This is a genomic window from Mesorhizobium sp. M0663 (assembly GCF_040320585.1).
In the GTDB taxonomy this organism is placed as follows: domain Bacteria; phylum Pseudomonadota; class Alphaproteobacteria; order Rhizobiales; family Rhizobiaceae; genus Mesorhizobium.
This window is the reverse complement of sequence record NZ_JAMYPX010000021.1, coordinates 57,341-111,153: the sequence shown is the minus strand read 5'-3', so window position 1 is coordinate 111,153 and position 53,813 is coordinate 57,341. Positions and strand designations below refer to the sequence as shown.

51 protein-coding genes and 1 pseudogene (1 of these 52 cut by a window edge) are annotated in these 53,813 nt (G+C 62.8%); 23 read left to right on the top strand and 29 right to left on the bottom strand.

What is annotated here, in order from left to right; all coding sequences use genetic code 11:
• Window positions 1–433: 433 nt before the first annotated feature.
• Entirely contained in the window at window positions 434–748 is a 315-nt protein-coding gene (locus tag NKI54_RS26990) for a hypothetical protein (RefSeq protein ID WP_051406122.1), read from the top strand.
• A gap of 27 nt (window positions 749–775) precedes the next feature.
• On the opposite strand, the gene cbiB is transcribed toward NKI54_RS26990, so the two are convergent.
• A complete protein-coding gene (gene cbiB, locus NKI54_RS26985; RefSeq protein WP_352635670.1) occupies window positions 776–1,747 on the bottom strand; it encodes an adenosylcobinamide-phosphate synthase CbiB in 972 nt (323 codons plus the stop codon).
• On the opposite strand from cbiB, the gene cobD reads away from it, so the two are divergent.
• From cobD to NKI54_RS26970, 3 genes are all read left to right on the top strand, one after another.
• Window positions 1,746–2,804, top strand: a complete 1,059-nt coding sequence (gene cobD / locus NKI54_RS26980) for a threonine-phosphate decarboxylase CobD (RefSeq protein ID WP_352635668.1) — start codon at window positions 1,746–1,748, stop codon at window positions 2,802–2,804. The genes cbiB and cobD overlap by 2 nt on opposite strands.
• Window positions 2,801–3,304 (top strand): tyrosine phosphatase family protein, encoded by a 504-nt coding sequence (locus tag NKI54_RS26975; protein WP_352635666.1) that lies wholly within the window; start codon window positions 2,801–2,803, stop codon window positions 3,302–3,304. Before cobD ends, NKI54_RS26975 begins: the two co-directional genes overlap by 4 nt.
• A gap of 62 nt (window positions 3,305–3,366) precedes the next feature.
• Window positions 3,367–4,578 carry a serine hydrolase domain-containing protein gene (locus NKI54_RS26970; RefSeq protein WP_352692732.1) on the top strand — a complete coding sequence of 404 codons (1,212 nt, stop codon included), beginning with the start codon at window positions 3,367–3,369 and terminating at the stop codon, window positions 4,576–4,578.
• A 64-nt stretch (window positions 4,579–4,642) separates the two neighbouring features.
• On the opposite strand, the gene NKI54_RS26965 is transcribed toward NKI54_RS26970, so the two are convergent.
• Together NKI54_RS26965 and NKI54_RS26960 are read right to left on the bottom strand one after the other, a co-directional pair.
• Window positions 4,643–5,446, bottom strand: coding sequence for a creatininase family protein (locus NKI54_RS26965; protein WP_352692731.1), 804 nt, complete (start codon window positions 5,444–5,446; stop codon window positions 4,643–4,645).
• A 57-nt stretch (window positions 5,447–5,503) separates the two neighbouring features.
• Window positions 5,504–5,887, bottom strand: a complete 384-nt coding sequence (locus NKI54_RS26960; protein WP_352617542.1) for a RidA family protein — start codon at window positions 5,885–5,887, stop codon at window positions 5,504–5,506.
• 276 nt (window positions 5,888–6,163) lie between these two features.
• Here NKI54_RS26960 and NKI54_RS26955 point away from each other — a divergent pair, with 276 nt between their 5' ends.
• The 6 genes from NKI54_RS26955 to NKI54_RS26930 all read left to right on the top strand — a co-directional run bounded on the left by NKI54_RS26955 (window position 6,164) and on the right by NKI54_RS26930 (window position 12,548).
• Window positions 6,164–7,168 carry an ABC transporter substrate-binding protein gene (locus tag NKI54_RS26955; protein ID WP_352692730.1) on the top strand — a complete coding sequence of 335 codons (1,005 nt, stop codon included), beginning with the start codon at window positions 6,164–6,166 and terminating at the stop codon, window positions 7,166–7,168.
• Between the two features lie 3 nt (window positions 7,169–7,171).
• Complete coding sequence (locus NKI54_RS26950; RefSeq protein WP_352692729.1) at window positions 7,172–8,014, top strand: ABC transporter ATP-binding protein; 843 nt, start codon at window positions 7,172–7,174, stop codon at window positions 8,012–8,014.
• Window positions 8,001–8,852, top strand: coding sequence for an ABC transporter permease (locus NKI54_RS26945; protein WP_352454637.1), 852 nt, complete (start codon window positions 8,001–8,003; stop codon window positions 8,850–8,852). The genes NKI54_RS26950 and NKI54_RS26945 overlap by 14 nt, the downstream gene beginning before the upstream one ends.
• 193 nt (window positions 8,853–9,045) lie before the next feature.
• Complete coding sequence (locus NKI54_RS26940) at window positions 9,046–10,344, top strand: cytosine deaminase (protein WP_352692728.1); 1,299 nt, start codon at window positions 9,046–9,048, stop codon at window positions 10,342–10,344.
• A complete protein-coding gene (locus NKI54_RS26935) occupies window positions 10,341–11,741 on the top strand; it encodes an FAD-binding oxidoreductase (protein WP_502898250.1) in 1,401 nt (466 codons plus the stop codon). The genes NKI54_RS26940 and NKI54_RS26935 overlap by 4 nt, the downstream gene beginning before the upstream one ends.
• Before the next feature lie 225 nt (window positions 11,742–11,966).
• Window positions 11,967–12,548 carry an NAD(P)H-dependent oxidoreductase gene (locus NKI54_RS26930; protein WP_023676544.1) on the top strand — a complete coding sequence of 194 codons (582 nt, stop codon included), beginning with the start codon at window positions 11,967–11,969 and terminating at the stop codon, window positions 12,546–12,548.
• Between the two features lie 214 nt (window positions 12,549–12,762).
• On the opposite strand, the gene NKI54_RS26925 is transcribed toward NKI54_RS26930, so the two are convergent.
• The 5 genes from NKI54_RS26925 to NKI54_RS26905 all read right to left on the bottom strand — a co-directional run bounded on the left by NKI54_RS26925 (window position 12,763) and on the right by NKI54_RS26905 (window position 20,435).
• Complete coding sequence (locus NKI54_RS26925) at window positions 12,763–15,237, bottom strand: GcvT family protein (RefSeq protein ID WP_352692727.1); 2,475 nt, start codon at window positions 15,235–15,237, stop codon at window positions 12,763–12,765.
• On the bottom strand, window positions 15,234–16,415 hold the full coding sequence (locus NKI54_RS26920; protein WP_352692726.1) for a pyridoxal phosphate-dependent aminotransferase: 1,182 nt from the start codon (window positions 16,413–16,415) through the stop codon (window positions 15,234–15,236). The genes NKI54_RS26925 and NKI54_RS26920 overlap by 4 nt, the downstream gene beginning before the upstream one ends.
• Window positions 16,415–17,314 carry a homocysteine S-methyltransferase family protein gene (locus NKI54_RS26915; protein ID WP_352692725.1) on the bottom strand — a complete coding sequence of 300 codons (900 nt, stop codon included), beginning with the start codon at window positions 17,312–17,314 and terminating at the stop codon, window positions 16,415–16,417. Before NKI54_RS26915 ends, NKI54_RS26920 begins: the two co-directional genes overlap by 1 nt.
• On the bottom strand, window positions 17,311–19,764 hold the full coding sequence (locus NKI54_RS26910; protein ID WP_352692724.1) for a GcvT family protein: 2,454 nt from the start codon (window positions 19,762–19,764) through the stop codon (window positions 17,311–17,313). The genes NKI54_RS26915 and NKI54_RS26910 overlap by 4 nt, the downstream gene beginning before the upstream one ends.
• 77 nt (window positions 19,765–19,841) lie before the next feature.
• Window positions 19,842–20,435 (bottom strand): helix-turn-helix domain-containing protein, encoded by a 594-nt coding sequence (locus tag NKI54_RS26905; protein ID WP_031211731.1) that lies wholly within the window; start codon window positions 20,433–20,435, stop codon window positions 19,842–19,844.
• Between the two features lie 272 nt (window positions 20,436–20,707).
• Here NKI54_RS26905 and NKI54_RS26900 point away from each other — a divergent pair, with 272 nt between their 5' ends.
• Window positions 20,708–21,406, top strand: a complete 699-nt coding sequence (locus tag NKI54_RS26900) for a nitroreductase (protein ID WP_352452121.1) — start codon at window positions 20,708–20,710, stop codon at window positions 21,404–21,406.
• A 19-nt stretch (window positions 21,407–21,425) separates the two neighbouring features.
• Here the strand turns inward: NKI54_RS26900 and NKI54_RS26895 are convergent, their stop codons facing one another.
• From NKI54_RS26895 to NKI54_RS26880, 4 genes are read right to left on the bottom strand one after another with little or no spacing between them, the layout of a single operon-like run.
• On the bottom strand, window positions 21,426–22,013 hold the full coding sequence (locus tag NKI54_RS26895) for a sarcosine oxidase subunit gamma (protein ID WP_023676538.1): 588 nt from the start codon (window positions 22,011–22,013) through the stop codon (window positions 21,426–21,428).
• The gene (locus tag NKI54_RS26890) at window positions 22,006–25,002 is read right to left on the bottom strand and encodes a sarcosine oxidase subunit alpha (protein ID WP_352623287.1); all 2,997 of its coding nucleotides are present in this window, start codon (window positions 25,000–25,002) and stop codon (window positions 22,006–22,008) included. The genes NKI54_RS26895 and NKI54_RS26890 overlap by 8 nt, the downstream gene beginning before the upstream one ends.
• Window positions 24,999–25,295 (bottom strand): sarcosine oxidase subunit delta, encoded by a 297-nt coding sequence (locus NKI54_RS26885; protein ID WP_023676536.1) that lies wholly within the window; start codon window positions 25,293–25,295, stop codon window positions 24,999–25,001. The genes NKI54_RS26890 and NKI54_RS26885 overlap by 4 nt, the downstream gene beginning before the upstream one ends.
• 11 nt (window positions 25,296–25,306) lie before the next feature.
• Window positions 25,307–26,566 (bottom strand): sarcosine oxidase subunit beta, encoded by a 1,260-nt coding sequence (locus NKI54_RS26880; RefSeq protein ID WP_352635649.1) that lies wholly within the window; start codon window positions 26,564–26,566, stop codon window positions 25,307–25,309.
• 250 nt (window positions 26,567–26,816) lie between these two features.
• Here NKI54_RS26880 and NKI54_RS26875 point away from each other — a divergent pair, with 250 nt between their 5' ends.
• From NKI54_RS26875 to NKI54_RS26840, 8 genes are all read left to right on the top strand, one after another.
• Window positions 26,817–29,306, top strand: a complete 2,490-nt coding sequence (locus NKI54_RS26875) for a mechanosensitive ion channel family protein (RefSeq protein ID WP_352635647.1) — start codon at window positions 26,817–26,819, stop codon at window positions 29,304–29,306.
• 156 nt (window positions 29,307–29,462) lie between these two features.
• Window positions 29,463–29,726 carry a hypothetical protein gene (locus NKI54_RS26870; RefSeq protein ID WP_023676533.1) on the top strand — a complete coding sequence of 88 codons (264 nt, stop codon included), beginning with the start codon at window positions 29,463–29,465 and terminating at the stop codon, window positions 29,724–29,726.
• Window positions 29,727–29,994: 268 nt separating this feature from the next.
• Complete coding sequence (locus NKI54_RS26865) at window positions 29,995–32,556, top strand: GcvT family protein (protein ID WP_352635645.1); 2,562 nt, start codon at window positions 29,995–29,997, stop codon at window positions 32,554–32,556.
• A 7-nt stretch (window positions 32,557–32,563) separates the two neighbouring features.
• The gene (locus tag NKI54_RS26860) at window positions 32,564–33,520 is read left to right on the top strand and encodes a site-2 protease family protein (protein WP_352635643.1); all 957 of its coding nucleotides are present in this window, start codon (window positions 32,564–32,566) and stop codon (window positions 33,518–33,520) included.
• 100 nt (window positions 33,521–33,620) lie between these two features.
• Window positions 33,621–34,469 (top strand): DUF1194 domain-containing protein, encoded by an 849-nt coding sequence (locus tag NKI54_RS26855; RefSeq protein WP_023676529.1) that lies wholly within the window; start codon window positions 33,621–33,623, stop codon window positions 34,467–34,469.
• 114 nt (window positions 34,470–34,583) lie between these two features.
• A complete protein-coding gene (locus NKI54_RS26850) occupies window positions 34,584–35,534 on the top strand; it encodes an ABC transporter substrate-binding protein (protein ID WP_352452114.1) in 951 nt (316 codons plus the stop codon).
• Window positions 35,535–35,605: 71 nt separating this feature from the next.
• On the top strand, window positions 35,606–36,382 hold the full coding sequence (locus NKI54_RS26845; RefSeq protein ID WP_023676527.1) for an ABC transporter permease: 777 nt from the start codon (window positions 35,606–35,608) through the stop codon (window positions 36,380–36,382).
• The gene (locus NKI54_RS26840; RefSeq protein ID WP_352452112.1) at window positions 36,379–37,161 is read left to right on the top strand and encodes an ABC transporter ATP-binding protein; all 783 of its coding nucleotides are present in this window, start codon (window positions 36,379–36,381) and stop codon (window positions 37,159–37,161) included. Before NKI54_RS26845 ends, NKI54_RS26840 begins: the two co-directional genes overlap by 4 nt.
• 26 nt (window positions 37,162–37,187) lie before the next feature.
• Here the strand turns inward: NKI54_RS26840 and NKI54_RS26835 are convergent, their stop codons facing one another.
• From NKI54_RS26835 to NKI54_RS26815, 5 genes are all read right to left on the bottom strand, one after another.
• Complete coding sequence (locus NKI54_RS26835; protein WP_352635640.1) at window positions 37,188–37,679, bottom strand: GNAT family N-acetyltransferase; 492 nt, start codon at window positions 37,677–37,679, stop codon at window positions 37,188–37,190.
• On the bottom strand, window positions 37,676–37,963 hold the full coding sequence (locus tag NKI54_RS26830) for a type II toxin-antitoxin system TacA family antitoxin (protein ID WP_023676524.1): 288 nt from the start codon (window positions 37,961–37,963) through the stop codon (window positions 37,676–37,678). Before NKI54_RS26830 ends, NKI54_RS26835 begins: the two co-directional genes overlap by 4 nt.
• A 75-nt stretch (window positions 37,964–38,038) precedes the next feature.
• Complete coding sequence (locus tag NKI54_RS26825) at window positions 38,039–38,977, bottom strand: GlxA family transcriptional regulator (protein ID WP_348625928.1); 939 nt, start codon at window positions 38,975–38,977, stop codon at window positions 38,039–38,041.
• Window positions 38,978–39,327: 350 nt separating this feature from the next.
• Entirely contained in the window at window positions 39,328–39,462 is a 135-nt protein-coding gene (locus NKI54_RS26820; protein ID WP_013894968.1) for a hypothetical protein, read from the bottom strand.
• 335 nt (window positions 39,463–39,797) lie between these two features.
• Window positions 39,798–39,983 carry a hypothetical protein gene (locus NKI54_RS26815; protein ID WP_352452109.1) on the bottom strand — a complete coding sequence of 62 codons (186 nt, stop codon included), beginning with the start codon at window positions 39,981–39,983 and terminating at the stop codon, window positions 39,798–39,800.
• A gap of 229 nt (window positions 39,984–40,212) precedes the next feature.
• Here NKI54_RS26815 and NKI54_RS26810 point away from each other — a divergent pair, with 229 nt between their 5' ends.
• The gene (locus tag NKI54_RS26810; RefSeq protein WP_023676521.1) at window positions 40,213–41,112 is read left to right on the top strand and encodes a LysR substrate-binding domain-containing protein; all 900 of its coding nucleotides are present in this window, start codon (window positions 40,213–40,215) and stop codon (window positions 41,110–41,112) included.
• Window positions 41,113–41,118: 6 nt separating this feature from the next.
• Here NKI54_RS26810 and NKI54_RS26805 read toward each other — a convergent pair whose 3' ends face one another.
• The 10 genes and pseudogenes from NKI54_RS26805 to NKI54_RS26760 form a co-directional block, all read right to left on the bottom strand.
• Window positions 41,119–42,102 carry an alpha/beta hydrolase gene (locus tag NKI54_RS26805; RefSeq protein WP_352635637.1) on the bottom strand — a complete coding sequence of 328 codons (984 nt, stop codon included), beginning with the start codon at window positions 42,100–42,102 and terminating at the stop codon, window positions 41,119–41,121.
• A 268-nt stretch (window positions 42,103–42,370) separates the two neighbouring features.
• A complete protein-coding gene (locus tag NKI54_RS26800; protein ID WP_023676518.1) occupies window positions 42,371–42,553 on the bottom strand; it encodes a hypothetical protein in 183 nt (60 codons plus the stop codon).
• Between the two features lie 187 nt (window positions 42,554–42,740).
• Entirely contained in the window at window positions 42,741–44,810 is a 2,070-nt protein-coding gene (locus NKI54_RS26795; protein WP_352452107.1) for an ASKHA domain-containing protein, read from the bottom strand.
• Window positions 44,811–44,923: 113 nt separating this feature from the next.
• The gene (locus NKI54_RS26790) at window positions 44,924–45,898 is read right to left on the bottom strand and encodes a methyltetrahydrofolate cobalamin methyltransferase (RefSeq protein WP_023676516.1); all 975 of its coding nucleotides are present in this window, start codon (window positions 45,896–45,898) and stop codon (window positions 44,924–44,926) included.
• 80 nt (window positions 45,899–45,978) lie between these two features.
• Window positions 45,979–47,070 carry a methylenetetrahydrofolate reductase gene (locus tag NKI54_RS26785; RefSeq protein ID WP_023676515.1) on the bottom strand — a complete coding sequence of 364 codons (1,092 nt, stop codon included), beginning with the start codon at window positions 47,068–47,070 and terminating at the stop codon, window positions 45,979–45,981.
• Entirely contained in the window at window positions 47,067–47,690 is a 624-nt protein-coding gene (locus NKI54_RS26780; protein ID WP_352454616.1) for a methylenetetrahydrofolate reductase C-terminal domain-containing protein, read from the bottom strand. The genes NKI54_RS26785 and NKI54_RS26780 overlap by 4 nt, the downstream gene beginning before the upstream one ends.
• A complete protein-coding gene (locus NKI54_RS26775; protein WP_352452105.1) occupies window positions 47,683–47,985 on the bottom strand; it encodes a virulence factor in 303 nt (100 codons plus the stop codon). The genes NKI54_RS26780 and NKI54_RS26775 overlap by 8 nt, the downstream gene beginning before the upstream one ends.
• A 235-nt stretch (window positions 47,986–48,220) precedes the next feature.
• The gene (locus NKI54_RS26770; RefSeq protein ID WP_352587653.1) at window positions 48,221–49,132 is read right to left on the bottom strand and encodes a fatty acid desaturase; all 912 of its coding nucleotides are present in this window, start codon (window positions 49,130–49,132) and stop codon (window positions 48,221–48,223) included.
• A gap of 43 nt (window positions 49,133–49,175) precedes the next feature.
• Window positions 49,176–49,958 (bottom strand): formyl transferase, encoded by a 783-nt coding sequence (locus NKI54_RS26765; RefSeq protein WP_352587656.1) that lies wholly within the window; start codon window positions 49,956–49,958, stop codon window positions 49,176–49,178.
• Window positions 49,959–50,038: 80 nt separating this feature from the next.
• Window positions 50,039–50,613: pseudogene (locus NKI54_RS26760) on the bottom strand (DUF4893 domain-containing protein).
• 112 nt (window positions 50,614–50,725) lie between these two features.
• On the opposite strand from NKI54_RS26760, the gene NKI54_RS26755 reads away from it, so the two are divergent.
• Complete coding sequence (locus NKI54_RS26755; protein ID WP_352692723.1) at window positions 50,726–51,628, top strand: NAD-dependent epimerase/dehydratase family protein; 903 nt, start codon at window positions 50,726–50,728, stop codon at window positions 51,626–51,628.
• A gap of 44 nt (window positions 51,629–51,672) precedes the next feature.
• Window positions 51,673–52,203, top strand: coding sequence for a hypothetical protein (locus tag NKI54_RS26750; protein WP_156937334.1), 531 nt, complete (start codon window positions 51,673–51,675; stop codon window positions 52,201–52,203).
• A gap of 15 nt (window positions 52,204–52,218) precedes the next feature.
• Here NKI54_RS26750 and NKI54_RS26745 read toward each other — a convergent pair whose 3' ends face one another.
• A complete protein-coding gene (locus NKI54_RS26745) occupies window positions 52,219–52,860 on the bottom strand; it encodes a DUF1638 domain-containing protein (RefSeq protein ID WP_352692722.1) in 642 nt (213 codons plus the stop codon).
• 64 nt (window positions 52,861–52,924) lie between these two features.
• On the opposite strand from NKI54_RS26745, the gene NKI54_RS26740 reads away from it, so the two are divergent.
• Window positions 52,925–53,065: an entericidin A/B family lipoprotein gene (locus NKI54_RS26740; RefSeq protein WP_023676507.1), complete on the top strand. Its 141-nt coding sequence runs from the start codon at window positions 52,925–52,927 to the stop codon at window positions 53,063–53,065.
• A gap of 81 nt (window positions 53,066–53,146) precedes the next feature.
• Here NKI54_RS26740 and NKI54_RS26735 read toward each other — a convergent pair whose 3' ends face one another.
• Window positions 53,147–53,813: the 3' portion of a cobalamin B12-binding domain-containing protein gene (locus NKI54_RS26735; protein ID WP_023676506.1), read on the bottom strand. The gene runs 32 nt beyond the window's last position; the window shows 667 of its 699 coding nt (coding positions 33–699); its start codon lies beyond the right edge, outside the window; the stop codon is at window positions 53,147–53,149.

The window sequence follows — 53,813 nt, the reverse complement described above, 5'->3', positions numbered from 1 at the left end:
TGATTCCAACCCCGCAAGCCAAACCTGCTACCCAACCAAAACTCCCTTGACACCTCTCCGAAGCAGATGTGTGCGCACGCTAGCCCACAAGGGGAGAAGGGAAAGCCGCACGAAGCGGCTCGCCCCTGGAATGGTAAGGGTGAGGGGCGGCGCCGACCTGACGCGATTATTTGAGGCGTAGCCTTATTTTGTTCTTGCTTTGTGCCGGCAGCTATGCTACTAATTTCGGTATGGTGCTAATTGGCTCCAACGACCCGCCGCGTGGCGGGTTTTTTTGTTTCGCCTGAGATCGGGCGAAGTTCACAACAGAATTACGACCGTCGAGATTACCCCAAACAGTGCGATCAGCAGAAAGTCGGCGATCCGGTAGAGTTTCAGTGCCGCCGGATGTCAGGGATAGAGTTCTGGTCGCTTGCGAAGCTGGAGATTGTTCGTGGACCAGGCGGTAATCGTCTATCTTATTCTCAATGATGGTCAGTTTGGTGCCGCTGACGAACGCGAATCCATTTATGCGCTCGAGAATCGGCTAGAGAAAGCTATCGAGGATGCATCGGTCGGCGAGTTTGACGGTGACTTGTTTGGTGAAGGCGAATGCATCCTCTACATGTATGGGCCAAACGCTGAACGACTTTTTGTCGTAGTCGAACCCTTATTGAAATCTTCTCCCGTAGCTGCCGGTGGGTACGCGATCAAAAGGTTTGGCGTGGAAGCCGATCCGAGCGCAAAGGAAGTCCGTGTTACCTGGTAGGTCGGGTTTGCCGACCCATTCGGACGTTCACGCGGCGATGACGATCACCGCGATCACGCCGAACAGCGCGATCAGCAGTAAGTCGGCGACGCGGTAGAGTTTCAGCGCCCGTCGGATGTCGGTGCTCTCGATATCATCGCGCCGGCCGCCTTCGCCCATCAACGCGTCTTCGACCATGACGCCGTCATAGGAGCGGGGGCCGGCGAGCGCCAGGCCGAGCGCGCCGGCCATCGCTGCTTCCGGCCAGCCGGCATTGGGCGAGCGGTGTTTTTTCGCATCGCGCCGCACGGCGTGCCAGGCGCCCTTGGCGTCGGCGCCCTTGACCAGAAAAGCGGCGAGTACGATCAGCAGCGCCGTCAGCCGCGACGCCGGCAGATTGATCCAATCGTCGAAGCGCGCAGCCGCCCAGCCGAAGGCTTCGTGGCGCGGGGTGCGATGGCCGATCATCGAATCGGCGGTGTTGGCGGCCTTGTAGGCGACGCCGCCGGCGAGCCCGCCGATACCGAGCCAGAAGGCCGGAGCGACGACGCCGTCGGAGAAATTCTCGGCCAGGCTTTCGATCGCGGCGCGGCAGACAGCGGCCCTGTCGAGCTTTTCCGGGTCGCGACCGACGATCCGCGAGACGGCAATGCGGCCCATATCCAGTCCGCCGCTGTCGAGTGCGTCGGCGACCGCTTCGACATGCTCGGCCAGGCTCTTCTGCGACAGCAGCGACGTCGCCAGGATTGCGGTGACCAACAAGCCGAGGGGAATGCTCCAAAGCAAGGTTTCGAGCCAGAGGGCGAGGGCGGCCGGCACCAGCACGATCACCAGCAGCGCGACGACGCCCCAGCCGCGACGGTGGGCGTCGGAATCAGTGGCGCGGTTGAGCCTGCGGTCGAGAAAGGATATCAGCCTGCCGAACCAGGTGACGGGATGGCCAATGGCATCGAAGAGCCGGGCCGGGTAGCCGAGTACAAGTTCGATGGCCAGCGACAGGAAAGTGATCAGGATCGGCATGAAGTCTCTTGATGGAGTGACGGCGGCAGTGGACCACGGCGGAAGCCTTGGCCGGGCGAGGGCGCTTTTCCCTCACGCGCCGCTGCCTTTCGTCGACCTCTCGACCGGGATCAATCCGCACTCCTATCCGCTTTTCGATTTGCCCGCCACCGCCCTGTCGCGATTGCCGGAAACAGCGCGCAGCCGCGACTTGGCTGAACGCGCGGCAAGCGCCTATGGCGCCCCGTCGGCGGCGAATGTCGCAGCGGCGCCCGGCACGCAGATCCTGTTGCCGCGCGTCGCTTCGCTGGTCAGCCCGGGCACGGCGCTGGTGCTCGGGCCGACTTATGCCGAGCATCGGCGGGCAGCGGCGATCGCCGGCCATGCGGCGGCTGAAGTCGATGATTTCGAAGCCCTGGCGGCGGCCGATCTTGCCGTCGTCGTCAATCCCAACAACCCGGACGGGCGCGTCGTCGAGCGCGAAAGATTGCTTCGATTTGCCGGGACATTACGCGCCAGAGGTGGGCTGCTGGTGGTCGACGAGGCCTTCATGGATGTCGGCCCGCGCAGCGAAAGCCTGGCCGGCGACGTCGACCAGGGCGGCATCGTCGTGCTGCGTTCGTTCGGTAAGTTCTTCGGCCTGGCCGGCCTGCGGCTTGGCTTTGCACTGGCCGATGCGCTGACGGTCGAGCGGCTGGAGGCGCAATTCGGGCCATGGGCGGTTGCCGGGCCGGCGCTCGAATACGGCATAAGGGCGCTTGCCGATACCGGCTGGCAGGCCGGGATGCGGCGCCGTCTGGCCGAGGATGCCGCACGGCTCGATACGCTGTTCGGCTGCTTCGGCGTGCCTGTCGCCGGTGGCACCGCGTTGTTCCGCTATATCAGGCTGGCGGGCGCCGCCGGCCTGTTTTCGGTGCTCGGCCAGCGCGGCATCCTGCTTCGGCATTTCGCCGATCGTCCGGATGTGCTGCGCGTCGGCCTGCCGGGAGCCGACGAAGAATGGCGGCGGCTCGAATCCGCACTTGCCGGCTGGGCCTCGCGGCGCGACGATGATGCCAAGGGAGAAACTACCCAATGATCCACGTCTGTTCGCTGTCCAAAGTCGAGGAAACGGTAACGAAGACCGGGGCCGGCCGGCTGCTTTCGCTGCTTGCCGCCGGAACGGAGGTGATGCGACCGGCCTCGATCACCAGGGAAAACCATCTGCATCTGGTCATGCACGACATTGCGGTAGCGCAGGAGGGCATGACGATGCCGGGCGAGGAGCATGTCTTGAACCTGCTCGATTTCGCCCGCCAATGGGATCGCTCGCGGCCGCTGGTGGTGCATTGCTATGCGGGCATCAGCCGCTCGACAGCCTCGGCCTATATCATCGCGGCAGCGCTGGCGCCGAAGCGCGACGAGGCCGAGTTGGCCGAGACGCTGCGCGCGCTGTCGCCCACGGCGACACCCAATCCGCGGCTGATCGCAATTGCCGACGCACTGCTCGATCGCAGGGGCCGGATGATCGAAGCGATCCAGGCGATCGGGCGCGGCGCGGATGCTTTCGAAGGCACGCCGTTCGAATTGAAAATCTGAGCCTAAAAACAAATTCCAGCAAAAGTGCGCAGGAGTTCTAGGACACGGCCAAGGGGCGAATGATGATCGGGAGAATTTTGGCCATCGTTGTTGGCGTGGTCTGCGCGACAGGCAGCGCCATGGCCGCGTCCATGCCGGCTCTCAAGTCGATCGACCTGGCAGCGCTCCAAGCCACTGTCGAGGGTTTGGCCAAGGAACTTATGCTGCCCGGTGCCATGGTTTTGCTCAAGACTCCGCGGGGCAACCTCGTCTTCGGCTACGGTACGACTGAACTGGGTGCCACGAACCCGCCGCGCGCCGATACCCACTTCCGTGCGGCCTCGAACACCAAGACGATGACCGCCGCTGTCATCGTGCAACTGGTGCAGGAGGGGAAACTGAGCTTCGCCGATCTGATCTCGAAATACGTCCAGCGCGTTCCCAACGGCGACGAGATAACCATTCGGCAGCTCATAACAATGCGGAGCGGCCTCCCTAACTTCACCAATGCGCCGGAACTTGCCGAAAGCCTGGACAAGTATCCTTACAGGGTATGGACCGCTGATGAAGTACTCGGCATGGCGTTCAAACGGCCGCCGGACTTCGCGCCGGGTGCCGAATTCGAGTACAACAACACCAACTACTATCTGCTCGGCCTTGTTGCCGAGAAGATCGACGGCAAGCCGCTCTCGACCATCTTCCGGGACCGCCTGTTCGGGCCGCTCGGCATGAAGAACACGGCGTTGCCGCCGAGCACGTCGAACGCCATCCCCGAGCCATACTCAAACGGCTATCTCTACGGCAGTACTTCGTACGCCCTGGCTGATGCGCCCTATCCGGACGACCTCCAGGCTGCGGCCAGGGCGGGAACGCTCAAGCCCAACGACGACACATGGCAGAACCCGTCCGCCTATTTTGCGGCTGGCGGAGTCATCTCCACCGCGGATGACCTCGCGACCTGGATGCGCGCGCTGGTCGGGGGCAAGCTCTTCAATGCCGACTTCCAGCGGCAGTGGCTTGCAAGCCCTGAGGCACCGGAGCCGGGCGAACCCGCCATGCAAAAATACGGCTATGGCATCCTAACGCTGACCTTCGGGCCTAACGAAATCTACTATCACGAAGGCGAGATGCCCGGTTACCAGTCCTTCATGGGCTACGATCCGGCCAATGACGTCACCCTGGTCATATGGACCAACCTGACTCTCGCGCTCGACGGCCAGGCGACCGCCAACACCTTGATGGTGAAGATACTGGACGAAATCTACACGGTGTCGCCGCTTCAAGAGGTGAAGTGAGGATCCTCGCGCGCGAATGGAATCGCCCCTCGTGAGCGAGGCCTGAGCTGGTGGGATCAAACACCTACGCCAACCAATCCGCCAGCTTTGCCTTGCCCACGTCCCTCAGCAGGCCGATGAAGCCGTCGGCCTGATGTTCGGCGGTGAGCCTGCCTTTTTCGGCGGTGGCAATGCTGGCGTCGCCGACCACGCCATTCGGGTTGAGATCGCTGGCGATCCAGGCGAAGGCGTGCGTTCCGGTGTGGCGCAGCAGCGAAAATTCCTTTTCGGCGCGGGCGACCTTGGACACGAAATTGTCGGCCTTGGCCATGTCGACGAGGTCGGGCCGGAAGTGCAGCATCAGCGAGGTCTCGACGTCGCCGCCATGGATGCCGTGGCGGTCTTCGAGCTCGGTGTACATGCCGGCCGGCCGGCCAAAGCGCTGCCAGCTGGTCTTTACCGCCAGCATCTTTGCCCGCACACGCAATTCGCGGGTGACGATGCCCATGATCTCCTCATTGCCGCCATGCGAGTTGACGACAATCAGTTTTCGGACGCCGGCGCGCGCGACCGACAGGCCAAGTTCGGTCCACGCCTCGACCAAGGTCGTCGCCGGCAGGGTGAGGGTGCCCGGTGCGTGCAAATGCTCGTTCGACTTGCCTACCGCCTGGACCGGCAGGATGCGGATGTCGAGATCGCCGGGCAGGCGCGCGATCACCGTTTCCAGCATGCCGTTCATGATCGAGGTGTCGGTCGAGACCGGCAGATGCGGGCCGTGCTGCTCAATCGCCGCCAGCGGCAGAACGGCAATGGTCGCCTCAGGATCGACGGTCGCGTATTCGGTGGTCCGGTAGTCACCCCACCATACGCGTTTTTTTGCAGCGGTCATGTCATGCCCTCTTGAACCGACAAGCCCAGACCTAACGCGGGAACGATCGGCTGTCGATCATCCCGCCGCAATGACCTCGATCTCGACCTTGAATTCCGGCCGGGCAAACCCGGACACGATCATCAGCGTCGAGGCCGGCGCCGGGCTGGCGAACAGCCGGTCGCGAACCTCCATATAGGGGCGCAGGAAGGCGCGGTCGGTGACGTAGGTGTTGATGCGGACGATGTCGGACAGGCCGAGCCCGGCCTCGCCGAGAATCGCCGATATGTTCCGGAAACAGAGCTCGGCCTGTGCGCCGGCCTCCTCGGGGATCTGGTCGTCCGGGGTGATTGCGACCTGGCCCGAACACAGCACCAGCCGCTTGCCGGGCGGCAGTTCGACGCCATGGCTGTAGCGGGCGAAGGGCGGCTTGATCGACTTCGGCGTGAGAAATTTGAACATGGCAATCTCCGTTCACGGCAGCCTAAAGCGGGATCGATGCGGGCATCAAGATGGCGGTGCATGTCACGAGGGCGATTGTGGACAGGCGATCAAAAAATAGGCACGATGCCTTTCGTACAGCATGACCCGTCCGGCCTTCGCGCCGCCATTGCTCAGGCGGGCATTGCACAAGCGGGCGGTCCCGGCGCAACGCGCCGGTGGCATGTGTCTTGCTTCTTGAAACAATGGTGTCGAGCCCGGCGCGTGACGCGCCGGAGCGAACAAAGGGTGGTGTGGATGTACGGAAAACTCAAGATTTCGGCGGGCGTGATCGTGCTGCTTGGCGCAGGCACGCTTGCCGCGGCAGCGAACGAAAAAGTCACCTTCGGCACCAACTGGCTGGCTGAGCCGGAGCATGGCGGTTACTACCAGGCCGTGGTGGACGGCACCTATGCCGCCTGCGGCATCGACGTGACGATCATGCAGGGCGGCCCACAGGTCAGCGGCCGGCCGCTGCTGCTGGCCGGCAAGATCGATTTTTACATGGGCGGCAATCTGCTGTCGGCCTTCGATGCCGTGCAGCAAGGCATACCGATGCGCGTCGTGGCGGCCGACTTCCAGAAGGACCCGCAGGTCATCATGTCCCATCCCGGGCAGGGGCTGGACAAATGGGAAGACCTGAAGAACGCCGACCAGTACATCCTCGGCGACGAAGGTGCGCAGACCTTCTTCCAGTGGATGGTCACCGACCTCGGCTTCGACGCCGCCAAGCGCGCGCCCTACACCTTCAACCCGGCGCCGTTCATCGCCAACAAGAAGTCGATCCAGCAGGGTTACGTCACCTCGGAGCCATTCGCCGTCCAGAAGCAGGGCGGTTTCACGCCGAACCAGTTCCTGCTGGCCGACTATGGCTGGGACACATATGCAACGACGGTCGAGACCATGCAGGAGACGGTCGACAAGCGGCCCGAGGTGGTCCAGTGCTTCGTCGATGGCTCGGCCAAGGGCTGGTACAATTATCTCTACGGCGACAACAAGGCCGCCAACGAGATGATCAAGAAGGAAAATCCGGACATGACGGATGAGCAGATCGCCTTCTCGATCGAGCAGCTGAAGAAGTTCGGCGTGGTCGATTCCGGCGACAGCGAAAAGCTCGGCATCGGCGCCATGACCGATGCGCGCATCCAGAGTTTCTACGACAAGATGGTCAAGGCCAAGGTCACACCGGCGGGCATCGACATCAAGAAGGCCTACACGCTGGCCTTCGTCAACAAGAGCGTCGGGCTCGACCTGAAGAAGTAGGCCGTGAAGCTGGAGAAAGTGGCGCAACAGCCAGGAAGCGTATCAGGGCCGACGCTGTTGGCGCTGCGTGGCGTCGGCAAGGTTTTTTCCAACGGCGTCACCGCGCTCAGCAATGTCGAGCTGACGATCCGGGAAGGCGATTTCCTCAGCCTGCTCGGGCCGTCGGGCTGCGGCAAGTCGACGGCGCTGCGGCTGATTGCCGACCTGTCGACGCCGACCTCGGGCGTGCTCGACTGGCGCGGCAGCGGCGCCCTCGAGCGTTCGAATATCGGCGACCGTTCAAATATCGGCTTCGTCTTCCAGGAGCCGACGCTGCTGCCCTGGGCCGACGTCTTCGACAATGTCTGGCTGCCGCTGCGGCTGAAGGGCGTGTCGCGTGCCAAGGCGGCGCCGGCGGTGATGGAGATGCTGGCGCGGGTTCACCTGACCGGCTTCGAGAATGCCGTGCCGCGCGAACTGTCGGGCGGCATGAAGATGCGCGTCTCTATCGCCCGCGCCATGGTAACCAAGCCGCGCATTCTGTTGATGGACGAGCCGTTCGCCGCACTCGACGAGATCACCCGCTTCAAGCTCAACAACGACCTTCTCGAGCTATGGCAGGATGAGCGTTTTACCGTCGTTTTCGTCACCCACAGCGTCTTCGAAAGCGTATTCCTCTCCAACCGCATCGTCGTCATGGCGGCGCGGCCGGGCCGGGTGTTTGCCGAGCTTGCCGTCGATGCATCCTACCCGCGCGACGAGGCGTTTCGCACCTCGCCCGACTATGCCGCGCTCTGCCGCCAGGCATCCGACGTGCTGATCGGCGCCATCAACTCAACTGCCGGACCGCATCATGACGGCCATTGAAGAACAGATCCCGGCGCTCGACCCGGAGGAGGCGCGCCGCGTCCGCCAGGAGCGCTTCGAGCGCATCGGCAGATGGCTGCTGCCGCTGGCGATCATGATCCTGGCCATCTGGCTGTGGGACCGCGTCTGTGTCTGGAACGACATTCCGAAATACATCCTGCCGCGCCCCGGCGTGGTGTTGCAGACGCTGCACGACGATGCCGGGCTGCTGTTCTCCTCGCTGCTGGTGACACTCAGGATCACCTTCTTGAGCCTGCTTCTCGCCGTGGTCGGCGGTGTCGGGCTGGCAGTGCTGTTCGCGCAGTCGAAATGGGTGGAGATGTCGTTCTTTCCCTTCGCCATCGTGCTGCAGGTGACGCCGATCGTCGCGATCTTTCCGCTGATCAATATCTATGTCGACAACCAGACGACGAAGCTTTTGCTTTGCGCCTGGATCGTCGCCTTCTTTCCGATCCTCTCCAACACCACGCTCGGCCTCAATTCCGTCGACCGCAATCTGCGCGACATGTTCAAGCTCAACGGCGCCACTCGCTGGCAGCAATTGCGCTATCTGCGGCTGCCGGCGGCGATGCCTTATTTCCTCGGCGGGCTGAAGATCGCCGGCGGCCTGTCGCTGATCGGCGCGGTGGTGGCCGAGTTCGTCGCCGGCGCCACCGGCCAGTCGTCCGGCCTCGCCTCGCGCATCATCGAGGCCGGCTACCGGCTCAACGCACCAAGGCTGTTCGCGGCGCTGATCCTGATCTCGCTCACCGGCATCCTGATCTTCCTGGTGCTGTCGCTGGTATCGCATCTCCTTTTGCGGCGCTGGCACGAGAGCGCGCTGAGGCAGGAGCGGTGATGGTGGGCAGCGCCAGCACCCCCCTCTGTCCTGCCGGACATCTCCCCCTCAAGGGGGGAGATTGGATGCTATCCAGGATTTCGCTAATCGCCAACGTTGCAAGACGAGCGCCATGGGCGAGGCTGCCAATCTCCCCCCTTGAGGGGGAGATGCCAAGTAGTGGTAAAGAGGGCAGGACAGAGGGGGGTAGGCTTTGATAGCAGCTTCTGGTTCCTACCATCTCGCCAAGGTTCGGCTTCATGCTTCACTTACGCCGGGCTTTTCCGGAGCCTTCGATACCGACGGGTTTGGGCTCGCCGATATCGCAATCGCCGATGGCAAGATCTCCGGGATTACGGCGCATCGATCCAACGCACCGGCGGACGCCACCGATCTCGGCGGCCGCATCGTGCTGCCGTGCTTTGTCGACTGCCACACCCATATCGACAAGGGCCATATCTGGCCCCGAAAGCCCAACCCGGACGGCACCTTCATGGCCGCTTTGAACGCCACCGGCGCCGACCGCGCGGCGCGCTGGAGCGCCGACGACGTTGCCCGCCGCATGGATTTTTCGCTGCGCTGCGCCTACGCGCACGGCACCAGGGCGCTGCGCACGCATCTCGACAGCGTCGCGCCGCAGGAAGAGATCTCCTGGCCGGTGTTCGAGACGATGCGGGAGAAATGGCGCGGCCGCATCGAGCTGCAGGCGGCCTGCCTGCTCGGCATCGAGGGCGTGCGCGACAGGAAATGGTTCGAGAGGCTGGCCAAACGGGTGGCTGCCGCCAAGGGTGTCCTCGGCGTCGTCACCTACATGGTGCCGGATCTCGAAGAACTGCTCGACCAGGTGTTTGCGCAGGCGATCAAGCATGGCCTCGACCTCGATTTCCACGCCGACGAGACCGACGATGTCTCTGCGATCTCGCTGAAGAAAATCGCCGAAGCCGCCCTTTGGAACGGTTTTGACGGGAACATCCTGGTCGGCCATTGCTGCTCGCTGGCACGCCAGCCCGATCTCGACGTGCTCGACACGCTGGATAAGGTCGCCAAGGCCGGCCTGGCGGTGGTGTCGCTGCCGATGTGCAATCTCTATCTGCAGGACCGGCGCGGCGACAACACCACGCCGCGCTGGCGCGGGGTGACGCTGCTGCACGAGATGAAGGCGCGCGGCATTGCCGTCGCCGTCGCCTCCGACAATACGCGCGACCCGTTCTACGCCCATGGCGATCTCGACATGCTGGAGGTCTATCGCATGGCGACGCGTGTCCTGCATCTAGACCATCCCGTCGCGGACTGGCCGCAAGCTGTCACCGCAACGCCGGCCAAGGTGATGCGGCTCGATAATTTCGGCACGCTTGCCGCCGGAGCGCCGGCCGATTTCGTCGTCTTCAGGGGGCGAAGCTGGACGGAATTGCTGTCACGGCCCGAATCGGATCGCATCGTCGTGCGCGACGGCCAGGCGATCGAGCGCCAGCTGCCCGATTATGCCGAACTCGATGATCTGATGGTGGAATGATGGATATTGCGGCGCTCAAGCGCGACCTGGACGGTTTGAAGATCGACGACCATCCGGCGATCGTCCAGCAGAAGAGCCGCGACTTCTACTGGTACAGCCCGGTGCTGAAGCAGCAGCTCGAGCACGTCACCGGTGACCTGATCGTGACGCCGAAAACCGAAGACGAGGTCGTCCACATTCTCGCCGCCTGCCACCGGCACGGCGTGCCGGTGACGCCGCGCGGCAGCGGCACCGGCAATTACGGCCAAGCGATGCCCTTGTCCGGCGGCGTCGTGCTCAATCTCGCCGAGATGAACGCGGTCAAGATGATCGCGCCGGGCCGTGTCGTCACCGGCCCCGGCGCCGTGCTCGCCGACATCGACAGAGCGACGCGGGCGCATTCCGGCCAGGAGCTCCGCATGTCGCCGTCGACCTACAACACCGCATCGATCGGCGGCTTCGTCGCCGGCGGCTCCGGCGGTATCGGTTCGATCCGCTGGGGCGGACTGCGCGACCTCGGCAACGTCATCCGGCTGAGGACCGTGACGATGGAGGCTGAGCCGCGGGTCATGGAGCTCACCGGCGAGGACGTGCTGAAGGTCATGCACGCCTACGGCACCAACGGCATCATCACCGAAGTCGAGATGCCGCTGACCGCCAGCTATGACTGGATCGACGTCATCGTCGGCTTCGACGATTTCATGGATGCGGCCGGCTTCGGCAACGATCTCGCCATCCAGGACGGTATCCTGGCGAAACTGATCACACCGATCGCAGCACCCATCCCCTACGATTACTTCAAGCGCCACCAACGGTTTTTCCGGCGCGGCCAAAGCATCGTCGTCCTGATGATCGCGCCGCATGCGATGGATGCCTTCCTCGCCTTCACGGCGCGCAGCAAGGGCGAGATCGTCTTTCGTGCCGACAAGGAGGCCGATCTCAAAGGGCTGCCGCCGGCCTATGAGCTGACCTGGAACCACACGACGCTGCGTGCCATCCGGGTCGATCCGACGATCACCTATCTGCAGACCCGCTATCCGTCGCCGGACCACCTCGGCCACGTCAAGGCGATGGTCGACCGCTTCGGCGACGAGGTGCCGGCACACCTTGAATTTATCCGCTTCGATGGCGCCATCGGCATCGCAGGGCTGCCGCTGGTCCGCTTCACCACGGCGGAGCGGCTGGACGAGATCATCCGCATCCACGAGGACAATGGCTGCTGGATCTTCAACCCGCACCGCTACACGCTGGAAGAAGGCGGCATGAAGCGCACCGACGAGGTGCAGCTCGCCTTCAAGCGCGAGACCGACCCGCAAGGGCTGCTCAATCCGGGCAAGATGATCGCCTGGGAGAACCCGGACTATGATTATCGCTCGGGCAAGTCGTTCCTGTTCAAGGGACTGGAGAAGGCGGGTTGAGACGATGACGGGCGTGTGGCGCTGTACCCCCCTCTGGCCTGCCCTCTTTGCCACCACTTGGCATCTCCCCCTCAAGGGGGGAGATTGGCAGTTCCATCGTCTCGACCATCTTCCAACGTCGTCAACTGGCGAAAGCGATACTGACAGCCGATCTCCCCACTTGAGGGGGAGATGCCCGGCAGGGCAGAGGGGGGTGCTTGGTGCCGACTTGCGAGATGTTCTCCTGTGAACGTCTTCGTCCTCTACGCTCATCCTGTGGAGACCAGCTTCAACGCCGATCTGCACCGGACGATCATCGAGCGGCTGAAGGCCGCCGGCCATGTCGTCGACGACTGCGATCTCTATGCGGAGGGTTTCGATCCCAGGCTGACGCGGGCCGAACGGCTGTCCTATCACGACGAACGCAGCGACGGCGATCCGGCGTCAGCCTATGTCGAGCGCTTACTGCGGGCCGAGGCGCTGGTGCTGTCGTTTCCGGTGTGGAACTTCGGCTATCCGGCCATTTTGAAAGGCTTTTTCGATCGCGTCTTCCTGCCCGGCGTGTCGTTCAAGCTGGTCAACGGCAAGGTGCAGCCGTCGCTGCACAACATTCACAAGGTCGCGGCGGTCACCACCTATGGCGGCAGCCGGTTCCGCGCCATGCTGATGGGCGACCCGCCGCGCAAGCTGGTCAATCGGGTGCTGCGCGCCACCATCAAGCCTGGCGGGTCGGTCTCCTATCTCGCGCATTACTCGATGAACCTGTCGACGAACGAGACGCGGACGAAATTCATCGCGAAGGTCGCTGCCAAGATGGACGCGTTCTGACGCGGGAGGGGACTTTTCCTTCTCCCCTTGTGGGAGAAGGTGGATCGGCGCGTAGCGCCGAGCCGGATGAGGGGTGCTGGAAGAAACGCGGCGTGGGAAGATTGGGACGGGAGCGCTAAACGCTAATTCCGTTGAGGTAGCGATCCTTCCAACACCCCTCATCCGACCGAGCTTCGCTCGGCCACCTTCTCCCACAAGGGGAGAAAGAAAAGAGTTACATCCGCACCCGTTCCGATTTCGGATCGTACATCGGCTTGAGCGAGGCCTCGGCGGCAAAGCGCTCGCCGGCGATCTCGATTTCGTAGGACGACGCCAGCACGTCCGCCTCGCTTTCGCCCTTGCAAGTCACGTAGCCAAGCCCGATCGCGCCGCCGAGATGATGGCCGTAATTGCCCGAGGTGATCGGGCCGACGATCGTGCCGTCGCGCAGGATCGCCTCATTGTGGAAGAGCAGGGGCTCGGGGTCATTCAGGCGGAACTGCACCAGCCGGCGTGACAGGCCGGTTTCTTTCTTCTTCAGCACCGCATCGCGGCCAAGGAAGTCGCCCTTGGCCGTTTTCACCGCGAAACCCAGCCCGGCCTCCAGCACATTGTCCTCGTCGGTGATGTCGTGGCCGAAATGCCTGAAGGCCTTTTCGATGCGGCAGGAATCCAGCGTATGCAGGCCGCATAGCTTCAGGCCGGCGTCAGTGCCGGCTTCCGCGATGGCCTCGAAGACATGGGCAGCCTGGTCGGTCGAGACATAAAGCTCCCAGCCGAGTTCGCCGACATAGGTGACGCGGTGAGCGCGGGCCAGGCCCATGCCGATCTCGATCTCCTGAAACGTGCCGAACGGGTTGTTGTTATTGGAGAAATCATTCGGGCTGACCTTTTGGATCAGCTTCCTCGAATCCGGGCCCATCAGGCAAAGCACGGCTTCGGCAGCGGTCACATCGGTGATGACGACGAACTCGTCGGCAAGATGTTTTCTCAGCCAGGCCAGGTCGCGTTGCAGCGTGGCGCCGGGCACGACGAGGAAGAAGGCGGTTTCGGACAATCGCGAGACGGTGAGGTCGCTCTCGATGCCGCCGCGCTGGTTGAGCATCTGGGTGTAGACGATCTTGCCCGGCGTCACGTTCATGTCGTTGGCGCAGAGCCTTTGCAGGAAGGCGCAGGCGTCGCGGCCCTCGACGCGGATCTTGCCGAACGAGGTCATGTCGAACAGGCCGACGCCGTTTCGGACCGCCAGATGCTCCTCGCGCTGGTTATCGAACCAGTTCTGCCGTTTCCAGGAATAGCGGTATTCGCGCTCCTGGCCCTCCCGCGCAAACCAGTTGGCGCGCTCCCAGCCGGCGACCTCGCCGAACACGGCGCCGCGCACCTTCAGATGCTCGTGCAGCGGCGAACGCCTTATGTTCCGCGAGGTTGCCATCTGGCGGTAGGGGAAATGATCGGCGTAGAGCAGGCCGAGCGTTTCGGAGACGCGCTCTTTGAGATAGCGGCGGTTCTTCTGGAACGGCTGGGCGCGGCGGATGTCGACCTCCCAGAGGTCGAAGGGCGCCTCGCCGTCATTGATCCATTGCGCCAGCGCCATGCCGGCGCCGCCGGAGGAGACGATGCCGATCGAATTGTAGCCGGTCGCCATCCAGTAGCCGGAAAGCTCCGGCGCCTCGCCGAGATAGTAGCGGTCGTCGGGCGTAAAACTCTCGGGACCGTTGAAGAAGGTGTGAATACCGGCGGTGGCCAGCATCGGCATGCGGTTGACGCCCATTTCGAGGATCGGCTCGAAATGGTCCATGTCCTCCGGCAACTGGTCGAAGCAGAAATCCTCGCTTATGCCGTTCATGCCCCAAGGCTTGGCCACTGGCTCGAAAGCGCCGAGCATCATCTTGCCGGCATCTTCCTTGTAGTAGGCACACTCGTCCGGCACGCGCAGCACCGGCAAGCGGGAAAGCCCGGGGATCGGTTCCGTGACGAGATAGAAATGTTCGCAGGCGTGCAACGGGATGGTGACGCCGTTCTGCGTGCCAAGTTCGCGTGCCCACATGCCGGCGCAGTTGACGACGATATCGGCTTCGATCAGGCCTTGCTCGTCGCCCTGCGCCCAGGAAATGCCGGCGACGCGGCCGGCCCTGGTATGCACCTTGGTCACCTTGACGTTCTCGACGATCGTTGCACCGCGCTGGCGCGCGCCCTTGGCCAACGCCATGGCGATATTGGCCGGATCGCACTGGCCGTCGAGCGGCAGGTGCACGGCGCCGACCACATCTGATACATTGAGATGCGGGTACATCTGCTTGACTTCGTTTGGCGAAATCTCGCGCACGTCGACATCGAAGGCGCGGGCGAGAGACGCCTGCCGATAGATCTCGTGCTTGCGCTCCTCGGTCAACGCCACCGTGATCGAGCCGACCTGGCGCATGCCGGTGCCGACATCGGTCTCGGCCTCCAGCTTGACGTAGAGGTCGGCCGAGTACTTCGCCAGCCGCGTCATGTTCTGCGAACCGCGCAATTGGCCGATCAGGCCGGCGGCGTGCCATGTCGTGCCCGAGGTCAGCTGCTTGCGCTCGAGCAGCACGATATCGGTCCAGCCGAGCTTGGCCAGATGATAGGCGACCGAGCAGCCGGAGACGCCGCCGCCGATGATGACCGCCCTCGCTTTGGGAGGAATGGCCTTGGTCGGAATGGTTTTGGTGGGTGAGGCGCTCATGCGGCCTCACGGCGATAGAAGGAGGCGAAGCGGCGCAGGCGTGTGGCGGCCTCCATCAGCACCGGCTCAGGCTGGCAGAGGCTGAAGCGGATGTGGCCGGCTGCAGCCTCGCCGAAGCTCGAGCCGGGCATGACGCCGACCTTCTCCTGGTCGAGGAAAGCCCAGGCGAATTTTTCGTCGTCCGGCTCGATCGCCGATATGTCGAGCATGACGTACATGCCGCCTTCGGAGCCGCGCACGGTGATGTTGTTCATACCGCGCATGGCATCGAGGACGACGGCGCGCCTTGCGGCATAGCGCTCGGCGATCTCCTTGACGCCGTAACCATTTTCGAGCGCCTCAGCGCAGGCGAGGCTGATGAAGGCCGGCAGGCCGTAGGTCATCACCAGATTGAGGTCGGTCAGCAGCGAGACCATCTCCTCGGGCCCGGTCAGCCAGCCCATGCGCCAGCCGGTCATGCCGTGGCTCTTCGACATCGAATTGATGACCAGCGTGCGTTCCGCCATGCCGGGCAGCGAGCGTGGTGAGACGTGCTCGCCGCCGACCAGCGTCCAGTAGACCTCGTCCGACAGCAGCCATAGGTCATGCTCGCGGCAGATCTGCGCCAGATCCTCCAGGCGCTCTCGCGAATAGACGGCGCCCGTGGGGTTGTTGGGCGTGTTGATCAGGATGGCGCGGGTGTTCGGCCGAAGGGCGGCGCGAATGTCGGCGGCGCGCGGCTGAAAGCCATCCTCGGCGGGGGTCTCGACGACGCTGAACTCGGCGCCCGCCGCACTGAAGGTGTTGGGATAGGTGGCGTAATACGGCGCGACGACGATAGCATGGTCGCCCTGGTCGAGAACCGCTTGAATGGCCGCGTAAAGCGCGGCCTGCCCGCCCGGCGTGGCGATGACCTGGTCGGGATTTGTCGCAACGCCGGTGCACCGCATCGAGGCCGCCGCCATCGCCTTGCGCAGGCGTGGAACGCCGGCAAGCGGCGTGTAGTGGTGATTGCAGGCGCGGACGGCCGTCACGCAGGCTTCGATCGTCTCGCTCGGCGTGTCGAAATCATGGTCGCCGACCGACAGCATGATGATGTCCTCGCCGGCCTGCTTGCGCGCCCAGGCAGCGGAATGAACCTCCCAGCCATCCTTGCCCGAAGGCACGATGCCGGAAATGCGCGATGATGGCCTAGGCATTATGCTGCTCCCGAAATTTCATAACCGGCCTGTTCGAGCCGGTAGCGCAGCGCGGCGATGTGGGCCGGTCCGACTTCGCAGCAGCCGCCGACGATGCCGGCGCCGGCCTCGACCCAACCGACCGCCTGGCCGGCATAGGCATCCGGATCAAGGTCGTGGCGGGCGTGCAGCACGTCCACGGTACCGCCATGCTTGAGCGCCTCAATCGAGGTGAAGCCGTTGGCATAAGCGCCGACTGGACCGCCGAGAGCGATCAGTTCGGGCAGCGCTGCAGCGATCGCTTCGGGCCGGCAGCAATTGATCAGCCGGGCCGCGACGGGCAGGCCGGCAAGAGCGCCCGACGCCGCCGCAATGGCTTCGCCGCTGCGCAGGCGCGGCGTGCCGTGGTCGGCAAGCGTCCACGACACCCATACGGGCTTGCCGCTTTCCGACGCCGCGGTGACGGCGGCGCGCGCCTCTTCGGCCGACGCCATGGTTTCGCACAGAAACAGATCGACGCCGTCCGCCTGCTCGGCAACGATACGGCGATAGATGTCGAGCGTATCCTGGAAGGATATCGTCAGCGCCGGCGCATAGCTGCCGAACAGCGGCGACAGGCAGCCGGCGATCGCCGCGTCGCCGGCCTGGTCGCGGGCTTGCCTTGCCAGTTCGATGCCGCGCTTCTGCAGCGGCTTGAACAGCTCTTCCGCGCCTTCGCGTGCCAGCCGCTCCGGCGTGGCTGAATAGGTGTTGATGGTGATGACGCGGGCGCCGGCGCGGATGAATTCCGCATGCAGGTCGCGCACCAGATCCGGTTCGTCGATCAGCACCCTGGCCGACCACAGCGGCGTCGGCTCGGAACTGCTACGGCGGACCAGCTCCTGGCCCATGCCGCCATCGGTAAGGATGACAGTCTTCATGCTCTGAGCCTCTCGTTCTTTGGATCCCATAACGGCTCATCCTTCTGCACGACCGCCCGAAAACGTTCGCCGAAGATCTCGATCTCGACCGCGGTTCCCGGCTCGGTGAGGTCGGCGCGCAGCATGCCGAGCGCGATCGACCTGTCGATGCGATGACCCCAGCCGCCGGATGTCGTCTCGCCGACGATCCGGCCGTCATGCCACAGCGTCGACATGGTGGGCGCATCGCAGTCGCCGGGGTTTTCGACAACCAGCGTGACGAAGCGCTTCTTGATGCCCTGCTGCTTCTCGTTTTGCAGCGCCGTCTTGCCGCGGAAGTCGGGCTTATCCCATCTGACGAATCGCTCCAGCCCGCCCTGCAGGATCGAATAGTCGGTCGACAGGTCGCCCTTCCAGGTACGGTAGCCTTTTTCGAGCCGCAGCGAATCCAGCGCGTACATGCCGAACGGTTTTAGTCTATGCCTCTTCCCGGCCGCCCAGACGGCGTCGAAGATGGCTGCGGTATCGTCGACCTTGCTGTGGATTTCCCAGCCGAGCTCGCCGGCGAAGGACACGCGCACCAGCTTTGCCCAACGTCCGGCGATACTGGTTTCCTGATGCGTCAGCCAGGGCAGGGTGAGGTCGGCTGCGCAGAGTTCGGCGAGGATTTTTCGCGAGTTGGGGCCGGCGAGGATCTGGGTGGAGTATTCCTCCGTCCGGTCGACCAGCTTGAATGTGGCGTCCTTCGGGATGCGCGATTTCAGCCATTCGAAATCATGCCACTGAGCCACAGCGGCGGTGATCAGCGTCATCAGGTTCTCGTCGTGGCGGACCACCGACATTTCGGTGACGATGCGGCCCTTGTCGTCGGCAAAATAGACGAGGCCGATGCGGCCGGGTTTCGGCACCAGGCCTGTCACCTGGAGGCTCAGCCATTCGGCGGCACCCGGACCATCGAGATTGAAACGGGAAAACCCCGGCAGGTCCAGAATGCCGGCGGCATCGCGGACGGCGAGGCATTCCTCGCGCACACGATGCTGCCACGGCCCGTCGCGGCGGAAAGTCAGCGTGGATTCTTCGGAGATGTCGTCGCCTGGCTTCGCATACCAGGTGGCGCGTTCCCAGCCATTATAGGCGTCGAACCGGGCGCCGAGTGCCTTGATGCGGTCGTGGAGCGGCGACAGCTTGCGGTCGCGCCCGGCCGGCCAGGCATGGCGCGGAAACTGGATGGCATATTCGTTGCCGTAGATCTCCATGCCCTTGGCGACGCAATAATCCGGGGCCGAGGCAAAGGCGGTGAAACGGCGTGGATCGCAGGACCACATGTCCCATTCGGTCTGGCCTTCGGTCACCCACTCGGCCAGCACCTTGCCGGCGCCGCCGCCCTGGGCGATGCCGAAGGTGAAGACGCAGGCCTCGAAGGCGTTGGGCACGCCGGGCATCGGCCCGATCAGCGGGTTGCCGTCCGGCGCATAGGGGATCGGCCCGTTGATGACCTTTGAAAGGCCGGCGGTGCCGAGGATCGGCACGCGGGCGACAGCATCGGCCAGGTAATGTTCCAGCCGATCGAGATCGTCGGGAAACAGCTGGAAGGAAAAGTCGTCGGGCATCGGGTCGTTGTGGCCGACCCAGTGGGCGCGGCAATTGCGCTCATAGGGGCCGAGATTCATGCCGTTCTTTTCCTGGCGCAGATAATAGGACGTATCGACGTCGCGCAGCAGCGGCAGCTTCTTGCCCTGTTCCTTCGACCACGCCGCCAGTTCGGGGATTTCCTCGAACAGGATATATTGATGGCTCATCACCATCATCGGCACCTCGCGGCCGAACATCCTGCCGACTTCGGCGGCGCGGTAGCCGGCGGCGTTGACGACGATCTCGCAGCGGATCTCGCCTTGCGCCGTCTCGACCACCCACTCGTGATTGTCTCGGCTCACGCCGGTGACCGGACAGAAGCGGATGATCTTCGCGCCCATGTCGCGCGCGCCCTTGGCCAGTGCCTGGGTCAGCTGCGCGGGGTCGATATCGCCATCATTCGGATCGTAGAGCGCGCCTTTCAGCTCATGCGTCTCGATGAAGGGGTAACGGCGCTTAATCTCGTCGAGCCCGACCACGTCGATATCCATGCCCTGGTAGCGGCCCATGCCCTTGGCGCGCTGGAATTCCTGCATGCGCTCCGCGCTATGGGCCAGCCTGAGCGAGCCGGTGACGTGGTAGTTCATGGGATAGCGGACCTCGTCGGCCAGCCGGCGATAGAGCTCGGTCGAATAACGCTGCATGTTCATCAGCGACCATGACGAGGAGAAAGTCGGCACGTTGCCGGCGGCATGCCAGGTCGAGCCGGAGGTCAGCTCGTTCTTCTCCAGAAGCACGCAGTCGGTCCAGCCCGCCTTGGCGAGATGGTAGAGCGAGGAGGCGCCGACGGCACCGCCTCCGATGATCACAACGCGTGCCGTGGTCGGCAAACCGGCCATGTTCTTCTCCGACTATTTGTTTTGATGCATGTCGTTGTCCCAAAACCGCCACGCACTTTTGGGCGACATGCATTCGTTCAATAGACAGGCGGCGAAACCACCCAGATGACGACAGCCGGCTCGGCTCCAGGATTGCGCCAGCGGAACGGCTTGCCGTCGAAGCGGAAGGAGTCGCCTTCGCCAAGCCGGTGCCAGATGCCAGCAATTTCGATGTCGAAACTGCCCGAAGCGACGTAGCCGGCTTCCTCGGTCGGCCGGCGCGCCTCGGCCTTCATCTCGGCACCCGGAGCGAAGACCGAACGCAGCATCTCGAAGCTACCGCCGAGATCGGGCGACAGAAGCTCCTCCACCAGGCCGGAATCGCTTGTGCCAAGCGTGCGCCGGTTGCCGGCGCGCACGACCACGCCGCGCTCGGTCTCGACAGGCACGTCATGGCTGAAGAACAGGCTGACCGGCACGCCGAACAATTCGGCGAAGGCCCTGAGATCGCCGAGCGACGGGACCGACAGACCGCGCTCGACCTGGCTGACCCAGCCGACGGAACGGCCGAGCTTCAGTGCGATTTCAGCAAGCGTCAAGCCGCGCGCCTTGCGCAACGCGCGAATGTCGCCGGCCAGCAGCCGTTCGCCGCTGTCCTGTTCCGATCTGGCGGCGGTTGAGGGCAAAGCCATCCCTGTCTTGGTGAAAAATTCCCAGCAAATTTCATTTGATGGCGGGTTCATGAAAAAATCAAGAGGATTTTCACGCAACCACAAGATTTACTTGCGCCATTTTGACGGTTCGGGCAAAGGCTCGGCGCACGAGCGGCGAGTGGGGCGCCCGGTCGAGGCGGGTAGGCTATCGGGCGTTCAAAAAGACGCGCAAGGATGCTCCCCATCACTTCTAGTCGGCGCATGATCCTTCCGGAAAATCGGGTTCGGGATCATACGCAAAAGGACGGCCCATGCTGGAAAACAACTCCCGGATTGCGGCGGCGATCGTCGATGACGCGATCACCTCGCGGCGGTCGGTACGCGCCTTCTTGCCCGATATGGTCGACGACGAGACCATCCGCGATATTCTCGCCGTTGCCGCGCGCGCGCCCTCAGGCACCAATATGCAACCCTGGAAAGTCTATGTGACGAAGGGCGAGGTCAAGCAGCGCATCACCGACGCCATCCTCAGCTCGGGCATCCGCGCCGAAAAGGCCGAGTGGGACGAGTACCGCTACTATCCCGACCAGTTCTTCGAACCCTATCTGACGCGACGGCGGGCCAACGGCTTCGGCCTCTACGGCGTGCTCGGCATCGGCCGGCGCGAGGTCGACAGGATGCGTGCGCAGCACGACCGCAACTTCGTCTTCTTCGACGCGCCGGTCGGCATGATCTTCACCGTCGACCGGCGGCTGAACAAGGGGTCGTGGATCGACTACGGCATGTTCCTGCAAAACATCATGGTCGCCGCGCGGGGCAGGGGCCTGCACACCTGTCCGCAAGCTGCCTTCGCGCCCTATCACCGGCAGATCAGGCCGGTGCTCAACATTCCCGACGAGGAGATCGTCGTCTGCGGCATGGCGCTCGGCCATGAGGATACGTCCAAGCCCGAAAATGCCTTCCGCACCGACCGCGCGCCGCTGGAAGAGTGGGTGACGTTCGCGGAGTGACGTGAAGCGCCGTCCGGCTCTACTGCACTTCGTAGCCGACTTCCTCGCTCGCATGGCAGAGCGCTTTCCAGAACGAGCGGGCAAACGAGCGGAACACATAGATGTCGAACTGATCGGCGCCGGTGCGCTGGATCTGCGCGAAGATGTCGTGATGCATGGTCGAGCGGCCGGCGCCGATCGGGAAGGCCGGCAGCGCGAAGTCGATGGCGAAGAATTTCGCCAGCACCCACTCGGCCTTCGGCCCGGCGATACGGATCGCGGTGCGGCCGTGCGAAAGGTCGGTCACCGTACCGATGGCCGAAGTGACGACACTGGCAAAGGCCGGCGCCAATCCCTCGGCTTCATCGACCACAGTGAACTTTCCCGGCGCAAAGCCGAACACCGACCTGGCGCCGTTCGTCACACCGCCACCGGCGCCGTCGGGCAAAGCCAGGCCGGTGACCGCATGGATGCCGGCCATCAACTTCTTCTCCTCGCCGGGCCAGGCGGCGAGCTGCAGGATCGAACCCGGCCTGGTTTCGGAGAGGATGATTTCGACACCATGCTCGAAATTGCCATGCGAGCCCGGATGCAGCACCGGCTCAAGCGGCGATTGGCGTTCAACCATGCATGCGGCTCCCGTCCGGATCGAAGAAATGGTTGGAGACGATCTCGACCGGCCCGAACCGGTTGCGCAGCGGGTCGGAGACATAAGCGCGCGTGCCGCGCCGCGCCTTGCCGCCCTTGACCAGGGCAAGCGCGATATATTTACCCAGCGCCGGCGAATAGCAGCAAGCGGTGATGTGGCCAAGCGAGCCGTGCGGATTGGCTTCGTCAAGCTCCTCGACGATGTGTGCGCCGCCATTGAGCGGCTGGTTGTCGAGCGAAACAATACCGACGAGTTCCAGGCGGTCGGGCGCGATCAGCCCCTCGCGGTCCATCATCGCCGAACCGATGAACGGCTTCTTCTTCGACAGCATCCAGTCGAGATGCAGGTCGCGTGCCGTGGTACGGCCGTCGATCTCGGCACCGGTGACGTGGCCTTTCTCGATGCGCATGGTGCCCAGCGCCTCCAGCCCGTAGGTCACCAGCCCGAACGGCTTGCCGGCTTCGATCAGCGCCTCCCAGACATGGGTGCCGTAGCCGGCGCCGGAATAGACCTCGAAGGCCATTTCGCCGGAGAAGGACAGCCGGCAGATCATCACCGGCACGCCGGCGATTTCGCCGTGGACGATGCCCATGAAGGGCAGGGCGGCATTGTCGACGGCAGTGCCGCTGACGCAAGCAGCCAGTATCTGCCTTGCCTTCGGCCCGCCGATGGCGGCACCGGCCCATTGGTCGGTCACCGAGGTGACGTGGACCTTCAGCGCCGGCCAGATCACGTCGAGGAAATATTCCAGATGCTGCATCACCTTGCCGGCATTGGCGGTGGTGGTGGTCATCAGGAAATCCTGCTCGCCGAGGCGCCACGTGGTGCCGTCGTCAAAGGCGAGACCGTCCTCGCGCAGCATCAGCCCGTAGCGCGCCTTGCCGACGGCCAGCGTCGAAAACATGTTGGTGTATAGGCGGTCGAGGAATTCCGCCGCGTCGGGGCCTTGCACCGCGATCTTGCCCAGTGTCGAGACATCGACGATGCCGGCGCTCTCGCGCGTGCCTCTCGCTTCGCGGACATAGGCCTGCTCGATCGTCTCGCCGGGATGGCCGTAGATCATCGGCCGATACCACAGGCCGGCGGAATACATGGTGGCGCCGTTGGCGACGTGCCAGTCATGCATCGGCGTCAGCCGCTCGGGCTTCAGATCGCCGAAGCGTTCGGCGGCTAGCGAGCCGATCGACACCGCCGAAAAGGGCGGGCGAAAGCGCGTCGTGCCGACCTGCGGGATCGGCTTGCCCAGCGCCTCGGCCATTATGGCCAGGCCGGGTATGTTGGAGCTCTTGCCCTGGTCGGTTGCCATGCCGAGCGTGGTGTAGCGCTTCAGATGCTCGACCGAGACGAAGCCTTCGCGATGCGCCAGCCGCACGTCATCCGCCGTCACGTCATGCTGGAAGTCGACGAAGCTTTTTCCTTCGGCCTTGATCTCGAACACCGGCGCCGGATCGGGATCGCCAGGTGCTGCTTCGACGGCAGGCAAGGCCGCCGGCGTGGCGGTTGCGCCCGCAGCGGAAAGACCGGCGGCGCGACCTTCGGCGATCGCCTCGGCGGTGGAGAAACTGCCGGTGAAGGCGCCGGCGCCGATCCATTGCTGTGTCGTCGGCTTGGGCGGCAGGAACGCTTGCAATGCTTCGTTCCATTCCGCTTTGGCTCCGGCCTGGCTGGCCAGATGAATGGTCGGCGACCAGCCGCCCGACATCAATAGGCAATCGGCGTGGATGCTGCGCGCATCGCCGGAAAGCGCGCCGTTGACCATGTCGAAGCGCTGCACCTTGAAGCCGGAAAGCGCCTTGCCGCCCTCGGTGGCGATCACCGCGTGGCCAGAAAGGATCTCGGCCTCGGTCTCGCCGGCCAGCTTGCGCATTTCGCTCGAAAGCTCAGGGCGCACGTCGATGATGGCGACGACCACGGCGCCGGCCTTCTTCAGCGCCAGGGCCGCGCGATAGGCGCTGTCATTGTTGGTGAACAGCCCGATCCTGTCGCCGGGCAGCACGCCATATTCAATGGCATAACGCTCGGCAGCATGCGCCAGCATTACGCCTGGCCGATCATTGCCTGGAAAGACCAGCGGACGCTCCAGGGATCCGGTGGCCAGCACCACCGACTTGGCGCGGATCGTCCAGTAGCGATGGCGCGATTCGCCCTTGCCGGGCGTTTCCTTGTGGTCGGTGACACGTTCGAGCGCGGCAAGCGTGTTGCCGTCATAATAGCCCCAGACGGTGGTGCGCGGCAGCAGGCGGACATTGTCACGGCCTTCGAGCTGGCCGGCGGCGCGCGCTGCCCAGTCGGCGGCCGGCATGCCATCGATCGTCTCGCCCGACCAATTGGCCGAGCCGCCGAAATGCGGCTCGAGCTCGGCCAGGATGACGCGTGCACCCTGATCGGCAGCCGCCCTGGCGGCCATCAGCCCCGCCGGGCCGGAGCCGACTACCAGCACATCGCAGAACGCGTTCATGCGTTCGTAGCGCGCCGTATCGGGAGCCGTGCCTGCCTTGCCCAGGCCGGCGGCACGGCGGATGAAATGCTCACAGAACATCCAGAAGCGAGTGCCCTTCAGCGGACCGATCACCGGTCCCATGAAGGTCTTGTAGTAGAAGCCGGCCGACAAAAGCTTGCCGCCGAGCTGGTTCACGGCACTGATGTCCCAGGCAAGCGAAGGGAAGCGGTTCTGGCTGATTGCGGCCAGCCCGTCATAAATCTCGACCATTGTGGCGGGGATGTTCGGCTCGCGAACCTCGCCCCTCAACACTGTGACCAGCGCGTTCGGTTCCTCGACGCTGGCGGTCAGCAGGCCGCGCGGGCGGTGATATTTGAACGAACGCCCAAACAGGGTGACGCCGTTGGCCAGCAGCGCCGAAGCCAGCGTGTCGCCGGCATGGCCGGTATAAGGCGCGCCGTCGAAGGTGAAACGGATGGTCCGCAGCCGGTCGATGCGGCCCCCGGCCTCTGTACGGCGCGGGCTCATGGCTTGTCCTCGGCCCGGTGCCGCGCAACCGAGTTGTGGTCGCCGCGCGCGAACGCGGTGCTGGAGATCTCGTGCGTCAGCGTGTTGCGCACGACCCTGAGATGGGCGCGGCAGCCGCCGGAATGCTGCCAGATCTCATTGTGGTCGCCGGCTGGATTAAGCCGGTCGTAGACATAGGCGTTCCAGGCGTCGAGGTTCTGCGAGGCGGGCTGTGGGCGCTGGCGATTGCCGTCGCCCTGATAGGTGAATTCGATCACGTCGCGCGGGCCGCAATAGGGGCAGGTGATGAGCATGGATCTCTAACCTAATGCAGCCGGGGCGTGGCGCCCTGGCCCTTGTCGTCGATCACCAGGCCACGGTAGAAGCGGTCGAGCGTGAAGGCCGCGTTGAGACCGTGCGGCTCGTCCTTGGCAATGGTCCAGGCAAAGCACCAGCCGGAAGCCGGCGTCGCCTTGAAGCCGCCATAGCACCAGCCGCAGTTGAGATACATGCCCGGCAGCGGACCGGTGGTGATGATTGGCGAGCCGTCCATCGACATGTCGCAGACGCCGCCCCATGAGCGCAGCATGCGGACACGGGCCAGCCCAGGGAACAGCGCCAGCATCTCGCTCATCACCTCATCGACGATCGGCAGGCTGCCGCGTTGGGCGTAGCTGTTGTAGCCGTCGAGATCGCCGCCATAGACAAGGCCGCCCTTGTCCGATTGCGACATATAGAAATGGCCCATGCCGAAGGTCAGGACCGTATCGATGAACGGTTTTAGCGATTCGGTGACGAAGGCCTGCAGCACGTGGCTCTCGATCGGCATCGTCTCGATGCCGGCAAGCCGCATGACCCGCCCGGTGCTGCCGGCAACCGCGACCGCTACCTTTTTTGCGCGGATTTCGCCGCGCGTTGTCGTGACGCCGGTGATGCGGTCGCCGTCGCGCAGGAAGCCGGTGACCTCACAATTTTCGATGATGTCGACGCCGCGGCGATCTGCGCCGCGCGCATAGCCCCAGGCGACGGCGTCGTGGCGGGCGGTGCCGGCGCGCCGCTGCATCAGGCCACCGACGATCGGGAAACGCGCGGTGGCTGAGACGTCGAGCGCCGGCACCAGGCGCGCGATTTCGGCCGTGGTCATCAGTTCGGCGTCGACGCCGAGATGGCGCATGGCGTTGCCGCGCCGGGCATAGTCGTCGAGCTGAGCAGGTGTGTGGGCGAGGTTCAGGCAGCCGCGCTGCGAGAACATGACGTTGTAGTTGAGGTCATGGGCCAGGTTCTCCCACAGCTTCATCGAATGCTCGTAAAAGCGCGTGTTGGCCGGCAGGAGATAGTTGGAACGGACCGCCGTGGTGTTGCGGCCGACATTGCCGGAACCGAGCCAGCCCTTCTCCACCACGGCGACATTGGTGATGCCGTGCTCCTTGGCGAGATAGTAAGCGGTCGACAGGCCATGGCCGCCGCCGCCGATGACGATCACGTCGTAGGACGCCTTCGGGTCGGGCTTGCGCCAGGCCGGCCTCCAGTCCTTGTTTCCGGTCAGCGCGTTCTTGAGAAGCGAAAAGGCCGAATATTCCGCCATTCTTATTGTCATCCATTTCAGGCTTTGCGGCAGACTATAGAGCAGGCGGCCAACGCAAAGCCAAGATTGCGCCATCGCTTTTCGACTCCCCGACTTCGACTGGATTGGCCGACTTCGACTGGATTGGCCGACTTCGATTGGCGGACTTCGAAAACGAGCCGCCTGGCATGACTTGCCCCGTGATATGAGCGTCTTTATCAAGGACGTGCTTCAAAACTGCCGCTGCCGTCCGCGAGTCGCCAGAAAAATCATGTTCTTTCGTTTACTCCGCCTGGTCCTGATCGTTGCGCTTGTTGTCTTGGCGCCGCCGTCGTTCGACGCGATGGCGCAGGCGCTCGGGCAGGGTGCCGCCGGGCTGGTCACAGACCAGCAGAAGGTCATCCAGAGCCTGACGGCCAAAACCGACGATCTCGAGAAGAAGATACAGCAGGACGGCCAAGACGATGCCACCCTGGTGGAAATCCGCCTGCAATTGGAGGATCTGTCGCGGGCGGCGCTCACCAGCGCGCTGGCGTTCCGCTCGCGTCTCGGCGATATCAACGATCGGATCGAGACGCTGGGACCTCCGCCGGCCGCGGGCCAGCCGGCCGAGCCGGACATCGTGACCGGTGAACGCCAGGCGCTGGCTTCCGAAAAAGCCGAGATTAACGCCGTCATTGCCAGCGCGCAGAACCTGTCGATCCGCATCAGCGGGCTGATCGAGAAGATCGGCAACATGCGCAGCGAGCTGTTCCGCAATCAGCTCACCAAGCGCTACGTGCTGTCCGATGCATTGAGCCCGGAGGTCATTTCCGACGCCAATGACGAATTTACCAGTTTCTACAAGGCGGTGTCGTCCTGGCTGAGCTTCGCCTTCAAGTTCAAGTTCCAGGCAATTCTTGCCGCGACGTCGATGGCGCTTGCGCTGGCCGCTGTGCTTTTTGTCGGCGGGCGGCGCCTGTTCGGCCGCGTCTTCGAAGCCGATCCTTCCGTCGAGGATCCATCCTATCTCAGCCGCCTGTCGGTGGCGTTCTGGTCGACATTGCTGCCGTCGCTGGCGGTTGGCGCCTTCCTTATCTCGACGGTCTTCTTCTTCAATTATTACAATGTCTTGCGCGGCGACATCGGCATCTTCCTGAATTCGCTGGTTGCCGTTATCGCGGTGGTGTTCTGCGTCAACCGGCTGACCAATGCGGCGCTGGAACCGCGATTACCGAACTGGCGTCTGATCCCGGTCGAAACCGGCCCGGCGCGCTGGCTGGTGCGGCTGACGACTGCCATGGCCGTCGCCATCGGCATCAATTATTTCCTGTCGGTCGTCAACGACAAGATGGGCTCGCCGCTATCGCTGACCATCGCCAGAAGCTTTGTCGCCACCATCAGCGTCGGCGTCATCCTGATCCTGATGGGCCTGCTGAAGCCGTTCAAGGCTGCCGACGGGAGCTGGCGCCCGTGGCCGGCATGGCTGCGCTACACCGCCGTCGCGCTAGGGCTATTCACCATAGCGTCGGCGCTGCTCGGCTTTATCGGCCTTGCTATTTTCGTCTCGGTGCAGGTCGTGGTTACCGGCACTATCCTGGTCACCGCCTATATCGGCTTCCTGTCGGCGCGGGCGATCGGCATGGAAGGTGGTTTCGCCAACACTTCGATCGGGCGCTGGCTAGCGGCCAATTCAAGCTACGAAGAGACCGCGCTCGACCAGCTCGGGCTTGTCGTCAGCGCCGCCATAAACATCATGATCGTGCTGGTGTTCCTGCCGCTGATCCTGTTGATGTGGGGCTTCCAGCCCGGCGACATCCAGGCTTGGGCCTACAAATTGGCGACGGGCCTCACCATAGGCTCGGTGACGATCTCGGTCACCGGCATCCTCACTGGCGTCGTCGTCTTCATCATCGGCTATTTCCTGACGCGCTGGTTCCAGGGCTGGCTCGACGGTTCGGTGATGGCGCGCGGCCGGGTCGACACCGGTGTGCGCAATTCGATCCGGCTGGCGGTCGGCTATGCCGGCGTCGCGGTCGCGGCACTGGTCGGCATCTCGGCGGCCGGTATCGACCTCTCCAATCTCGCGTTGGTCGCAGGCGCCCTGTCTCTCGGCATCGGCTTTGGCCTGCAGAATGTCGTCTCCAACTTCGTCTCGGGCCTGATCCTTTTGGCCGAGCGGCCGTTCAAGGTCGGCGACTGGATCGTCGCCGGTGACATCAGCGGCACGGTCAAGAAGATCAGCGTGCGCGCCACCGAGATCGAAACGTTCCAGCGGCAGTCGGTGATCCTGCCCAATTCAAACCTGATCAACAATGCGGTCGGGAACTGGACGCACCGCAACAAGCTCGGCCGCATCGATATCAAGGTCGGCGTCGCCTATGGCAGCGACATCAAGCACGTGCATGGCGTCCTGTTGGAGATCGCGCGCAGTCATCCGCTGGTGCTGAAAAACCCCGAACCCTTCGTGCTGTTTTCCAATTTCGGCCCGGCCGCGCTCGAATTCGAGATCCGCGTATTCCTGGCAGACGTTCTTAGTGGCAATATCGTCCAGAACGACATCCGCTTTGCCATCTTCGATGTGTTCGCCGACCAGCATATCGAAATTCCGTCGACACCGCGCGCCGTCGTCGAGACCAAAAAGCACGAAGCGTGGCCGATCGACGACGACAAGATCGAAGTCGAATTCGTCGAGCGGGAACAAGCAAAAGCACTGGCGGCGGTCGAGGCGAAACGTCTCGCCAAGTCGGGACGCAAGGTGCGGAAGCCCGATCCTGACTAGCTGTTTGGAGCTTGCCTTCAAGCCTTCGGAAACCAATTGCGGCATGAATGCGGCATTCAGTTGCCGTTCAGCTTGCATTGCATATAAGCTCACCTGCAAACGGCGAGAATGCCTTGCGAAATGCAACAGAGGCGGTGGCAACACCGATACTGCAAAATGTGGAAGTCTCTCGTCGCCGCCATCGCTTTTCTGGCCGTGGGCGGTTCGGCCCATGCCGCCAGCGCGGTCAACAAGGACGCCGAGACCCGCACGCTGATCGTGACGGAAGGCGGCGGCAAGACCGAGCTGGCGCTGGCCGCCGGCGAAACCGTGGAATTTTGCCCGAGCGGCTGTTTTGTTACCTTGCCGAATGGCGACCTCGAGGCGCTGACCGGTTCGGAGACGATTGAGATCTCGGGCGGCGTCGCGCGCATCAAGTAAAGTCGACGCCATGATTTTTGAAGGCCGGGCAAACGCCCGGCCTTTTATTTGCTTCCGGTAATCGGCGATGAAGGTATGCACTTTTCTTCGAAGCTGCGCAGGGCGGGCTCTAGCAGCGCCTTCGTACCGAGCAGGGCGAAGGCGTAGGTCTAACTGCATTCGACGGGCTGGTGGCGCGGGCTTTTTTGGCGATGTCGCAAACAGGCTGCAAGCGCGGCGCCGCGCCGCCCTATAGTCTGCTCGCAATAGCATCTTGGAGTCGCGGGCAATGGCAGGGTTTCCGGAAAAGGCGAAGGTCGTCATCGTCGGGCTGGGCGGCATCGTCGGCGCATCGGTCGCCCATCACCTGATCGAGCGCGGATGGGACGATATTGTCGGCATCGACAAATCGGGCATCCCGACGGATATCGGCTCGACGGCGCATGCCTCCGACTTCTGCTACACGACCAGCCATGATTTCCTGTCGTGCTGGACGACGCTCTATTCCATCGATTTCTACGAAAAGATGGGTCACTACGCGCGCATCGGCGGCCTCGAGGTCGCCCGCGTCGGCGACGACGCTCGCATGGCGGAGATCAAGCGCAAGATCGCCTCGGCGAAGGCCTTCGGCACACGCGCCCGCCTGATCGATCCCGCCGAGATCAAGGAAAAATTCCCGCTGATCGAAGAACAGATGGTACAGGGCGGCCTGTGGGATCCCGACGCCGGCCTCGTCATCCCGCGCTCGCAGACCGTCGCCGGCAAGCTTGTCGACCAGGCGGAAGCTTCCGGCAAACTCAGGGCGTTTGCCAATACGTCGGCCAGGTCGCTCGTCATCGAGAACGGCCGCATCAAGGGCGTGGTGACCGACCGCGGCACCATCGAAGCCGACTATGTCGTGGTCTGCACCGGCATCTGGGGACGGCTGATCGCGGAAATGGCGGGCGAGGACCTGCCGGTCATGCCGATTGACCATCCGCTTACCTTCTTCGGGCCGTACACTGAGTTCGCCGGCACCGGCAAGGAGATCGGCTGGCCGCTGCTGCGCGACCAGGGCAACTCGGCTTACATGCGCGATACTGGCGACCCTAAGACCGCCGAAGGCGGGCAGATCGAATGGGGTTATTACGAAGAGACCAATCCGCGCCTTTGCCATCCGCGCGATCTTCTCGAGAAAAACCGGGCACGGCTTTCGCCGTCGCAACGCGATCTCGACATGGAGCAGATCCTGGCGCCGCTCGAGCGCGCCATGGAACTGACGCCGATCCTGGGCGAGCTGGGCTACAATGAGAGCCATTCCTTCAACGGCCTGCTGCAGGTGACGGCGGACGGCGGCCCCTCGATGGGCGAAAGCCAGAAGGTGAGGGGCCTCTGGTATGCCGTGGCGATCTGGGTCAAGGACGGCCCCGGCATGGGCAAGCTCATCGCCGACTGGATGACGGACGGCCGCACGGCGATCGACCACCACGCCATCGACTATTCGCGTTTCTATCCGCACCAGACGAAAGAACAGTTCATCTGGGATCGCTGCACCGAAACCGCGATGAAGGTCTACAACCCGGCGGTCCATCCGCGCGAGCCCTTCTCCAAGGCTCGCAATGTCCGCCGCTCGCCCTTCTGGGAGCGCGAGAAGGAACTCGGCGGCTATTTCATGGAGCTCGGCGGCTGGGAGCGCGCCCATGGCTACGCCGCCAACGAGCATCTGCTCGAGAAATACGGCAACCGGGTGCCGGTGCGCCAAAACGAATGGGATAACCGCCACTTCTGGCGCGTCTCGAACGCCGAGCATCTCGCGATGAGCGAGGATTGCGGCATCGTCAACCTGTCGCATTTCGCCATGTACGACGTGGAAGGCCCGGACCATGTCGCGCTGATGGAATGGCTGTGCGCGGCAAAGATCGGCGGTGACGGCAATATCGGCAAGGGCATCTATACCCATTTCCTCGACGAGGAAGGCATGGTGCGCGCCGACCTGACCGTCATCCGCATGGCCGACCGCTGCCGCGTCATCGACGGCGCCGATGCCGGGCCGCGCGACTTCCAGTACATGCGCCGGACGGCAGAGGACAAAGGCTTCGACGTTACCGTCACCGATGTGACCGAGAGATATGTGACCGTCGGCATCTGGGGTCCGAATGCGCGGGCAACATTGGGCAAGGTCGTGGAAAACCCCGACGGACTGACGCTTGAGAATTTTCCCTTTGCCGCGATCAAGCCCGTCAGGATCGCCGGCAAGGACGTGACCGCCTTCCGCATCTCCTATGTCGGCGAGCAAGGCTGGGAACTGCATATGCGCTACGAGGACGGCCTGGCTGTCTGGGACGCGCTGCGGTCGACCGGCGTGATGGCCTTTGGCGTCGAGACCTATGCCAACAGCCGCCGCATGGAGAAGAGCCTGCGCCTGCAAAACGCGGACCTCTTGACCGAATACAATCTGCTGGAAGCCGACCTTGCCCGTCCGAAAGTCAAGGAGGCCGATTTCTGCGGCAAGGCAAAGCATCTGGAATATCGCGCCCGGGTGCATCAGCCGGCCATGCTTTGCACGCTTATCATGACGGACAATACAGATTCGAATGGTGTTCCCCGCTATCCGGTTGGCACGATGCCGGTGATGGACCCGCAAACCGGTGAGACGCTCGTCGACGAGCTCGGCCGCCGCTCCTTCACGACCTCGGTGGCCTATGGTCCGACCCTCGGCAAGAACATCGCGCTCGCCCACCTGCCCTGGGCGTATTGCCAGGAGGGCCGCAAGCTGAGCGTCGAATATTTCGGCGAGAAGTACCCGGTCGAAGTGGCCGCCGTCGGCTACAGGCCGCTCTACGACCCGGAGAACCTCAATCCGCGCAGCTAAGCGTTGCTTGCCTGCCGATTCTCCACACAGGCAAGCCGAGCAGTGCCAGCAGGACCTGAATGCAGAAGCCCGATTCATCGTCGGGCTTTTCGCTTTGTGGAGCGATGATTCTCGCTTACCGTCGCGCTGCGATTGGGGGGTGCCTTTGCGGCGGATCGGCTGGGACAGAAAAAACGATGCGCTTGTGTTTCAGCTGAACCGGAATATCCCGGTTCGCGTCAGCTGGACCTTCGCAATTCCCATTGTGCTGCCCTTCCTGAACGAGTGGGCGAGCCGACCCAAGGATGCACTGATCCATACCTCTATCTTTGCAGCGCTTCTGTTTGCGTCGATATTTCTGCACGAACTGGCACACGCCTGGATCGGACGCCGACAAGGCGTCGCCACCGACATGATAGAATTATATCTCTTCGGCGGGCTCACGCGTTTCAAACGCGCCGCAGCGCCATCGCCTGCCTGGGCGCGGATTGCGATAGCGGGTCCCCTGGCGAACGTCGCGCTCGCCGCGTTTTTCGATGCGGCCTATTATCTGGTTTTTGGAGAACTCATCCCACTTGCGCCCGAAGGGCCATTCGGGTGGCTGCCGTCAAGGTCGGCCGGTCCTCTGGAATGGACGCTTTGGATTGGCGCATTGTTGAACGTGTCACTTATCATTCTCAACATCCTGCCCGCCTTCGATCTGGATGGCGGCGTGATTGCAAGACATTTGTTCCTGAGACGCTTCGGCGTCCGCCGGGCCGCGCAGATCGTCGGCATCTGCGGCATCGTACTTTCAATTCTGCGTTTTGCGATCATCTTGCCTGCCGCGGGTATTCTGTTGTGGCTTCCGCCGTCATTCAAGCCGAACTGGAGGGCAGCGCGCGGGGTCGGTGCTAGAAAACCGAAGCCGGACCCATCCTCCGAGACGGATGTCGAGAAGGCCGTGGAGTGGTGGGGGCGGGGCGGGCACCGCATCCACGAATGAAATTCGTTTTCCGGCGGTTCGCAAAAATGTGACCGAATGAGACCGGCTCTCCACCGGGCTTTTCTCTTTGTCGATCGGCGATTTTCGCTTACCGTGCGGCATGTCTGGTTTTGCCCGTGCAAGACATCTCGTCTCGGGTGCCGCCGCGCTGGCGTCGGTGCTATGGCTGACTGCAAACTCCCGCGCCGCCGAGCCGGTCGACGTCGAACTGGTGCTGGCAGTCGACGTTTCGCTGTCCATGTCGCCGGACGAGCTCGAAATCCAGCGTCATGGCTATGCGGCGGCGCTGACGCATGACGATGTCCTGCAGGCAATCGGCGAAGGCGCTCATGGCAAGATTGCCGTCACCTATGTCGAATGGGCTGGCGCGACCTGGCAGCAGGTCGTCGTGCCGTGGACGGTGATCGCCAATCGTGCCGACGCCGAGCGGCTGGCAGCGCAGCTTTCCGCTCATCCGCCGGCCAGTGCCAGGCGCACCTCGATCTCCGGCGCGCTGGAATTCGCCAGCGATCTCTTTGCTGAAAGCGGCTTCCAGGGCGTCAAGCGGGTGATCGACATTTCGGGTGACGGCCCCAACAACCAGGGCGCACCTGTCGATATCACCCGCGACGCCGTGATCAAGCAAGGCATCACCGTCAACGGCCTGCCGCTGATGACCAGGGGCGGGTTCAGCAGCGCTTACGATGTCAACAATCTCGACCGCTACTACAGCGACTGCGTCATCGGCGGGCCGGGATCCTTCATGATCCCGGTCAATGACTGGACGCAGTTTCCGGAGGCCATCCGCCGCAAGCTGGTGCTGGAGCTTGCCGGTCCGGCCTCGCCGCAGCGAGCGGCGGAAGAGGCGGCGCATCCGCCATTGGTGCTGGCACAGGACATCCCCGTCACCGACTGCCTGGTCGGTGAAAAAATGTGGCGCGACCGCAGCTGGATGTACAACAGCCGCTGATGGCGGAGTTTGCTGTCGATGGTGACATACCGCAGTGCAGCATCTGCTTCATTGACAAGCCTGCGGGCGTCTGTGACACAATTCCCCATCCGAACACATAAAAGGGGAACCGACATGAACAGGATCGGAATTCTTGCCGCAAGCTTGACGCTTGCCGTCGGATTGTCCGCGCCGGCGATGGCCGCCACATCGGTCAGCATCGGCATCAGTGGATGGACCGGCTTTGCGCCGCTGACGCTCGCCAAGCAGGCCGGCATCTTCGAAAAGCACGGCCTCGACGTCACCTTGAAGAAGGTGCCGCAAGCCAGCCGGCCGCTCGCCATCGCCAGCGGCGACCTGCAATGCGCCGCCACCACGGTCGAGACCTGGCTGGTCTGGAACGCCAATGGCGTGACGACCAAGCAGATATTCCAGCTCGACAAATCCTACGGCGCCGACGGCATCGTCGCCCGCAACGACATCAAGACCGTCGCCGATCTCAAAGGTAAGTCGGTCGCGTCTTCGGCGCCGGGCACCTCGCCCTATTTCATGCTGGCCTGGGTGCTCAACAAGAACGGCATGTCGACCAAGGACGTGACGGTCGTCAACCTGGAGCCGGATGCGGCGGCGCAGGCGTTTCTCGCCGGCCAGAACGATGCGGCGGTCACCTATGAGCCGTTCATCTCGGCGGTGCGCGAAAAGTCCGACCAGGGCCATATCCTTGTGACCACTCTCGACTATCCGATGGTGCTCGATACGGTCGGCTGCACGCCGGAGTTCCTCAAGGCCAATCCGGATGCGGGCAAGGCGCTTGCCGACAGCTATTTCGAGGCACTCGACCTGATCAAGAGCGATCCGGCGAAATCCTATGAGACGATGGGTGCCGACGTGAAGCAGTCGGCCAAGGAATTCGAAGAATCGGCCAAATACCTGAAATGGGCCGACAAGGCTGAAAACAAGCAGTTCTTCACCAAGGAATTCCAGGACTTTTCCAAGACCGCCGGCGAGCTTCTGCTGCAGATGGGTTTGATCAAGGAAGCGCCTGACGTCTCGACATTGGCCGACACCAGCGCCGTCGCCGACTAACCGGCAGGATTGTCGCCCGGCGGCGGCGCGTGCGCCGCCGCTTTTTCATTCAGATCAGAGGACGGTCGAAGATGCCGCGCCCCTTGCATCCGGTCTCGCCGGGCATTCGAACCGTGCTCGGCATTTCGTTCTTCGTGCTGTTCGTGGCGTTCTGGGCGTGGATCACGCTTGGCGGCCACGTCAATCGCATTTTCCTTGCCGATCCGCTGTCGATGGTGAGAGACGGTTGGCGGCTGCTGGTCGAGGACCGCTTCTGGCTCGACATCCTTATCACCATCTGGCGCGTCTTCGGCGGGTTCCTGATGGCGGCCATCGTTGCCGTGCCGCTCGGCATCGTGATGGGTGCCTGGAAGCCCGTGGAGGCGTTCCTGGAGCCGTTCGTCTCCTTCGCCCGCTATCTGCCGGCATCGGCCTTCATCCCGCTGCTCATCCTGTGGGCGGGCGTTGGCGAGCTCGAAAAACTGCTGGTGATCTTCGTCGGCTCGGTGTTCCAGATCATCCTGATCATCGCGGTCAAGGTCGGCGGCACACGGCGCGACCTGGTCGAGGCGGCCTACACGCTTGGCTCGTCCGACAACGGCATCGTGCGGCGCGTGATCATGCCGGCCAATGCGCCGGAGATTGCCGAGACCCTGCGGCTGGTGCTCGGCTGGGCCTGGACCTATGTCATCGTCGCCGAGCTGATCGGCTCGTCGTCGGGCATCGGCTACATGATCATCAACAGCCAGTCGCGGCTGGCGACAGGGCAGATCATCTTCGGCATCATCGTCATCGGCCTGATCGGGCTGTTGTCCGATTTCGCATTCAAGGCGCTCAACCGTTGGCTGTTTCCATGGAGCCTGGCGTGAGCAAGCTGCTCATCGAAGGCGTCTCGCGCACCTTCGCCGGTGTCGGCGGTGGGCAGCCGGTCAAGGCGCTGATGCCGATCGATCTGGCGGTTGCCGCCAACGACTTCATCACCATCCTGGGGCCATCCGGCTGTGGAAAGTCGACGCTGCTCAGGATCGTCGCCGGCCTCGAAGCGCCGAGTGGGGGACGTGTTCTGCTCGACGGCAGGGTGGTGGACCGGCCCGGTCCAGACCGCGGCATGGTTTTCCAGTCCTATACGCTGTTTCCGTGGCTGACGGTTGCCGAGAACATCGCCTTCGGCCTGCGCGAACGTGGAATGGCCGAGCACGAGCGCAGCGAAATCGTCGCTTCTTACGTCGATCTCGTCGGGCTGAGAGGTTTTGAAAACCATTGGCCGAAGCAGCTTTCCGGCGGCATGCAGCAGCGCACCGCGATTGCCCGGGCACTGGCCAACGATCCGGAGATTCTGTTGCTCGACGAGCCGTTCGGCGCACTCGACAACCAGACCCGCGGGCTGATGCAGGAACTGCTTCTCGGCATCTGGGAGCGGCGGCAAAAAACGGTGCTGTTCGTCACCCACGACATCGAGGAGGCGATCTTCATGGCGTCGCGCGTGGTCGTGATGACGGCACGGCCGGGCCGCATCAAATCGGACGTTGCCGTCGACCTGCCGCATCCGCGCCACTACACGCTGAAGACCAGCCCGGAGTTTTCGGCACTGAAGGCGCGGCTGACGGAAGATATCCGCGTCGAGGCGATGCGCACGGCGCAGATATAGTCGGGTCAGCAAGGCGCCTGAACGGCTCAGAGACTTCGTAAGTCCTTGATAAGCACGTAAAGATGCAGCGGGTCCGTCGGCGATTGCGCGAATCCGTAGCGCTCGTAAAACGTGCGGGCGCCGTCGTTCTTGGCGTGGACGACGACCGCGCGGATACCTGCAATATCCGCCGCCTGCAAACTGCGCAGGACGGCATCGCGCAACAGTCCGCCGCCGACGCCTTTGCCTTGCCAGTCCAGACTGACCGCAAGACGCGCCAGCAGCATTACAGGCACCGGATGGCGTGCGAGACCTTTCGTCAATCGCTCGGGCGCACCCTCATATTTAACTTCACCAACGACCAGGGTATAAAAGCCGATCACATCTTCGCCAGAGAGACCAATGTAGGTCTGCGAAGCATTGGCTTGCTGGTTTTGGAATGCATAGCGTACGAGAAAGCGATTGAGCGGTTCTTCACCGCAGTCGAACATGTCCACCAAATGCGTGCGGGCCAGTTTCTCGATCTGGAATTCGCTCACGCTGGATCGCGACCGGAAAAGATGCTTGGTTCGTTCAATAGGTGCTTGAGGCGGGGGAGATCACGCGTTGGCGCGTCGAGCGCTGCCATGAACGCGACCCATTTTTCGGCGTCGAGATGGAAGCTGCGCCGGTCGGCTAATGTTTCTTCGGCTCGCGCAAGCGCGCTTTCAAGCACGAAATCGCTGAGCGAACGGCGTTCAGTCGCGGCGGCGGTTGCGAGTGTACGCTTTGCCTGGGGGGTAAGGCGCAAGTCCAGTTTTTCCGATCTGGTGGTTCTGGTCATTGGTACCTCTCGATTGAAGGATACCACGCCAGACAATGTCATGACAATGCGGCCGCGCCCGCGAAACGTGCTGGATCAAGCCGCTAGAAGCTGCTTGCGGTCGACGCGTTCCTGTTGCGGCGAGCGGGCGTACAACTCGCGATAGCATTTGGAGAAATGCGAGGCGGAAACAAAGCCGCAGGCGACCGCCACTTCGACCACCGGCAACGACGACTGGATCAGCAGGTGCCGGGCGCGGTCGAGGCGGATCTCCAGATAGTAACGGGCAGGGGAGCGCCCCATCTCGGTGCGGAACAGGCGCTCAATCTGCCGGCGCGACAGGTCGACATGGTCAGCGACCTCGATCAGCGAGAGCGGCTCGGAGAGATTGGCTTCCATCAGCTCGATAATGGTCAGAACCTTGGAATTCTGCACGCCAAGGCGGGCGCGCAGCGGCAGGCGCTGGCGGTCGGTCGGGCTGCGCACGCGATCAGTCAGCACCTGCTCGCAGACGCGGTTGACGAGGCTTTCGTCGAAATCGTCGCCGATCAGCTTCAGCATCATGTCGAGCGCGGCGGTGCCGCCGGCGCAGGTGTAGATGTTCTGGTCGATCTCGAAGAGGTCGGCGAAGACATTGGCCTTGGGGAACGCCTCGGAAAAGCCCGGCAGGTTCTCCCAATGGATGGCGCAGCGCTTGTTGGACAGCAGGCCTGCGGCGGCCAGGATATGCGCGCCGGTGCACAGGCCGCCGACGGCAACGCCGCGATTGTACTCCTCGCGCAACCAGGCAAAGGCCGATTTGTTCTGGTAGCGCTCGACATTGATGCCGCTGCAGACGATGGCCATGTTCGGCCGGTCCGGTCCGGACATTTTCTTGCGCTCTTCCTCCAGCGAGGTGTTGACGGCGCATTCGACGCCGTTCGAGGCGCGCACCGGCTTGCCGTCGATGCTGGCGAGCCGCCAGCGATAGGCTTCATAGCCGAGCATGCGGTTGGCCGAACGCAACGGATCGAGCGCCGTCGCGAAGGCGATCATGGTGAAATCGGGGACCAGGAAGAATACGAACGATCGCCGAATCGGGTGCTTTACGACGTTCACGGGTAGATCCTCACGCTGCAATGGCGCGAACAGGATGTCGCGATTAGCATAGCGACATCAGGAAAGACGTTTCCTGTCAATTGGCTAGATGGCAACGGAGCGACTTTATTTGCGACACGGGTCGCAAATGGGCAATCGCTATGCGGCGAAGGACGCGACATGCCGCCGGATCGAGCAAACGAGCCTACGCAGTCTGCGCACACGAAAACGCCGCGTCGGCAAAACCGAAGCGGCGCTGGATCGATTTCGAAGCAGCGCTAGGCTGCTTCCGCCGGGATTGCCGCGTCTCAGGCGACGAAGCCGAGGCGCGCGGCAGCCATGGCACCGGTCTGGCCAGGCATGGTGTTGGCCAGGCGCTGGCGCTCGAGCGCGGTCGTCAGGTTCATTTCGCGACGGGCAAAGAGGCGGGCAAAAAGCTTCATGATCATCTCCATTCGGTTGCTCAGACGGGTCGCCTTCGCTTGATGGAGTGGGGCAGCTCGTTTGTTGATGATGATATAGGCTTACGTGAGGGGAAACTAAATCGCAAAAGCGAAGCACTTGATATGAAAAGCGACACGGAATGCGACAAATTTGGGCATTCTGCCCAGGATTTTCGATTATTTACAATGTGTTGATTGCCAGTGCGGGCTGCTATGCGACTTGCTCATATGCGGCATGCGACGGCGACATGGCTCGGGAAAATCATTGGAGTACAAACAAAAAGGCCTGCCGGGCTGATCTGCGCGGCAGGCCTTCAGCTGTTGATACACACGGTTTACTTTGCTCCAGCCCAGGATCCCACACCATGGCGAGTGCCGGCCTTGGCATCGGCAGCTTCGGGCCAGCCGATATCCTTCTGCAGTTCAATCGGCAGCGCGCGAATGGCGCGTTCCGTCTGGTAGCGGGCACGGGCCTCGCTGAACTCGGTCGCGATCCGACCGATGGATGACAGGATAGACATCTCATTCTCCTTCGCGTTGGGCCGGGTTGTCCCGGCGCTTGCAGCGTCAGGCGGTACACCGGGTTTGTTTCAGCTTCATTTCGTGTCGATTGCAGGTCCGTGTCATGGTTGTTTCGGGACCACTTCGATGCGTCCTGCCTTCGATGGAGTTGACTATCCTCCCAAACTGATGTTCAATCAAACGAAATGGAATGATGGTTTGCATCAGAAAAATTGAAGGTCGCTTGCCATGAACGCCCCACTCAATCATCCGCTGCCGCTGCTCGATCTCGATGTTTTGCGCACTTTCGTCGCAATCGCCGAGACCGGCAGCTTCACCACTGCGGCCAATGCGGTCTTCCGCACGCCGTCGGCCGTCTCCATGCAGATCAAGAAGCTGGAGGACATTCTCGGCCGCTCGGTGTTCGCGCGCGACGCCCGTTCGGTGACGCTGACCACCGATGGCGAGATGCTGCTCGGCTATGCGCGCCGGCTGCTGTCGATCAATCGCGAGGTGGTGTCGAAGTTCATCATTCCAGACATTGTCGGGGTGGTGCGGCTCGGCTCGCCGGACGATTACGGCGAACGTGTGCTGCCGCATGTGCTGAAGCGGTTCGCACAGTCGCATCCATCGATCGCGGTCGACGTCACCATCGACCAGAGCGTCAATCTGCGCCGGCGCATGGACGACCGGGCGCTCGACATCACGCTGCTCACCAACTCCTACAAGACCAGCGCGATTGGCGCCGAAGTGCTGCTCACCGAGCCGATCGTCTGGGCCGGTGCCAAGGGCGGTTGCGCGCATCTGCGTGAGCCGCTGCCGGTCTCATTGTGGGAAGAGGGGTGTGCCTGGCGGGCAGGGGCATTGGAGGCGCTTGGCCGCGAGGGCCGCAACTACCGTATCGCCTATATGAGCGCACACACGGCCGGCCAGCGCGCCGCGATCATGGCGGATCTTGCAGTCGCGCCGCTGCCGAAATCGTTCCTCGGCAGCGACATGGTCGAGCTGTGCCCGAAGGACGGCATGCCTGACATCGGCACCTACAATCTGGCCATGGTGGTGACGCCGGACGCCAGCGCGCCGGTGAAGGCAGTCGCCGATCATATCCGCGCGACGTTTGAGATGTTCAGGGAAACTGGGAAGTTCTGACCCAAACTACGACCTGAGCGGCGCAACCAGATCGCGAGGGGTTCCGTCGCGGTCTGTCCTCTGCAGCGACAACTCTCCTGCCTTGGCATGGTAACTGTCAGTTTCGTTGGTCAAGAAGGCCACTATACTGTCCCGCGCGCGTCGCGCCTCCGGCATGTCGATCAACGGCCAGACATGGAACATGCCTTGCTCGTGGACGATCTCAATTTCGACGCCGGCCGCGCGCGCCTTTTCCGCGAAGATCAGATTGTCGGGGGTGAGCAGATCGCGTGAACCGGTCAGCAGCAGCGTTTTGGGCAGCACCGACAGGTCGCCGTAAACCGGGCTGATCCGCCAGTCGGTGGGATCTATGCCGGCGCTGTAAAGTCGGATCGCCTCGCGGCCGCCGGCAATGCCCAGCCACGGATCGTTGCGTTCGGCCTCATACATTTCTGGGTTGGCGAGCGACACGTCGAGACCGGGCGAAATCAGCACGTGGCGTGATGGCAAGGGCAGGCCATTTTGCGCAGCCATCATCGTCAGCACGACGGCCATGTTTCCGCCGGCGGAATCGCCCATGAAGATGATGTCGTTCGCGCTGGTTTCGCCGAACATCAGGCGGTAGACAGCGCCGACCATACCAAACATGGCGTGGAAATCGTGTTCGGGAGCAATGGGATAGATCGGCACAGTGATACCGAACCCGAGACGGTCGGCCATGTCGGCGATCAGCCGCCAATGATAGGGGGTGATTTCGAAGACGTAAGCGCCGCCGTGCAGGTAGAGAATCCGCTTCCGCTCGCCAGCCTTGGGCGCGATCTCGTAGACGGGAAAGCCGTTGATCGTGCGGGTTGTGATCTCCAGGCGTGACCGCAGCGACGCAGGCGGCTGATGGTTTTCCGTCTTGCGCGCATAGGCGATCCAGCGCTGCAGGTTCTCGGGGCTGGAAAACGCCTTCTTGCGGCTGTACCTGAGGACGAACGACACGACGTGGCTTTTGAGACTGGGCATGCAGATACACGGACTTCGGCTGAGCCGATTAAGAGAACCCCCGACTATTTCGAAGATTGTGTCGCCACCAAAAAAGTCAAGATTGATGCAATCTCAACACGGTCGTTTGATCCCAGCTGTCGACAAAGCGTCCGGCCATGAAGTCTCTGGCCTACCGGCGCAGCTCAACGCCGCGGCAGCAACGCGGCGCGCAGCCAATTGCTGGGTGCAGCCGGAGCCGCATTGCGGCTCCGGCGAATACCGAGCAGCTTGCATTTGTCGATGAATTTCATCCGCGCTGCATGCCCCATCCGACCGAAAGCTGCCTTTCGCTCGAACGCGGCGACACCGGCCAGCCAATGTCCTTTTGGATCTCAGGCGGCAAGCTGTTGAGGATGCGCAGCGACTTGCGCGCTTCGCGTGTTTTCTTGAAGGCCGCACCATAGCGGCCGAGGCTTTCGAACATCGACATCTTGATCTCCTTGGAGCGTTGCGGTGGCCGAAAACTGTTTCCGCCTGCCGTTCGATGTCGGTTAAATGCTCCGCCTATGTATCTGGCGGATTTCACGAAAACGCAATTTCGTTTCCAGATCGGCGCGACCTGGAAACATTTGCATACAAATGAAAAATGGAAGGTCTGACGGCCTATCGGAGGCGAGTCATCCCCGCCCGCGCCGCGCGGCGTGGCCTTCGCGCGAACGCCGCCGCGGGGCAGCGTCGCCGGCAATGCCGTCTTCGCTCACCGTCTTGCGCGGCGGCAGTTTCACCGCCGCCGACAGCTTGGGAAACGGGTCGATCTTGTTCGGGAGCGCCATGGCATAAACGAAATGTTCCTGGAATTTCGGCTCCAGCGCCGTCTCGATCTTCTCGATCTTGCTAACGGTTTCCTCGATCTCGCGGCGATAGCCACGGTTCAACAGCGCCATGCGGGCGCCGGCGCCGGCCGCATTGCCAACGGCCGAGACCTTGTCGAGGTCGCAATCCGGAATCAGGCCCAGCACCATTGCGTATTTCGGGTCGATGAACGAGCCGAATGCGCCGGCGAAGTGGATGCGGTCGACATGATCGGTGTGCTGCTTTTCCATCAAAAGCTTGGTGCCGGCATAAAGGGCGGCCTTGGCAAGCTGGATAGCGCGCACATCAGTCTGGGTGATGGTGATCTTGGGCTCGCCTTCCTTCAGCACATACGAGAAGGTGCGGCCATTGGCGACGACGCGAGGCGAGTGGCCGCTCAGCGATCCATCGACGACGCCGTCCTCGGAGATGATGCCGGCGAGATACATCTCGGCGACCACCTCGATGATGCCGGAGCCGCAAATACCGGTGACGCCGGTCGCCTGCACGCTGTCGAGGAAGCCCGGCTCGTCGGACCAGAGTTCCGAGCCGATGACGCGGTATTTCGGTTCCAGCGTTTCAGGATCGATGCGGACGCGCTCGATGGCACCCGGTGCGGCGCGCTGGCCACCGGAGATTTCCGCACCTTCGAAGGCCGGGCCAGTTGGCGATGAGGCCGCCACGACCCGGTGGCGATTGCCGAGCACGATCTCGGCATTGGTGCCGACATCGACGATCAGCATCATCTCGTCCTGGCGGTGCGGCCCTTCCGACAGCGTCACTGCGGCAGCGTCCGCGCCGACATGGCCGGCAATGCAAGGAAGCATATAGAGCCTGGCGCCCTGGTTGAGCTTCAAACCGATATCCGATGCCTTGATGTGCACGGCGCCGGAGACGGCTAGCGCGAAGGGGGCGCCGCCGAGCTCGGTCGGATCGATGCCGAGGAACAGATGGTGCATGATCGGATTGCCGACGAACACGGAATCCAGGATGTCGTTGCGTTGGACGTTGCCTTCGGTGCAGACTTTGTCCACAAGCCCCGAAATGGCCTCGCGCACGGCGACCGTCATACCTTCACGGCCGTCCGGGTTCATCATCACGTACGAGACACGGCTCATCAGATCCTCGCCGAAGCGGATCTGCGGATTGGATGTGCCCGACGAGGCGGCGACGCGGCCCGACAGCAACGACACCAGATGCATGGCGATCGTGGTCGAGCCGATATCGCAGGCAAGTCCGTACGCCTCGTTCTTGAGGCCGGGCCACAAAGCGATGACCCGTGCGGTCTCGCTGTCGGTGTCCTTGTGGATGGCGGCGGTCGCGGTCCAGTTGCCTTTGCGCAAAATACCTTGCACCTGCGGCAACAGATGGAAGTCGAAATCGAGGCTCTTGAGGCCCCAGTCCTTCATCAGCGCGATCTTCAGACGGTCGAGGTCGCCGAGCGGCTTGTGCATGTCGGGTTCTTCGATCTCGACATAGCACATGCGGATTGCCGCATCGCGGGCGATGACCCTGGTGTCGGCGTCCTTGCGGATGGTCTGCGCGTTGATGACGGTGTCCTGCGGCACGTCGACGACGAGATCGCCGAGAATCTGCGCCGAGCAGGACAGCCGGCGGCGCTCGGGCAGGCCGCGTACGCGCTCGTAGCGCTCTTCCTTGGCGCCCTTGGGCGAGAGGTGATCGTTGGAGGAAACGATCTTGTGCTTGGCGAAATTGCCTTCCTGCACCTCGATCTGGCAACGCCCGCAAGTGGCACGCCCGCCGCACACGCTCTCGACATAGACACCGAGCTGGCGCGCGGCATCCAGAACCGGCGTGCCGACCGGAAACCGCCCGCGCTTGCCCGACGGCATGAACAGCACGAGCGGATCGGTGATGTTGACGGGAGAGTTCATACGTTCCAGACTTTACTTTCTACGCAGCTCGGGTCTTGGCCACGGCAGCGATGCCGCTGTGTCTCGGTTCCTCCCCAGTCCTAGGCCCCATATCGTGTCGGCCAAGACCTGGCTCAACCCCGCGCCATACGCGCTTCGCGGCCGCCGCGCCTGCGTCCGCCATTGCCATTGCCATCGCCCGGCGCGTTGACCTGCGTCCGGGCGGCAACGGCCTGGCCGCCTTCAGCAGGCTTGTAGTCCTTGTAGGTCCTGATCCAGTTGGTGCAGTTCTCGTCGGTGCCGTTCAGCACGTTGGCGCCGCGCACCGCTTCCATTTCCTGCGGCCGCACCGGGTTCATGATCGCCGAGGTCATGCCGGCGCCGATCACCATCGGGATGAAGGCGGCGTTGATGCCATGACGGTGCGGCAGGCCGAACGAGATGTTGGAGAGGCCGCAGGTGGTGTTGACCTTGAGCTCCTCGCGCAGCCGGCGTAGCAGGGCAAATACCTGGCGGCCGGCATCGCCCAGCGCGCCGATCGGCATGACCAGCGGGTCGACGACCACATCATGCGCCGGAATGCCGAAGTCGGCACAGCGCTGAACGATCTTCTTGGCGACGGCGAAGCGCACATCGGGGTCCATCGAAATACCGGTCTCGTCGTTGGAAATGGCGACGACGGGAACGTTGTATTTCTTGATCAACGGCAGGATGGCTTCGAGCTTTTCCTCCTCGCCGGTGACGGAATTGACCAGCGGCCGGCCCTTGGCGACCTTCAGCGCCGCTTCGATTGCCGCAGTCACGGAGGAGTCGATCGACAACGGCAGGTCGACCAGGCCTTGCACGATCTCCAGCGTCTGCACCAGCAGCGCCGGCTCGGTGGCGTTGGGATCGACTGCAGTGACGCCGGCATTGACGTCGAGCATGGTCGCCCCACAGGCGGCCTGCTCCAGCGCATCCTTGATGACGGTCTCAAAATTGCCGGCGATCATTTCGGCGGCCAGTTTCTTACGGCCGGTCGGGTTGATGCGCTCGCCGATCACGCAGAAGGGCTGATCGAAGCCGATGATGATTTCTCGTGTCGCCGAGGCGACGATGGTCCGGGTCATGAAATCTCTCCATCGTGATATAAAGAGTTCTTTATATCGTTATCTGTTTCTGATCAAGCGAATGCTGACGATTCGCGCTGTCAATGCGCGGTCTTGACCATGTCGACCTGGGTTTCAGTGAGGTCGTCATGCAGTATGTGGTCGAGCCGGTCGGCAACGAGCTGGTCGTCGCGGCGGATTTCGCGTTTCCACGGCCGGCGACCCTTCAGCACGCCGGATTCGTCGACGATCTCGGCGACGTATTCTTCCTGGCGGTAGGCCATCACATGGACGCCGGATACACCGGGAATTTCCTTCACCTCATTGATGATGTCGATGCAGAGCTGCTTGCCTTCCTTCTTCTGATCCTGGGCGCCTTCCAGGCGCTTGACGATCTGATCGGGAATGTGAATGCCCGGTACGTTGGAGCGGATCCATTTGGCCGTCTTGGCCGAGGCCAGCGGCCCGACGCCGCACAGGATGAAACATTTCTCGGTATAGCCGAGATCGCGGACCTTCTGCATGTAGGTGCGGAACATCGGTACGTCGAAGCAGTACTGGCTCTGCACGAACTGTGCCCCGGCGGCGATCTTCTTGCCCAGCCGATAGGGCCGGAAATCGATCGGCGGCGCGAACGGGTTGATGGCCGCGCCAAGGAAAAGCTGCGGCGGCGTCGTGAGTTTTCGGCCGGACAGGAATTTGCCGTTATCGCGCATAACGCGGCAGGTTTCGAGCAGCGACATGCAGTCGAGATCGAACACCGGCTTGGCGCCGGGCTGGTCGCCGGCCTGCACGCCGTCGCCGGTCAGGCACAGCATGTTGGCGACGCCCATCGCAGCACCCCCAAGCACGTCGCCCTGGATGGCGATGCGGTTCCGGTCGCGGCAGGCGATCTGCATGATCGGGGCATAGCCCATGCGGGTCAGCAGCGCGCAGATGCCGACCGACGACATGTGGCAGTTGGCGCCGGAAGCGTCGACGGCATTGATGGCGTCGACCCAACCGTCGAAAATCCTGGCGCGGTTGTAGACGTCTTCCGGATCGGCGCTGTCAGGCGGATTGAGCTCGGTCGTCACTGCGAACTCGCCGCGCCTGAGGACGCGTTCCAGCCGGCCACGCGAGGTGTGGCCGGGCAGGGGATCGAGCGGCAAATGGATGCCGGCCGGATTCTCGTCTGGCTGACGGCCGATCATGCCGACGCTCCGGTCTTCGTAGTATTCCGGGCCGCATTGCGGGCGGCCGCGGCCTGCGCGGTGACCCGCAGCCACGCGGAGGTTTCGCGCAAGGACTGATCCACCGGCTTCTGCACTTCCAAAATCTTGTCGCCATGCACCATGTTCCGCGAACCTTCCCAGGCTTTGACCCAGACGCAAGGCATGTCAGGCTCGACCTCGCAATTGCCGTTGGCGCGGACACCGCCGCAAGGGCCGTTGCGCAATTGCTTGGGGCAGTTCATTGGGCACGACATGCCGGTCGAGGAAAGGATGCACTGGCCGCACATGCGGCAGTCGAACATGAAACCCTTGACGCGCTTTTCGACGAATTTCACAGGCCCTTCGACACGGCTGTAGCCGATGCCCTTCCACAGCGGATGGAGGAGCAGGAACATGTCGGCGAATTTGCCATAGAACCATTCGAGCAGCCGCGAATGCCGCACAGACCAAAGGCGCACCGCGAAAGAGCGCTGCACACGCCGCTGTGGCGACACGTCGGCCGGCTTGTAGTCGGATTTCGGCGCCGCCTTCTTGACGATGGTCGCCTGGGTCACGCCGGCTTGAGCCGTCGTCGCCGGCATTGATTGGGGATCAGACATTTTCTTTGCCCCCCGCCTTGACCAGAGCGACCAGCCGCTCACGGTCGTATTTCGCATCAAGTTCCTGAAGAGCCTTCTCGGCCTCGGCTTCAAGATCGTCACTGACCGGGAGGGGTTCTGCCTTGCGCCATTCGGCAAGATAGTCGTCGGTGCCGCCAGCGCCGGTGCGCATGGCGCACATGTCGATCGCCTCGGTGAAGCGCAGCGGCAGTTCGCGCTTGGCGTTCTGCCGGCCCTTCTTGACGATGACCTGGGCGGGGATGTCGCGCCAGTAGACGACGATCAGATCGGCCATAATTTCCTGCTCCTGCAGAGCGCCGTGCGTCCAATCGGACGCACAAACGATGCTCTACCATTTAACTCCGCTGCATCGTGCTCTCCGAAGATCGATTCCGATCTTTTGGCCAATGCAGTGGTTTCGAGCATTGCCGGAAGCGCTGTTGGGCTGCTTGTTATGGGACGACGCGGGGGCCTTCAAAAGCGACGCAATCGACGGCCGCGGTTGAAAGCGGAGTTTCTTCCAGCACTGGTCAGCCGGCGCGGCCATCGTAGCTGCCGACCAGCTTCCTGTGGAAGCGCACGTAACCTCGTTCGGTCGTGCGTAAATGCTCCGCGACGATGTCATGGAAGCGCGGCAGGCGGTGGAAGGGAACGGCCGGATAGGAATGGTGCTCGGAATGGTACGGCATGTTCCAAGCCACGAAGCGCACCAGCCTTGTGGTGAAGGTGGTGCGGGTGTTCTCGAGCATGTTGGCGACATGCGGGCACAACGCGTGCTCGGCCAGCAGGTAGGCACGCAAAAACGGCTGTCCGACCAGCACCGGCAAGATCCAGACCCACAACAGCAGCGCCGACTGCGCGGCGAGCGATGCGGCCAGCAATGCCGCATGGCCGATCAGGAACAGCCGTGCTTCGGCAACCACCTTGCCGCGGCCCTTTTCCGGCACAAAGCCGTCGCGGTTGCGGCCCGCCGCATTGGTTGCGATCACACGGCCCATGGCGATCCAATAGGGGCCGCCTGACAGATAGCGCAGATATTGGCTGATGGTCTCCGGCTTCGGGGCCATCAGTTCGGGGTCGTTGTCCGGGTCGTGCGTATGGCGGTGATGGGCGAAATGGAAATAGCGGAACCATTCCGGCGGCAGCAGGATCAGGAAGCCGGCCACGGCGGCAACAGCGCGATTGAGCCACGCCGTCCTGAACGCCGTTTCATGGATGGTCTCGTGCAACAGCGTGAAGAAGAAGACGATCAGGATTCCCTGCGGCAAGACGAGCAGCGGCCAGAACGGGATGCGGGCGGCGATCAGCGCGCCTAGCAGGATAACCAGCCCGGCATGGACCGCCAGCCGGACAATGCCTGGCCGGTCAACCCTGGCGGTGAGGTCGCGACGGTCCTCGACCGAAAGGCCGGCAATGATGGTGCGGTGGTCGATGTCGCTCATGATGCAATGTTAGTGGCGGGTGGCTGTCCGGTAAATCGGCGCGTCACCAGACGCCGTTCCTTATCCCCGTCCAGAGATAAAACCATACCGTCGGATGATACCATTGTTTCGAAGGCAGGCCGGGATCCACCGTGCCGACCTTGCCGGCCAGCGCATCCCTGACCGCTTCGACGCAGATGTCGCGCGAGAAGGCCGCCTGCCGCAACGCGTAGCTTGAAATTGTGTCGCCCGGCTGCGGTTTGCCACGCGTCTGCCGCAGCACGCCGCCAGTGTCGACGCCGGCGTCGACCAGATGTACGGTGGTGCCGAAGTTCTCCGCATCGCCTGAAGCCAGCGCCCAGTAGCCGCCGTTCATGCCGCGATATTTCGGGGCGATGCCGGCGTGGTAGTTGAGGACCGGGCAAGGGATTTTCGCCAGCGTCTGCCGCGACAGCAAGCGGCAGCCGGCGAGCAGCACCACACCCGGCTGGATTTCCGCGATCGCCTGCAGGCACTCCGGCGCGTTGGCCGACGAGACATAAATGATCTTTTGCCCAGGCTTCGGTTCGGTTTGCAGCTTCTGCCCGGCGGCAAGCCGTGCTGCGTGGCCGGCGAAGAAGCGCTTGCCGAGGCGCGTCAGCACCATCGTGCCGAGTTGACCGATGGCCGAGGTCCAGCCTTGCCGCCGCGCCCGCGCGAGAAGCAATTGCTTTTTGGATTCAGGAGCTTCGAGGATGACGCTGACCGGGCCGAGTTGATCGGCGACGGCGTTGACGATCGCCCAGATATGCGGGCCGCCTTCGGTGACGACGACGATCGGCCGTTGGTTTGTTTTCGACAGTGCCATGCTCTGCGACCCCCCCGCAAAGAACCTGTTCTTTGCGCGCGAATGCTAGGCTGACCGGGTTAACCCCTGGTGATCGGGGCTCAGCGCTTGAATTCGAGGATATCGAGCTTCGATTCTAATAGGGCGCCGGGAACTCGATGCGCCATTCACTGGCGCTGTTGCGGAAGGCATAGCCGACCTGATCGCTTTCCGGGCCGCTGCCGTAGGGCTTTGCCGGATCGTCGTTGACGTGGAAGGAACCGAGATAGATCGCGCGTTTCTCGCCATCGTCGAAGAAGCGGCCCTTGGTGCGCTGCGAGCCGGTGATCTTTTCCAGTCTCCAGCCGGAGCCGTCGTCACTCACCTTGCATTTGAACCAGCCATAGATGACGAGCGGGCTCAATCCGCCGGCCTTGATGGTGCGGCATTGCCATTTGCCGGTCAGGTCCCTGTCAGAGAAGGGAACCAGCGGCTTTGCCAGCAAAGCGTCGAGCTGCTTGACCTCGGCGGGATCGCCGGCCTTCGCCTCGTCAAGCGCTGCCTTGCGCGTCTCGCCATATTTGTTGAGCCGCGCCTTGTCGGCAGCCGTTATCAGCTTCTGCACCTCGCCATCGGCCAACGCGGGCATGGTCAAGCAGAGGACAGTTGCTGCGGCAAACATGAGGCGAGCGATCATCGGTGGCGTTTCCCTTTTGTTGGCTGTTTTCTTGTCTGGCGCATACCTTAATGTTTCGCCGCGTTCTGTCATCCGTGCCTGAGCATCGACAGCAGAAACGAGGTGCAAAAGAATGCGGATCTTGCTGACGGGATCGTCCGGTTGGCTGGGCAGCGCCTTGGCGCCGCGCCTGCGGGCTCTTGGTCATGACGTCACCGGCCTCGATCCCGTCCCATCCTCGGAAACGCGAATCGTCGGCTCAGTCGCCGATCGCGACCTGGTCATGAGGGCGGTCGAGGAGAACCGCATCGAGGCCATCATCCATAGCGGCGCGCTGCACAAGCCTGACATCGAACGTCATCGCAACGAGGATTTCGTCGAGACGAATGTGCGCGGCACGCTCAACCTGCTCGATGCGGCAGCAGCTTTTGGCGTTCAGCGCTTCGTGTTTACGTCGACGACATCGCTGATGATTTCCGAGTCCATACGCACCGGCTTCACCGGCGGGGCGCGCAAGGCGGCATGGCTGACGGAAGACATGTCGCCTGAACCGCGCAACATCTATGGCGTCACCAAGCTTTCAGCCGAACAGCTCTATCATTTGCAGTTCGGCCTGCCGGTGATCGTGTTGCGCACCGCCCGGTTTTTTCCCGAGGCGGACGACATGGCGCACGTGATCGAACAGTCGGATGCCAACACCAAGGCCAATGAGCTGTTGTTCCGCCGGCTGACGGTGGAGGACGCAGCCGACGCCCACATCGCTGCCCTGGAGAAAGCGCCGCAATTGGGCTTCGACACTTTCATCATCTCGGCACCGACGCCTTTCCAGCCCGAAGATTGCGCGGCCTTGATCGCCGACGCGCCGTCGGTCGTCGCGCGCTATTTTCCGGATTATCCGGCACTCTACACGAAGAAAGGCTGGACGATGTTTTCGTCGATCGACCGGGTCTACGATGCGTCGCGGGCGAGGAAGCGGCTGGGTTTCGTCTGCAAGACGAGCTTTGCCGATGTGCTTGCCGCCCTGGCGATCGAATAGAAGCGCGGCTATCATCGCAAAACGTTTGCGCGGGGAGGTGCATGTTGGGGGTGACGATCCATTTTGAGGGACAGCTGCGCGAAGACGAGCACTACGCTGTGCTATTGCGGGAAGTGGAGGCGTTTGCTGTCACTCGAGGCTGGCCGTTTCGGAAAATAGACGAAGCCGAAATGGTTCTCCATCGGGTCGTTGATGAACGCAGCGTGGACTATCTCGGCCCGGTTATAGGAATAGAGCTTCTGCCGCATCCCAAGTCGGAGCCCCTTCGGTTCGAGTTCGACAGGCACCTCTTCATGCAGCAATTTTGTAAGACCCAGTTTGCCGGGTCGGACGCGCATATCGAAATCATCGAGCTGCTCCGCAAAGTTGCTCCTCTTTTCGACAAGCTCGATGTCTTTGATGAAGGCGAGTACTGGGAACTGGGCGACTCCTCAATTCTGCAAGTCAACCTCGACACCGTCGAAGCCCTGATTGCAGAGGCGTTGCGCAAGGATCCAACTGCAAGGGGACCGATCCGGTTAGAAAACGGCCGCGTTGTCGATTTCGTGTCGGATCCGCAACCGGCGAGCAAATAATCCGAAGCGGGGCGTCTAACGGACGTCCTCCGGATGTGAGGCCACCCGCTTAAGTTCGCCCGTCAGGTCACCATAGCCGGTCGAGCGCCGCTCATAAGCGAGGCCGAGTATTTTCGCCGCCTTTTCGGCGACCTTGTCGAGTTCCGGGTCGTCGGTCTGGGCGATATAGATCAGCTTCTCGTAATTGCCGAAATAGTCCTTGATCAGCTCCGGGTGCTTGTCCAGACCGAGCGGCTTCATGAAGAAGGCATCGAATTGCCGGCAGAGGAAATCGGTCATGTAGAACGACATCATGTCGTCATCGGCGACCTTCGCATAGGCATCCATGCCCTGGTAGAAGGCAAAGCAATGCGGCCCGGCCATACGCTCGACGCCGTGCTTCTCGCAGATCCGGTCGAGCAGGCCACCCGTGCCGCAATCGGCATAGCCGACGAATATGTGTCTGTAGCCGTCGGTCTTGGCCTTCTCGATAGCCTTGTCCATGGCCGGCGCGATGCGGTCCGGATAGAAATGGAACTCCGCCGGCAAGCAGGTCAGGTCGAGATGGTCGAGCCCGAGCTGCTCCTTGACCGCCAAAACTTCGCGCGCAATCATCCCGCAGGCGATGACGAGCAGCCTGTCGCCTTGATCGGATTGTTGTTTTCGCGCGGTAGTCATGGAACCAGTCTAATCCATCTTCGTTGCTGTCCAGCGAATTTATATCCTGAGGGAGACACCATTCATGAAATTGTTCCGCGTCGCGCCAATCGCTATTCTCGCCTGCGCCTTGGCTGTTTCGGCCTGCGCCAACACGGTGCGCGGCGTCGGTAAGGATATCAAATCCACTGCGAAGGCTGTTGACGATACCGTCAAGAAACCCTGATCCGCACGGCTCTAAATATTTGGGAATAAAAAAGCCGCACTGCAAGGCGCGGCTTTTCTCGTCGGTGCCGGACTTATTGGCTCAGGCCGAAGCGCGGACGTTGTGCTTGCGCTTCATGAAGTCCTTGGCGGTCTCGACCGCCACCGCGGCGTCGCGGCAATAGGCGTCGGCGCCGACGGCTTTGCCGAATTCCTCGTTGAGCGGTGCGCCGCCGACCAGCACGACATAGTCATCGCGAATGCCCTTTTCCTTCATCGTATCGATGACGACTTTCATGTAGGGCATGGTCGTCGTCAGCAGCGCCGACATGCCGATGATGTCGGGCTGGTGCTTTTCGATGGCATCGAGATATTTTTCGACCGCATTGTTGATGCCGAGGTCAATGACATCGAAGCCGGCGCCTTCCATCATCATGCCGACCAGATTCTTGCCGATGTCATGGATGTCGCCCTTGACGGTGCCGATCACCATCTTACCCTGCTTCGGCGCGCCGGTGGCGACAAGCAGCGGACGCAGGATGAACATGCCGGCCTTCATCGCGTTGGCCGACAGCAGCACTTCGGGAACGAACAGGATGCCGTCGCGGAAGTCCTCGCCGACGATGCGCATGCCCTCGACCAGAGCCTCGGTTAACACCTTGTAAGGCGCCCAGCCGCGCTCGAGAAGGATATTGGTGCCTTCCTCGATTTCTTCCTTCAACCCGTCATAAAGATCGTCGTGCATCTGCTGCACCAACTCGTCGTCGGAG

Coding starts and splice junctions, on each gene's coding strand:
- NKI54_RS26920 (WP_352692726.1), bottom strand. CDS start 16,415: ATGCCTAGGCCATCATCGCGCATTTCCGGCATCGTGCCTTCGGGCAAG.
- NKI54_RS26945 (WP_352454637.1), top strand. CDS start 8,001: ATGACGGCCATTGAAGAACAGATCCCGGCGCTCGACCCGGAGGAGGCG.
- NKI54_RS26975 (WP_352635666.1), top strand. CDS start 2,801: ATGATCCACGTCTGTTCGCTGTCCAAAGTCGAGGAAACGGTAACGAAG.
- NKI54_RS26770 (WP_352587653.1), bottom strand. CDS start 49,132: ATGAGCGACATCGACCACCGCACCATCATTGCCGGCCTTTCGGTCGAG.
- NKI54_RS26780 (WP_352454616.1), bottom strand. CDS start 47,690: ATGTCTGATCCCCAATCAATGCCGGCGACGACGGCTCAAGCCGGCGTG.
- NKI54_RS26870 (WP_023676533.1), top strand. CDS start 29,463: ATGTGGAAGTCTCTCGTCGCCGCCATCGCTTTTCTGGCCGTGGGCGGT.
- NKI54_RS26825 (WP_348625928.1), bottom strand. CDS start 38,977: ATGATCGCCTTCGCGACGGCGCTCGATCCGTTGCGTTCGGCCAACCGC.
- cobD (WP_352635668.1), top strand. CDS start 1,746: ATGAAGTCTCTTGATGGAGTGACGGCGGCAGTGGACCACGGCGGAAGC.
- NKI54_RS26915 (WP_352692725.1), bottom strand. CDS start 17,314: ATGAAGACTGTCATCCTTACCGATGGCGGCATGGGCCAGGAGCTGGTC.
- NKI54_RS26935 (WP_502898250.1), top strand. CDS start 10,341: ATGATGGATATTGCGGCGCTCAAGCGCGACCTGGACGGTTTGAAGATC.
- NKI54_RS26890 (WP_352623287.1), bottom strand. CDS start 25,002: ATGAGCCCGCGCCGTACAGAGGCCGGGGGCCGCATCGACCGGCTGCGG.
- NKI54_RS26775 (WP_352452105.1), bottom strand. CDS start 47,985: ATGGCCGATCTGATCGTCGTCTACTGGCGCGACATCCCCGCCCAGGTC.
- NKI54_RS26910 (WP_352692724.1), bottom strand. CDS start 19,764: ATGGCCGGTTTGCCGACCACGGCACGCGTTGTGATCATCGGAGGCGGT.
- NKI54_RS26925 (WP_352692727.1), bottom strand. CDS start 15,237: ATGAGCGCCTCACCCACCAAAACCATTCCGACCAAGGCCATTCCTCCC.
- NKI54_RS26960 (WP_352617542.1), bottom strand. CDS start 5,887: ATGTTCAAATTTCTCACGCCGAAGTCGATCAAGCCGCCCTTCGCCCGC.
- cbiB (WP_352635670.1), bottom strand. CDS start 1,747: ATGCCGATCCTGATCACTTTCCTGTCGCTGGCCATCGAACTTGTACTC.
- NKI54_RS26955 (WP_352692730.1), top strand. CDS start 6,164: ATGTACGGAAAACTCAAGATTTCGGCGGGCGTGATCGTGCTGCTTGGC.
- NKI54_RS26970 (WP_352692732.1), top strand. CDS start 3,367: ATGATCGGGAGAATTTTGGCCATCGTTGTTGGCGTGGTCTGCGCGACA.
- NKI54_RS26815 (WP_352452109.1), bottom strand. CDS start 39,983: ATGTCTATCCTGTCATCCATCGGTCGGATCGCGACCGAGTTCAGCGAG.
- NKI54_RS26795 (WP_352452107.1), bottom strand. CDS start 44,810: ATGAACTCTCCCGTCAACATCACCGATCCGCTCGTGCTGTTCATGCCG.
- NKI54_RS26855 (WP_023676529.1), top strand. CDS start 33,621: ATGTCTGGTTTTGCCCGTGCAAGACATCTCGTCTCGGGTGCCGCCGCG.
- NKI54_RS26865 (WP_352635645.1), top strand. CDS start 29,995: ATGGCAGGGTTTCCGGAAAAGGCGAAGGTCGTCATCGTCGGGCTGGGC.
- NKI54_RS26850 (WP_352452114.1), top strand. CDS start 34,584: ATGAACAGGATCGGAATTCTTGCCGCAAGCTTGACGCTTGCCGTCGGA.
- NKI54_RS26745 (WP_352692722.1), bottom strand. CDS start 52,860: ATGACTACCGCGCGAAAACAACAATCCGATCAAGGCGACAGGCTGCTC.
- NKI54_RS26765 (WP_352587656.1), bottom strand. CDS start 49,958: ATGGCACTGTCGAAAACAAACCAACGGCCGATCGTCGTCGTCACCGAA.
- NKI54_RS26965 (WP_352692731.1), bottom strand. CDS start 5,446: ATGACCGCTGCAAAAAAACGCGTATGGTGGGGTGACTACCGGACCACC.
- NKI54_RS26755 (WP_352692723.1), top strand. CDS start 50,726: ATGCGGATCTTGCTGACGGGATCGTCCGGTTGGCTGGGCAGCGCCTTG.
- NKI54_RS26800 (WP_023676518.1), bottom strand. CDS start 42,553: ATGTCGATGTTCGAAAGCCTCGGCCGCTATGGTGCGGCCTTCAAGAAA.
- NKI54_RS26830 (WP_023676524.1), bottom strand. CDS start 37,963: ATGACCAGAACCACCAGATCGGAAAAACTGGACTTGCGCCTTACCCCC.
- NKI54_RS26805 (WP_352635637.1), bottom strand. CDS start 42,102: ATGCCCAGTCTCAAAAGCCACGTCGTGTCGTTCGTCCTCAGGTACAGC.
- NKI54_RS26900 (WP_352452121.1), top strand. CDS start 20,708: ATGCTGGAAAACAACTCCCGGATTGCGGCGGCGATCGTCGATGACGCG.
- NKI54_RS26895 (WP_023676538.1), bottom strand. CDS start 22,013: ATGGTTGAACGCCAATCGCCGCTTGAGCCGGTGCTGCATCCGGGCTCG.
- NKI54_RS26820 (WP_013894968.1), bottom strand. CDS start 39,462: ATGAAGCTTTTTGCCCGCCTCTTTGCCCGTCGCGAAATGAACCTGACG.
- NKI54_RS26790 (WP_023676516.1), bottom strand. CDS start 45,898: ATGACCCGGACCATCGTCGCCTCGGCGACACGAGAAATCATCATCGGC.
- NKI54_RS26785 (WP_023676515.1), bottom strand. CDS start 47,070: ATGATCGGCCGTCAGCCAGACGAGAATCCGGCCGGCATCCATTTGCCG.
- NKI54_RS26810 (WP_023676521.1), top strand. CDS start 40,213: ATGAACGCCCCACTCAATCATCCGCTGCCGCTGCTCGATCTCGATGTT.
- NKI54_RS26905 (WP_031211731.1), bottom strand. CDS start 20,435: ATGGCTTTGCCCTCAACCGCCGCCAGATCGGAACAGGACAGCGGCGAA.
- NKI54_RS26880 (WP_352635649.1), bottom strand. CDS start 26,566: ATGGCGGAATATTCGGCCTTTTCGCTTCTCAAGAACGCGCTGACCGGA.
- NKI54_RS26845 (WP_023676527.1), top strand. CDS start 35,606: ATGCCGCGCCCCTTGCATCCGGTCTCGCCGGGCATTCGAACCGTGCTC.
- NKI54_RS26875 (WP_352635647.1), top strand. CDS start 26,817: ATGTTCTTTCGTTTACTCCGCCTGGTCCTGATCGTTGCGCTTGTTGTC.
- NKI54_RS26740 (WP_023676507.1), top strand. CDS start 52,925: ATGAAATTGTTCCGCGTCGCGCCAATCGCTATTCTCGCCTGCGCCTTG.
- NKI54_RS26885 (WP_023676536.1), bottom strand. CDS start 25,295: ATGCTCATCACCTGCCCCTATTGCGGCCCGCGCGACGTGATCGAATTC.